49 protein-coding genes and 9 pseudogenes (1 of these 58 only partly in view) are annotated in these 57340 nt (G+C 70.6%); 40 read left to right on the top strand and 18 right to left on the bottom strand.

Features of this window, described 5'->3' with window-relative positions:
* The first annotated feature begins 95 nt into the window (after positions 1-95).
* Genes rpsP through rimM form a run of 3 tightly spaced genes read left to right on the top strand, consistent with a single transcriptional unit; the run spans position 96 to position 1348 of the window.
* Complete coding sequence (rpsP, locus tag Prum_RS12700; RefSeq protein ID WP_173076659.1) at positions 96-557, top strand: 30S ribosomal protein S16; 462 nt, start codon at positions 96-98, stop codon at positions 555-557.
* Positions 532-792: an RNA-binding protein gene (locus tag Prum_RS12695; RefSeq protein ID WP_173076657.1), complete on the top strand. Its 261-nt coding sequence runs from the start codon at positions 532-534 to the stop codon at positions 790-792. Before rpsP ends, Prum_RS12695 begins: the two co-directional genes overlap by 26 nt.
* Before the next feature lie 7 nt (positions 793-799).
* Positions 800-1348 carry a ribosome maturation factor RimM gene (gene rimM / locus Prum_RS12690; protein ID WP_173076655.1) on the top strand — a complete coding sequence of 183 codons (549 nt, stop codon included), beginning with the start codon at positions 800-802 and terminating at the stop codon, positions 1346-1348.
* Here the strand turns inward: rimM and Prum_RS12685 are convergent.
* The 3 genes from Prum_RS12685 to Prum_RS12675 form a co-directional block, all read right to left on the bottom strand.
* The gene (locus Prum_RS12685; protein ID WP_173076653.1) at positions 1345-4140 is read right to left on the bottom strand and encodes an ATP-binding protein; all 2796 of its coding nucleotides are present in this window, start codon (positions 4138-4140) and stop codon (positions 1345-1347) included. The genes rimM and Prum_RS12685 overlap by 4 nt on opposite strands.
* Before the next feature lie 164 nt (positions 4141-4304).
* Positions 4305-4616, bottom strand: coding sequence for a hypothetical protein (locus Prum_RS12680; RefSeq protein ID WP_246277854.1), 312 nt, complete (start codon positions 4614-4616; stop codon positions 4305-4307).
* Between the two features lie 5 nt (positions 4617-4621).
* Positions 4622-4867 (bottom strand): hypothetical protein, encoded by a 246-nt coding sequence (locus Prum_RS12675; RefSeq protein WP_173076651.1) that lies wholly within the window; start codon positions 4865-4867, stop codon positions 4622-4624.
* A gap of 65 nt (positions 4868-4932) precedes the next feature.
* On the opposite strand from Prum_RS12675, the pseudogene trmD reads away from it, so the two are divergent.
* The 8 genes and pseudogenes from trmD to Prum_RS12635 all read left to right on the top strand — a co-directional run bounded on the left by trmD (position 4933) and on the right by Prum_RS12635 (position 10095).
* A pseudogene (trmD, locus tag Prum_RS12670) lies at positions 4933-5699 on the top strand (tRNA (guanosine(37)-N1)-methyltransferase TrmD).
* Positions 5700-5783: 84 nt separating this feature from the next.
* Positions 5784-6139: pseudogene (gene rplS / locus Prum_RS12665) on the top strand (50S ribosomal protein L19).
* Positions 6140-6400: 261 nt separating this feature from the next.
* Complete coding sequence (lepB, locus tag Prum_RS12660) at positions 6401-7201, top strand: signal peptidase I (protein ID WP_173083697.1); 801 nt, start codon at positions 6401-6403, stop codon at positions 7199-7201.
* On the top strand, positions 7198-7836 hold the full coding sequence (gene lepB / locus Prum_RS12655; protein ID WP_173076647.1) for a signal peptidase I: 639 nt from the start codon (positions 7198-7200) through the stop codon (positions 7834-7836). Before lepB (Prum_RS12660) ends, lepB (Prum_RS12655) begins: the two co-directional genes overlap by 4 nt.
* A 23-nt stretch (positions 7837-7859) precedes the next feature.
* On the top strand, positions 7860-8321 hold the full coding sequence (locus tag Prum_RS12650; RefSeq protein WP_173076645.1) for an NUDIX hydrolase: 462 nt from the start codon (positions 7860-7862) through the stop codon (positions 8319-8321).
* Positions 8315-9101: pseudogene (locus tag Prum_RS12645) on the top strand (ribonuclease HII). The gene Prum_RS12650 and the pseudogene Prum_RS12645 overlap by 7 nt, the downstream one beginning before the upstream one ends.
* Positions 9098-9421 (top strand): DUF2469 domain-containing protein, encoded by a 324-nt coding sequence (locus tag Prum_RS12640; RefSeq protein ID WP_173076643.1) that lies wholly within the window; start codon positions 9098-9100, stop codon positions 9419-9421. The pseudogene Prum_RS12645 and the gene Prum_RS12640 overlap by 4 nt, the downstream one beginning before the upstream one ends.
* A 141-nt stretch (positions 9422-9562) precedes the next feature.
* Positions 9563-10095 (top strand): annotated as a pseudogene (locus tag Prum_RS12635) (M23 family metallopeptidase).
* Here Prum_RS12635 and Prum_RS12630 read toward each other — a convergent pair.
* The 6 genes from Prum_RS12630 to Prum_RS12605 all read right to left on the bottom strand — a co-directional run bounded on the left by Prum_RS12630 (position 9987) and on the right by Prum_RS12605 (position 16816).
* Entirely contained in the window at positions 9987-11219 is a 1233-nt protein-coding gene (locus tag Prum_RS12630) for an aminotransferase class V-fold PLP-dependent enzyme (RefSeq protein WP_173076641.1), read from the bottom strand. The pseudogene Prum_RS12635 and the gene Prum_RS12630 overlap by 109 nt on opposite strands.
* An 11-nt stretch (positions 11220-11230) precedes the next feature.
* Complete coding sequence (locus tag Prum_RS12625; protein WP_173083695.1) at positions 11231-12118, bottom strand: tyrosine recombinase XerC; 888 nt, start codon at positions 12116-12118, stop codon at positions 11231-11233.
* Positions 12119-12205: 87 nt separating this feature from the next.
* Entirely contained in the window at positions 12206-13483 is a 1278-nt protein-coding gene (gene dprA, locus Prum_RS12620) for a DNA-processing protein DprA (protein ID WP_371871366.1), read from the bottom strand.
* A 214-nt stretch (positions 13484-13697) separates the two neighbouring features.
* Positions 13698-15218, bottom strand: coding sequence for a YifB family Mg chelatase-like AAA ATPase (locus Prum_RS12615; protein ID WP_173076639.1), 1521 nt, complete (start codon positions 15216-15218; stop codon positions 13698-13700).
* Complete coding sequence (locus Prum_RS12610) at positions 15218-15577, bottom strand: YraN family protein (protein ID WP_246277851.1); 360 nt, start codon at positions 15575-15577, stop codon at positions 15218-15220. Before Prum_RS12610 ends, Prum_RS12615 begins: the two co-directional genes overlap by 1 nt.
* A gap of 105 nt (positions 15578-15682) precedes the next feature.
* Positions 15683-16816, bottom strand: coding sequence for a DUF2332 domain-containing protein (locus Prum_RS12605; RefSeq protein ID WP_173076635.1), 1134 nt, complete (start codon positions 16814-16816; stop codon positions 15683-15685).
* 247 nt (positions 16817-17063) lie between these two features.
* On the opposite strand from Prum_RS12605, the gene Prum_RS12600 reads away from it, so the two are divergent.
* From Prum_RS12600 to Prum_RS12565, 8 genes and pseudogenes are all read left to right on the top strand, one after another.
* On the top strand, positions 17064-17924 hold the full coding sequence (locus Prum_RS12600; RefSeq protein WP_173076633.1) for a hypothetical protein: 861 nt from the start codon (positions 17064-17066) through the stop codon (positions 17922-17924).
* A gap of 450 nt (positions 17925-18374) precedes the next feature.
* Positions 18375-19274: a 30S ribosomal protein S2 gene (rpsB, locus tag Prum_RS12595; RefSeq protein ID WP_173076631.1), complete on the top strand. Its 900-nt coding sequence runs from the start codon at positions 18375-18377 to the stop codon at positions 19272-19274.
* Positions 19275-19316: 42 nt separating this feature from the next.
* Positions 19317-20147 carry a translation elongation factor Ts gene (tsf, locus tag Prum_RS12590; RefSeq protein ID WP_173076629.1) on the top strand — a complete coding sequence of 277 codons (831 nt, stop codon included), beginning with the start codon at positions 19317-19319 and terminating at the stop codon, positions 20145-20147.
* A gap of 303 nt (positions 20148-20450) precedes the next feature.
* On the top strand, positions 20451-21188 hold the full coding sequence (pyrH, locus tag Prum_RS12585) for a UMP kinase (protein ID WP_173076627.1): 738 nt from the start codon (positions 20451-20453) through the stop codon (positions 21186-21188).
* 34 nt (positions 21189-21222) lie between these two features.
* Positions 21223-21779: pseudogene (frr, locus tag Prum_RS12580) on the top strand (ribosome recycling factor).
* Positions 21780-21853: 74 nt separating this feature from the next.
* A pseudogene (locus Prum_RS12575) lies at positions 21854-22984 on the top strand (phosphatidate cytidylyltransferase); the annotation flags it as partial.
* Positions 22985-23031: 47 nt separating this feature from the next.
* Positions 23032-24164, top strand: a pseudogene (gene rlmN / locus Prum_RS12570) (dual-specificity RNA methyltransferase RlmN).
* A 6-nt stretch (positions 24165-24170) separates the two neighbouring features.
* Positions 24171-25309, top strand: a pseudogene (locus tag Prum_RS12565) (DivIVA domain-containing protein).
* A 58-nt stretch (positions 25310-25367) separates the two neighbouring features.
* Here Prum_RS12565 and Prum_RS12560 read toward each other — a convergent pair.
* Positions 25368-25634: a DUF2631 domain-containing protein gene (locus Prum_RS12560; RefSeq protein WP_173076623.1), complete on the bottom strand. Its 267-nt coding sequence runs from the start codon at positions 25632-25634 to the stop codon at positions 25368-25370.
* A 65-nt stretch (positions 25635-25699) separates the two neighbouring features.
* On the opposite strand from Prum_RS12560, the gene Prum_RS12555 reads away from it, so the two are divergent.
* On the top strand, positions 25700-27250 hold the full coding sequence (locus Prum_RS12555) for a Rieske 2Fe-2S domain-containing protein (RefSeq protein WP_173076621.1): 1551 nt from the start codon (positions 25700-25702) through the stop codon (positions 27248-27250).
* A gap of 40 nt (positions 27251-27290) precedes the next feature.
* Positions 27291-28406 carry a S8 family peptidase gene (locus tag Prum_RS12550; RefSeq protein WP_173076619.1) on the top strand — a complete coding sequence of 372 codons (1116 nt, stop codon included), beginning with the start codon at positions 27291-27293 and terminating at the stop codon, positions 28404-28406.
* Between the two features lie 51 nt (positions 28407-28457).
* Here the strand turns inward: Prum_RS12550 and Prum_RS12545 are convergent, their stop codons facing one another.
* Entirely contained in the window at positions 28458-30008 is a 1551-nt protein-coding gene (locus Prum_RS12545) for a phytoene desaturase family protein (protein WP_173076617.1), read from the bottom strand.
* 10 nt (positions 30009-30018) lie between these two features.
* Positions 30019-30720 (bottom strand): TetR/AcrR family transcriptional regulator, encoded by a 702-nt coding sequence (locus Prum_RS12540; RefSeq protein ID WP_173076615.1) that lies wholly within the window; start codon positions 30718-30720, stop codon positions 30019-30021.
* A 94-nt stretch (positions 30721-30814) separates the two neighbouring features.
* On the opposite strand from Prum_RS12540, the gene Prum_RS12535 reads away from it, so the two are divergent.
* Genes Prum_RS12535 through ispG form a run of 4 tightly spaced genes read left to right on the top strand, consistent with a single transcriptional unit; the run spans position 30815 to position 36661 of the window.
* Complete coding sequence (locus Prum_RS12535; RefSeq protein WP_173076613.1) at positions 30815-32977, top strand: MMPL family transporter; 2163 nt, start codon at positions 30815-30817, stop codon at positions 32975-32977.
* Positions 32974-34197 (top strand): 1-deoxy-D-xylulose-5-phosphate reductoisomerase, encoded by a 1224-nt coding sequence (dxr, locus tag Prum_RS12530; RefSeq protein WP_173076611.1) that lies wholly within the window; start codon positions 32974-32976, stop codon positions 34195-34197. The genes Prum_RS12535 and dxr overlap by 4 nt, the downstream gene beginning before the upstream one ends.
* A complete protein-coding gene (locus Prum_RS12525) occupies positions 34194-35471 on the top strand; it encodes a M50 family metallopeptidase (RefSeq protein ID WP_173076609.1) in 1278 nt (425 codons plus the stop codon). Before dxr ends, Prum_RS12525 begins: the two co-directional genes overlap by 4 nt.
* A gap of 14 nt (positions 35472-35485) precedes the next feature.
* A complete protein-coding gene (gene ispG, locus Prum_RS12520) occupies positions 35486-36661 on the top strand; it encodes a flavodoxin-dependent (E)-4-hydroxy-3-methylbut-2-enyl-diphosphate synthase (protein ID WP_173076607.1) in 1176 nt (391 codons plus the stop codon).
* Here the strand turns inward: ispG and Prum_RS12515 are convergent.
* Genes Prum_RS12515 through Prum_RS12505 form a run of 3 tightly spaced genes read right to left on the bottom strand, consistent with a single transcriptional unit; the run spans position 36618 to position 39315 of the window.
* On the bottom strand, positions 36618-38156 hold the full coding sequence (locus Prum_RS12515; RefSeq protein ID WP_173076605.1) for an NACHT domain-containing protein: 1539 nt from the start codon (positions 38154-38156) through the stop codon (positions 36618-36620). The two genes, ispG and Prum_RS12515, sit on opposite strands and share 44 nt — an antisense overlap.
* Positions 38102-38689 carry a hypothetical protein gene (locus tag Prum_RS12510; protein WP_173076603.1) on the bottom strand — a complete coding sequence of 196 codons (588 nt, stop codon included), beginning with the start codon at positions 38687-38689 and terminating at the stop codon, positions 38102-38104. Before Prum_RS12510 ends, Prum_RS12515 begins: the two co-directional genes overlap by 55 nt.
* 59 nt (positions 38690-38748) lie before the next feature.
* Positions 38749-39315: a PadR family transcriptional regulator gene (locus Prum_RS12505; RefSeq protein ID WP_173076601.1), complete on the bottom strand. Its 567-nt coding sequence runs from the start codon at positions 39313-39315 to the stop codon at positions 38749-38751.
* Positions 39316-39391: 76 nt separating this feature from the next.
* Here Prum_RS12505 and Prum_RS12500 point away from each other — a divergent pair, with 76 nt between their 5' ends.
* Complete coding sequence (locus Prum_RS12500) at positions 39392-39922, top strand: P-loop NTPase family protein (RefSeq protein ID WP_173076599.1); 531 nt, start codon at positions 39392-39394, stop codon at positions 39920-39922.
* Here Prum_RS12500 and Prum_RS12495 read toward each other — a convergent pair.
* The 3 genes from Prum_RS12495 to Prum_RS12485 form a co-directional block, all read right to left on the bottom strand.
* Positions 39874-41016, bottom strand: a complete 1143-nt coding sequence (locus tag Prum_RS12495; RefSeq protein WP_246277849.1) for a glycoside hydrolase family 53 protein — start codon at positions 41014-41016, stop codon at positions 39874-39876. The genes Prum_RS12500 and Prum_RS12495 overlap by 49 nt on opposite strands.
* Entirely contained in the window at positions 40952-42859 is a 1908-nt protein-coding gene (locus tag Prum_RS51365) for a glycosyl hydrolase 53 family protein (RefSeq protein WP_246277848.1), read from the bottom strand. Before Prum_RS51365 ends, Prum_RS12495 begins: the two co-directional genes overlap by 65 nt.
* Before the next feature lie 92 nt (positions 42860-42951).
* Positions 42952-44985 carry a beta-galactosidase gene (locus tag Prum_RS12485; protein ID WP_173076595.1) on the bottom strand — a complete coding sequence of 678 codons (2034 nt, stop codon included), beginning with the start codon at positions 44983-44985 and terminating at the stop codon, positions 42952-42954.
* Positions 44986-45150: 165 nt separating this feature from the next.
* Between Prum_RS12485 and Prum_RS12480 the strand changes: the two genes are divergently transcribed.
* From Prum_RS12480 to Prum_RS12415, 14 genes and pseudogenes are all read left to right on the top strand, one after another.
* The gene (locus Prum_RS12480; RefSeq protein WP_173076593.1) at positions 45151-46458 is read left to right on the top strand and encodes an ABC transporter substrate-binding protein; all 1308 of its coding nucleotides are present in this window, start codon (positions 45151-45153) and stop codon (positions 46456-46458) included.
* A 2-nt stretch (positions 46459-46460) separates the two neighbouring features.
* Positions 46461-47378 (top strand): carbohydrate ABC transporter permease, encoded by a 918-nt coding sequence (locus Prum_RS12475; RefSeq protein WP_173076591.1) that lies wholly within the window; start codon positions 46461-46463, stop codon positions 47376-47378.
* Positions 47378-48223, top strand: coding sequence for a carbohydrate ABC transporter permease (locus tag Prum_RS12470; RefSeq protein ID WP_173076589.1), 846 nt, complete (start codon positions 47378-47380; stop codon positions 48221-48223). The genes Prum_RS12475 and Prum_RS12470 overlap by 1 nt, the downstream gene beginning before the upstream one ends.
* 18 nt (positions 48224-48241) lie before the next feature.
* Complete coding sequence (locus tag Prum_RS12465; protein WP_246277847.1) at positions 48242-49270, top strand: LacI family DNA-binding transcriptional regulator; 1029 nt, start codon at positions 48242-48244, stop codon at positions 49268-49270.
* Between the two features lie 17 nt (positions 49271-49287).
* Positions 49288-50126 (top strand): annotated as a pseudogene (locus tag Prum_RS12460) (GNAT family N-acetyltransferase).
* 119 nt (positions 50127-50245) lie between these two features.
* Positions 50246-50785 (top strand): hypothetical protein, encoded by a 540-nt coding sequence (locus Prum_RS12455; RefSeq protein WP_246277846.1) that lies wholly within the window; start codon positions 50246-50248, stop codon positions 50783-50785.
* A 484-nt stretch (positions 50786-51269) separates the two neighbouring features.
* Positions 51270-51686 carry a MarR family winged helix-turn-helix transcriptional regulator gene (locus tag Prum_RS12450; protein WP_173076587.1) on the top strand — a complete coding sequence of 139 codons (417 nt, stop codon included), beginning with the start codon at positions 51270-51272 and terminating at the stop codon, positions 51684-51686.
* Positions 51683-52480, top strand: a complete 798-nt coding sequence (locus Prum_RS12445; protein WP_173076585.1) for an ABC transporter ATP-binding protein — start codon at positions 51683-51685, stop codon at positions 52478-52480. Before Prum_RS12450 ends, Prum_RS12445 begins: the two co-directional genes overlap by 4 nt.
* Positions 52440-53243 carry an ABC transporter permease gene (locus tag Prum_RS12440; RefSeq protein ID WP_173076583.1) on the top strand — a complete coding sequence of 268 codons (804 nt, stop codon included), beginning with the start codon at positions 52440-52442 and terminating at the stop codon, positions 53241-53243. The genes Prum_RS12445 and Prum_RS12440 overlap by 41 nt, the downstream gene beginning before the upstream one ends.
* Positions 53244-53683: 440 nt before the next feature.
* Positions 53684-54274: a hypothetical protein gene (locus tag Prum_RS12435; protein WP_173076581.1), complete on the top strand. Its 591-nt coding sequence runs from the start codon at positions 53684-53686 to the stop codon at positions 54272-54274.
* 23 nt (positions 54275-54297) lie between these two features.
* Entirely contained in the window at positions 54298-56139 is a 1842-nt protein-coding gene (gene glmS, locus Prum_RS12430; RefSeq protein ID WP_246277845.1) for a glutamine--fructose-6-phosphate transaminase (isomerizing), read from the top strand.
* Positions 56140-56177: 38 nt separating this feature from the next.
* The gene (locus Prum_RS53750) at positions 56178-56693 is read left to right on the top strand and encodes a carbohydrate kinase family protein (RefSeq protein ID WP_173076577.1); all 516 of its coding nucleotides are present in this window, start codon (positions 56178-56180) and stop codon (positions 56691-56693) included.
* 59 nt (positions 56694-56752) lie between these two features.
* Positions 56753-57145: a PfkB family carbohydrate kinase gene (locus Prum_RS53745; protein WP_218577218.1), complete on the top strand. Its 393-nt coding sequence runs from the start codon at positions 56753-56755 to the stop codon at positions 57143-57145.
* A gap of 15 nt (positions 57146-57160) precedes the next feature.
* Positions 57161-57340, top strand: partial view of an inositol monophosphatase family protein gene (locus tag Prum_RS12415; RefSeq protein WP_173076573.1) — the 5' end (the start) only. Its footprint extends 657 nt past the window's final position; 180 of the gene's 837 nt are visible here — the first part of the coding sequence; it begins with the start codon at positions 57161-57163; the stop codon falls past the right edge of the window.

Below are 57340 nucleotides of genomic sequence, written 5' to 3'. Positions count from 1 at the left end.
CCGGACGTGCGGCCAGTCCACCCGAGCTCCGACGCCACAGCCCCACGTGGCGACCGGCAGTTCACCCGTTATCGCGCACAGGAGCGAAACTAACCGTGGCCGTAAAGATCCGGCTCCTGCGGATGGGTAAGATCCGCAACCCGCAATACCGCATCGTCGTCGCCGACTCGCGCACCAAGCGCGACGGTCGGGCGATCGAGTACGTCGGCATTTACCAGCCGAAGGAAGACCCCTCGGTCATCGAAGTCAAGTCGGACCGGGTCCAGCACTGGCTCTCCGTCGGCGCCCAGCCCAGCGAGGCTGTCCAGCGCATCCTGGAGAAGACCGGCGACTGGCAGAAGTTCAAGGGCGAGCCGGCCCCGCCGCCGCTGCTCGTCGCGCCGGAGCGTGCCGACCGCAAGGCGGCGTACGAGGCCGAGGCGAAGGCGGCCGCCGGGCTCGCGGAGGCGGCTCCGGCCAGGCCCGCGAAGAAGGCAGCCAAGAAGGCGGCGGCCCCTGCGGACGCTGCCGAGAAGACCGAGGAGCAGGCCGGTGCCACCTCCGGCGAGCAGGTCTGAGGTGGCCCTCCGGCCCGCGCTGGAGCACCTCGTCAAGGGCATAGTCGACCACCCGGACGACGTCCGGGTGCGCATGGTCGACTCCCGCCGCGGCAAGCGGCTCGAGGTGCGGGTACACCCTGAAGATCTCGGTACCGTGATCGGTCGTGGCGGGCGCACCGCGAAGGCGCTGCGTCAGGTGATCGGCTCGATCGGCGGTCGCGGCGTGCGGGTTGACATCGTCGACTCGTACTGAGCCTGCTATGGATCTTCGCTACGTCGGTCGCATAACCCGGCCGCACGGCATCCGCGGTGAAGTCAGCGTGGAGGTGCGGACGGACGAACCGGACGAGCGGTTCGCCCCTGGGAAGGTGTTGATCACCGACCCGGGGGCGCAGCCGTCTTCCGACGACCCTTCCGCCTATCGCGTCCCCGAGCGGCTCACCATCGAAGCCGTCCGCGCCCACCAGGGCCGGCTGATCGTCGTGTTCGAGGGGGTCTACGACCGCAACGTCGCGGAGGCGCTGCGCGACGTCCTGCTCGGGGTCGACATCGCGGAGATCGCCGCCCCCGACGACCCGGACGAGTTCAACGACCACCAGTTGGTCGGCCTGACCGCCGTCACGCCGGCGGGGGAGACCCTGGGCGAGGTGGCCCGCATCGACCACGCGCCGGCGTCCGACCTGCTGGTGCTGCGCCGCCCCGAGGGCAAGATCGCGCTGGTCCCGTTCGTCAAGGCGATCGTGCCGGAGGTCGACCTGGCCGGCGGCCGGGTGGTCGTCGACCCGCCCGAGGGCCTCTTCGACCTCTAAGCCTCGCGGCGGGACATGCTGATCGCCAGTTCCACCCGCGAGCTGAGGCTGAGCTTGGCCAGGATGCTCGACACGTGCGTCTGCACGGTACGGCGGGACAGGAACATCTGAGCGGCGATGTCCGGGTTCGACCGTCCCTCGGCCACCATCAGGGCGACCCTGTTCTCGGTGCCGGTGAGCGCCGCCCAGCCGTGCTTCGGGCGCTTGCGGGGCCCGTGCCGCCCGCGCCGGATCCCGGCCTGCCGCAGTCGCGCCTCCGCACGGTCCGCGTCCCAGCCGGCTTCGAGGCCGGCGTAGCGGTCGAGCGCCTTCCCGAGCGCCTCCCGGGCCTCGGTCTCCCGGCCGGCGCGGGCCAGCACGGTGGCCGCACTCTCGTACCCCTGTCCCTCGTGCAGCGGCCACCCGGCCTGGTGGAACGCGCCGGCGGCGCTCAGCAGCCGGTCGGGGTCGTCGTCGGCCAGCCCGCGGCACAGCAGCGCGGTGGCTTCGAGGCTGCGCGTCGGCTGCCCGGCCGCGAGCGCCTCGGAGGTGTCGGCCAGGTCGGCGGCCCGCTTGTGGTCGCCGACGACGGTGGCGAGCCGGGCCAGGTCGGCGCAGACGCGGTAGATGATCCGCCGCTGGTCCAGCCCCCAGGCCCGCTCCCAGACCGGATAGAGCAGTTCCAGCGCGCGCTCGGGCCGGGATCGGGACTCTTCCAGGAGCGCCTGCGCCCAGCGGGTGAGGTAGCCGTACTTGCGCCCGCCCACGCCCTCGCCCGGCTCGGGAAGCGCGTGCAGGTCCTGGTGGTAGGCGCCGCGCCGGATGGCGATCAGGGCGGCGAGCGCGCGCAGCCCCACCGCCTGGCCGAGCGGGTCGGGGCCGTCCAGCCCGGTCTCGATCTCGGCGAGCGCGTCGTCCCAGCGGCCGTCCAGAAACCGCAGGCGGGCGCGTAGGGCATGGGTCAGCGCCAGGTAGACGCCGCCGGTGGCCTGGTTGTGGCGCACCGCCGTGGCCAGCGCCTCGTCCGCCTCCGCGAACCGGTCCAGCTCCAGCAGGCAGTAGCCGCGCATCGCGTACGGGTCGGCCTGCAGGTCCGGCTGGATCCCGCGGCCGAACGCGGCCAGCGCCCGTTCGTTGTGCGCGTAGGCGCCTGCCATGTCGCCGTCCGCGAACCGCAGCGCGGACAGGCCCAGGTAGCCGAGCCCGATGGCCTGCGTGTTCCGGTCCGCCTCGCCCTCCTCCACGGCCAGCCGGGCGGCCAACTCGCCGGCGTCGAACCGTTCCAGGTAGAACAGGCACGTCGCGGCGAAGCCGTGGAAGCGCCCGGCCTGCCCCGGCGCGAGGTCGGGCAGCCGCAGCGCCTCCTCCGCCACGGTGACCGCCTCGTCCAGCCGCCCCTGCCGGTAGCACGCCTGAAGCAACAGCCAGTGCAGCGCCGGGTCGCCGTTGGTCAGCATCGCGGCGCGCGCCGCCCGTTCCGCCTCGACCGGGTCGCCGTCCCAGAGCAGGGCCCGGACCAGATGCAGTCGCAGCGCGTCCGCCGCCGGCGCGCCGCTGTCCACCGCCGCCAGGGCTCGCCGGAGCAGGGGTACGGCGAGCCGTGGCGCCCGCACGATCAGCGCGTCCGACTGACTGAGCAGCCAGTCAACCGTGCCCGGGTCGACGGCCGTCCCGGCGAGCAGGTGCTCGGCGACGCGTTCCACCGGGGCGCCCGCGGCGGCGAGCACCTCACCGGCCCGCAGCCGGAGCGCAGTGCGTACGGCGGCCGGCAAGTGCTCGGCGAGGGCCTCCCGGATGAGGTCGTGGCGGAAGACGAACTGCCGGCCGTTGTCGATGAGCAGGCCCGCCTCCATGGCCTGGACGAGCGCCTCGGAGACGGCGCCCAGCGGGCTGTCGAGCACCCGGGACAGCTCGGTGACGTCGACCGTCGGGCCCAGCACCGCGGCCATCTCCAGGGTGTCCCGGGCGTTGCGCGGCAGGAAGTCCAGCCGGCGCAGCACGCTCTCGACCAGCGAGGCGGGCAGCGCCTGCGGCTCGCGTCCCGCCACGTCGGCCACCCCGCCGTCGACGGTGATCGCGGCGGCGCGGTTCAGGGCGTCGACCAGTTCGGTGACGTACATCGGGTTGCCGCCCGCGCGGGCCACCAGGCCGGCGAGGGCCTCCCCGGGTGGGGCGGCCAGGATCTCCCGCACCAGGGCCGCGACGGCCGCGTCCGGCAGCGGCTCCAGACGCAGCACCTCCGAGCCCCGCGCCTGCAGCCCGCGGATGAGCCCGGCCACCGGCTCGTCGCGCGGCGCCGACCGCACGGCGATGACCATGAGCAGCGGCTGCTGGCCGATGCCCTGACCGAGGCGGTGCAGCACCAGCACGCTCGACGGGTCGGCCCACTGCGCGTCGTCCACGATCAGCGCGACCGGGCCGGCGGCGCACCACTGGTCCATCAGGTCCAGGATCGCCTCGGTGGCGGCGAACTCGTGGTTGACCGCGGCCACGCTCTGCCCGAGGGCGTCCTCGCCGCGCAACAGCCCGGCGACCCGGGCTGTGGTGGCGTCCTGCTTCGTCCCGCTTCGGAGGCCCAGACAGGTGCCGATCGCGGCGAACGGGAGCCGCTGCTCCAGGTCTTCGGCCGCCCCGCGCACGACCCGCATCCCGAGTCGGGCGCACTCCGCCGCGACCGTGTCCAGCAGTGTCGTCTTGCCGATCCCCGGCTCGCCCTCGACCAGAAGGCTCGCGCCGTTTCCCGCCGCGGCCCGCGCCGCCAGCTCCGCCACCCGCGCGCTTTCAGCTTCCCGCCCCACCGTGTGGGCCGACATGCGCTGAGCCTAACCCTCGCTGAGGCGTTAGGAAGGGCCCCTTGCTATGCACAAAGCGATAACAAGGGGCCCTTCCTTGCAGACAGAGACGCCCCGGATGGTGGGGAGGCGTGGAACGTCCACCATCCGGGGCCGCACCGGTCGGGGGATGACCGGCGGTTCTGTTAGGCCGCTTTTGCCGGAGGCAGGGCGGCGGCGGCCTTGGGGCAGATGGTCGTTCGGGTCGACCATCCTCTAACGCGGTTCGTGTACGCGGCCGCCACCGTTTCCCGGGCCCAGCGCATCCGGGCGACGGCGGTGTCGGGGTGGTCGCCGAACTCCTGCGCGACCTGGGCCACGCAGTTCTGCACGCCGTGCGTGCGGACGGTCCGGACAACCGCGGCGCGTACCTGCTCCGCGTTGGGGCGCTGCGAGTGCTGGAGCTCAGACACGAACAGCGCCTCGCACCGCGTCGCGGTGATGTTCAAGCGGGGCATGTGCATCACCATGGCCCGGCGTTGCGGGGGAAACATCCGCCACGACGCGGAGAATCGGATACTGGCGAAGACGTGTTCACGATCGCGAGCACGTGCTCGATGGTGGTGTGGGCGCGGTTGGCGATCTGCTCGATCGGGACCCGGCTCGCCAGGGCTTGCCTGATCGCCGAGCGCCAGGTGACGTCGGCCCGGGCCCGCACCTCCGCGGCCTGGCCCAGCACGTAGAGTGCCTGCTCGGATGATCCGTACATGCGATAAAGACTCGCCTTCCGGGGCGCCGGATACATCCGCCACCATGCGGAGGTCGAACAAGAAGATGCGGATCGACGTTGTCACGATCTTCCCGGAGTACTTCGCTCCGCTTGACCTGTCGCTGATCGGCAAGGCCCGGTCCAGCGGACTGCTCGACGCCGCGGTGCACGACCTCCGGACCTGGACATACGACGTACACCGGACGGTTGACGACACCCCGTACGGCGGCGGGCCGGGCATGGTCATGCGCCCCGAGCCGTGGGGGAGGCCCTGGACGCGCTCGCCCCGGACGGCGCCGCCCGGCTGGTCGTGCCCACCCCGGCGGGCACCCCGTTCACCCAGGCGCTCGCGCACGAGCTGGCCGCCGAGCCGCACCTGATCTTCGCCTGCGGCCGGTACGAGGGCATCGACCAGCGCGTCCTCGACCACGCGGCGACCCGGATGCCGGTCACCGAGGTGTCGCTGGGGGACTACGTCCTGTTCGGCGGGGAGGTCGCCGTCCTGGCCATGTGCGAGGCGATCGTCCGGCTGCTGCCCGGCGTGCTGGGCAACGCCGACTCGCTGGCGGACGAGTCGCACGCGCACGGGCTGCTGGAGACCCCGGTCTACACCAAGCCGCCGGAGTGGCGCGGACACCCCGTACCCGAGATATTGCGGTCTGGAGATCATGGCCGGATCGCGCGGTGGCGCCGCGACCAGGCCCTGTTGCGCACGGCACAGCGGCGGCCGGATCTGCTGGCGGCGCTGGACCCAGGTACCCTCGACAAGCGCGACGTCACGGTCTTGACCGGGGCCGGATTTCCGGTCCGGGGTGCCGATATGGCAAAGTAGTGAGGTTGCCATCTCCCGGCCGTCGCGAGGCGACGATCGCGCCGACTAGTCTTACCGCCCCAACGAGTCTTGAGGAAGCCAGCGATGAACACGCTCGATGCACTGGACGCCCAGTCGAAGCGGACCGACCTCCCCGACTTCCGCGCCGGTGACACCGTGAAGGTGCACGCGCGGGTGGTCGAGGGCAACCGTTCCCGGGTCCAGGTCTTCCAGGGCGTCGTCATCCGGCGCCACGGTGCCGGCCTGCGCGAGACCTTCACCGTGCGGAAGGTGAGCTTCGGCGTCGGCGTCGAGCGCACCTACCCGATCAACAGCCCGGCCCTCGACCGTATCGAGATCGTCACGCGTGGTGCCGTCCGCCGGGCGAAGCTGTACTACCTCCGCGAGCTTCGGGCAAGGCCGCGAAGATCAAGGAGAAGCGCGAGGCGAAGGCTTCGTAAGTCTCTGCCTGAGCGTTGGTCGGTAAGGGCGCCGGCCGGATACGCTATGGGGCAGTGACGTACGACGAACGCTTCGTCCGCGGTCCACGCCAGGGCGCAGCGACACCCCAGAACTACCGCTCGCAAAGCTTTCGGGGAGGAAGCACAGCGGGCGGTAGTGCTGTATCCCGGGCCCGGGGGACGCGCGACGTGCAGCCGGAGGACGACCTCGACCCTTTTCGGTCGCCGCGGCGGGCCAGGCCCAGTGGCATCCGCAAGCAGATGCCACTGTGGCAGGAGCTCCCGCTGCTGCTCATCGTCGCGTTCTGCCTGGCGGTGCTGATCCGCACGTTCCTGCTCCAGGCGTTCTTCATCCCGTCAGGGTCCATGGAGGACACGCTGCTCATCGGCGACCGGGTCCTCGTCAACAAGATCGTTTATGACGTCCGGGATCCGCAGCGGGGCGAGGTCGTGGTGTTCCGCGGCCCGCCGAACTGGACGCCCGAGTTTCAGGAGCCCGAGCTGGGCTTCATGGCCAAGCTCGGCCGCACGGTCGGCGACCTGGTCGGGGTGAGCCGGCCCGGGGAGAAAGACTTCATCAAGCGGGTCATCGGCGTCCCCGGCGACAAGGTGAAGTGCTGCGACGAGCAGGGCCGGGTGCAGGTCAACGGCAAGTCGCTCGACGAGCCGTACGTGCTGGAGAACTCCGATCCCGACCTGCCGGCCAACCCGCGCGAGTGCCGGTCGCGGCAGTTCGCCGAGATCACCGTGGCCCCGGGCAACCTCTGGGTGATGGGCGACCATCGGCTCGTGTCGCAGGACTCGCGGTGCCAGGGTCAGGTGCCGATCGACAACGTGATCGGCCGGGCGTTCGTCATTGTCTGGCCCTACGACCGGTGGAATGGGCTCGGCACACCGTCGACATTCGACGGCGTGCCGCAGGCGGTGGCGATGCCGGCCACGCCGGTGCGCCCGCCCGTGCAGGGCGACATCGTGGTGATCCTGCCGATCGTGGGGTCTTTGGCGTTCTCCGCGCGTTCCCGACGCCCATTCTCAGGTCTGCGTCGTAGGCTCCGTCCGTGATTGACGAGCAGACCGACAAGCGCCGCAGTTCGTTCTGGCGCGAGCTGCCCATCCTGCTGGGCGTGGCCATCCTGGTGGCCGTGCTGGTGCGCGCCTTCGTCCTGCAGACGTTCTACATCCCGTCGCCGTCGATGGAGCACACCCTCGACATCTACGACCGGGTGCTCGTCAACAAGCTGGTCTACGACTTCCGGTCGCCGAAGCGCGGCGAGATCGTGGTGTTCGAGGCGCCGAAGGACTGGCGCAGCAACCCCGACGGCGAAGACTTCATCAAGCGGGTCATCGGCGTCGGCGGCGACCGCATCGTCTGCTGCGACGCCGAGCAGCGCCTGATGATCAACGGGCAGTCGCTCGACGAGCCGTACATCTTCTCCGAGGGCGGCACCACCGACCTGGCGGCCGACGAGTCGTTCGACATCACGGTGCCCGAGGGTCGGCTGTGGATGATGGGCGACCACCGGTCCGCGTCCGGCGACTCGCTGGAGCACTACGAGCGCACCCGCGACCTCAACATCGCCACGATCCCCGAAGACGCCGTGATCGGCCGGGCGTTCGTGGTGTTCTGGCCGGTTGGCCGGGCCAAGTGGCTGTCGGTGCCGGATCCGTTCGACTCGATCCCGTCCGCCGGCGGCTGACCGCGACGCCTTAGGCTGGGGCCGTGGACGCTATCCCCCGCCGGGCGGCCCGGGTGCTGCTCGTCGACGGTGACGATCGCGTGTTGATGTTTCGGGGATTCGACCCGGCCCGGCCCGACCACCGCTACTGGTTCACCCCCGGCGGAGGGCTGGACGGCGACGAGGCGTACGCGGTGGGAGCGGCCCGCGAGCTGGCGGAGGAGACCGGCCTGCGGCTGACCCCGGACGAGCTCGGCGCGCCGGTCTGGGACGAGGTCACCGTGTACCCGTTCGACGGCCAGCTGTACCGGCAACATCAGGAGTTCTTCCTCGTGCGGGTGCCGGCGTGGGAGGTCGACACCGGCGGGTTCGACGAGATGGAGCGCGACTCGATCGACGGCCACCGGTGGTGGGAGGTGGCCGACCTGGAGTCGACCACGGAGAAGATCTATCCGGACGACCTGGCCGGCCTGCTGCGCCGGGTGCTGGAGGTGGAGACGTGCTGACCCCGCCGCGTACCGTCGTACGCCGGGAGGGTGGCATCTACGCCCTCGAACGGGCGCTGCAGCGGCGCGGGTTCCGGATCGTGGCCGGTGCCGACGAGGCCGGCCGGGGCGCCTGCGCCGGCCCGCTGGTGGCCGCCGCCGCCGTGCTGCCCGAGGGCCGGCGCGGCGAGGTCGACGAGCTGACCGACTCCAAGCTGCTCACCCCGGCCGCCCGCGAGCGGGTGTACGCCGAGGTCGTCGCGCGCGCCCTGGCGTACGCCGTGGTGGTGATCCCGGCGGCCGAGGTCGACGCGCGCGGCCTGCACGTGTGCAACCTCGCGGCGATGCGCCGCGCCCTGGCGGCGCTGACCACCCGGCCGGACTACATCCTGACCGACGGGTTCGGCGTCGACGGGCTGGGCGTGCCCGGCCTCGCCGTCTGGAAGGGCGACCAGGTGGCCGCCTGCGTTGCCGCGGCGAGCGTGCTCGCCAAGGTGACCCGAGACCGGATCATGGTGGAGCTGCACGAGCGCTACCCGGAGTACGGCTTCGACGAACACAAGGGTTACGTCACGCCCGAGCACAGCGCGGCGCTCCGTAGCCACGGTCCGTGTCTGGAGCATCGCTTTTCGTACGTCAACGTGGCCTCCGCGTCGGGTCGCGACTCCCGGCCGCCGCGCGCTCGCCGTCCGGTGGCGCAGCTCATCCCGCAGGGGGTACCGTCGGCGTGGCGTTGGCTGAGGGGGCGCGGCTGCCGCTGCCAGTGGGGAAGATGTGGCCATGGAAGGCGGAGTGCGATGAGCGCAGAAGATCTCGAGAAGTACGAGACCGAGATGGAGCTGCAGCTCTACCGGGAGTACCGCGACATCGTCCGCCAATTTTCCTACGTGGTCGAGACCGAGCGCCGCTTCTACCTCGCCAATCAGGTCGACCTCCACGTGCGCAACTCCGATGGAGAGGTCTACTTCGAGGTCGAGATGCACGACGCCTGGGTGTGGGATATGTACCGCCCCGCCCGATTCGTCAAAAACGTTCGAGTGATGACCTTCAAGGACGTCAACGTCGAAGAGTTAGAAAAGCCCGATATCTCCCTTCCGGCGGAGAGTGGTTTCGGCGGCTGACGCCGCCCGCACATAGCAGATCGACAAGCATTCCGGGCGTTATCCACAGCGGGGTCCGCTGTCCACAGGCCGGCTGGTCGATGGTTGCGCTCTTTCCCGGGTACGCGGAGGCTACCGGCCATGCATGCGGTGGTGCTCCTGATGTCGCTGTTGCTGGTGGGTGCTCCCGCCGCGCCCCCAGTCCTTTCTGCGCGGTCTCTCCCCACCGCGCCGGCGGCTTCCTTCCGGTGGCCGCTGGACGGGGTGCCGCGGGTGGTGCGGCGCTTCGACCCGCCCCGGCGCCGTGGCTGCCGGGGCATCGCGGCGTCGACCTGGCGGCCCCGGCGGGAGCCCCGGTCCGGGCCGCCGGCACGGGCGTCGTGCACTTCGCCGGCACGGTGGCCGGCCGGGGCGTCGTCAGCGTGGCGCACCCGAACGGTCTCCGCACCACGTACGAGCCGGTCGAGCCCACCGTGCGGACCGGTGACCGGGTAGCCGTGGGCGACCAGATCGGCCTGCTCACGGCCGGCCACCCGGGCTGTCCCGAGGCGGCGTGCCTGCACTGGGGCCTGCGCCGCGGCGACGCCTACCTGGATCCGCTGGCGCTGCTGGGATTGGGCCGGGTGCGACTGTTGCCGCTCAGCAGCGCGGGCAGGCGCTCGGCCAGGCGGTCGTACTCCTCCCGGCGGTTGTAGACCTGCCCGCACAGGCGCAGCCAACCCCGGCCGTCCCAGGCCATGACGGCGACCATCGCGCCCACCTCGTCGGCGATGCGCACCTCCAGCGCCTCCGCATCCGGGACGGTGGCGGCCACGCCGGCCGGCAGCGGCACGATCCGCATGGCGACGCCAGCCGGCAGGGCCCCGCCCGGGCCGGGCAGGTCGCCGGGCGCCACGCCGAGCGCGGCCCCGACCACCCGCTGCCCGTACGCGGCCAGCCCCGCGTTGTGCTCACGCACCCGGTCCACGCCGAGCGTCCGCAGCGCGAAGAGCCCGGTCGGCGCGGCCAGCCACGGCGTGTAGTCCAGCGTGCCCTGCCACTCCACCCGGGCCGGGAACCCGGCATCCTGCTCCCACGAGACGGCCAGCGGGTCGATCCGGTCCCGCCACCGCGGCGCGACACTGAGCAGGGCGGTGCCGCGCGGCGCGTACGCCCACTTGTGCAGGTTGCCCACCCAGAAGTCGGCGCCGATCGCGTCGACGCGTACCGGCAGCATCCCCGGCACGTGGGCACCGTCGACCAGCACGGGCACCCCGGCCGCCCGGGCCACCGCGGCGACCTGCTCCACCGGAAACAGCCGGGCCGTCGCCGACGCGATGTGGTCCACGACCAGCAGCCTCGTACGCCCCGGGCGCAGCGCGTCCGCCACCCGCGCGGTGACCTCGTCGTCGGTGGCGTCGAGCGGCACGTCAACCGTGCGCGTGGACGCCCCGGTGCGCCGGCCCTCCCGCTCGGCGGTGAACGCGACCGCGCCGTACCGGTGGTCGGTCAGCAGGACCTCGTCGCCGGGGCGCAGGCCCAGCGACTGCAACACGATGGCCGCGCCCGCGGTGGTGTTGCCGACCAGCGCGGCGCCGTCCGGATCGGCACCCAGGAAGGCGGCGAGGTGCCGGCGGGTGTGGGCGATCCGCTCGGGCAGGTCGCGAAAGAACCGGATCGGGTTGGCCTCGGCCTCGTCGCGCAGCCGCTGCAGGGCCCGCTGCGCGGCGACGGGCACGGCGCCGCGCGCACCGTGGTTGAGGTAGCTCACGGCCGGGTCGAGGGAAAAGCACTCGTGCCGCCGGTCCCAGGAGACCTCGACGCCTTCGATGAGTGCCATGTGGTGGGAGGCTACGCGCGGGGGTGTGCCTGGCGGTACGCGGCCCGGAGACGCTCCACGGAGACGTGCGTGTAGATCTGCGTGGAGGACAGGCTCGCGTGGCCCAGCAACTCCTGCACCGCGCGCAGGTCGGCACCGCCTTCGAGCAGGTGGGTGGCGGCGGAGTGGCGCAGCCCGTGCGGGCTGACGTGGGGCAGGCCGGCCGCGCGGGCGTACCCGCTCACCACCCGGCGCGCGATCGTCGCCTGGAGCCGGCCGCCGCGCGCGCCCAGCAGCAGCGCGTCGCCGCTGTCCGGGCCCGTGAGCGCGCCCCGGCCCAGCCGCAGCCAGCCGTCGAGCGCCTCCTCCGCCGGAAGTCCATAAGGGACGGATCGCTCCTTGCCGCCCTTGCCGAACACCCGGACCACCCGCCGCCCGCGGTCGACGTCGGCCACGTCCAGGCCGCACAGCTCGCTGACCCGGATGCCGGTGGCGTAGAGCAACTCCAGCACGACCCGGTCGCGCAGCAGCACCGGGGAAGCCTCGTCGCCGGGTGCCTGCACCAGCGCCTCGGCCTGCTCGGCGCGCAACACGGTGGGCAGGTCCCGGTGCGCCTTAGGGCTGGCGAGCTGAGCACCCACGTCGACCGCGAGCAACTCGCCCCGATGCGCCCACGCGCTGAACGTGCGTGCCGAGGCCGCCCGGCGCGCCAACGACGTACGGGCCGCGCCGAGCGTGCGCAGCTTCGCCAGCCAGCTCCGCAACACGGCGATGTCGAGGTCACCGGGCGCTCCGCAGCCCATGAGAGCCGCGTGGTCGAGCAGCGACACCACATCCCCGACGTATGCCCGGACGGTGTGGACCGAGCGGTTTTCCACGCTGGCGAGGTGGCGCGCGAAGTCGTCGACCGCGTCGCGCATCGGCTCCGGCAGCCCTTCGTGGATCGCCCGGATGCTGACGCTCTTGCGCTTCACATCCCCGACCGTCCGGGCCGGGGCGGCCGGATGTCAAGGCGCCGCGCCGCTCGACCTCGCCGCCTTGGCTCCCTTGGCCGTCTTGGTGGCTGTCTTGCTGGTCGCGCGCGCCTTTGTCGCCAGCGCGTACCCGCCCTCCCGGCGGGTGAGGAAGCCGAGGCTCTCCAGCAGGGTCAGCTTGCGCATCGTCGTACGCACGTCGATGCCGGCGCGCGCGGCCAACTCGTCGAGGCCGGCGGCTCCACGCCGGGGCACCGACTCCAGCACCAGGGCGGACTCGGCGTCCAGGACGTCATGCGGGCGCTCCACCCCGCGCGGCCGCGGCGCCAGCTCGCCGATGGGGCCGATCTCCTCCAGCACGTGGTCGATGCCGGTCACCAGGCGCACCTCCGGGTGGTCGCGCAGCATCTCGTGGCACCCGACCGACATCGCCGAGGTCACCGGGCCGGGCACCACCATCGGCCGGCGGCCCAGCGCCCGCGCCCGCCGCAGCGTCTGGCTTGCGCCGCTGCGCGCCGACGCCTCGACGACCACCGTCCCGCGGGTCGCCGCGGCGATCACCCGGTTGCGGATCAGGAAGCGGTGGCGCAAAGGATCGGAGCCCGGCGGCCACTCGCTGATGAGCAGCCCCGACTCGGCGATCCGGTCGAAGAGCGCGGTGTTGCCCGCCGGATACGGACGATCGACGCCACAGGCGAGCACCGCCACTGTCAGCCCGCCGGCCGACAGCGCGCCGCGGTGGGCGGCCGCGTCGATGCCGTACGCCCCGCCGGACACGATGGTCCACTCCCGCTCGGCGAGCTGGTACGCCAACGTCGTCGCCACATGCTCGCCATAGCTCGTGGCCGCCCGCGCGCCGACCACCGCGACCGAGCGGTCGAGCGCCTCGTCCAGGGGCGGGGCGCCGCGCACCCAGAGGCACAGCGGCGGCGCGAGGTCGCGGTCGACCCGGCTGTCCGCGGTGCGCCCCAGCAGCCGCGTCAGGTCCCGTACGGGCTGCGGCCACTCCCCGTCCTCGGGCACCACGATGCGGGCACCCAGCCGCTCGGCGCGGGCGATCGCCGCCTCGGCGATCTCGTGCGGGTTGCCGGTCTGCATGCGGGCGGCGACCGCGCCGCGCAACTCGCCGTCGAGGGCGTCTCCCTCGACCAGGCGCTCCAAGGCGCGGATCGGACCGTTGGCGTTGACCATCCGGTGCACCGTCTCGTTGCCGGGCTCCACCAGCCAGTGCAGCGCGATGCGGGCCAACCGGACGTGGTCGTGGCGCGTGCTCACGGCGCCTCCTGGTTCGCGCGCGCAGCGCCGCCCCAAGGCGACGCCTTCGCGACGGCGGCGATGTTCGGTGTTGGTCGAGGTTCGTGGCGCCGCCGCGAAGGCGTCGCGGCGCCGCTGCGTGCGCACGCTGCCTCCTGGTTCGCGCGCGCAGCGGCGCCCCAAAGCGACGCCTTCGCGACGGCGGCAATGTCCGGTGTTGGTCGAGGTTGGTGGCGCCGCCGCGAAGGCGTCGCGGCGCCGCTGCGCGCGCTCACGGGCTCACTCCCGTCCGGAGTTGGGTCGCCTCGGCGATGTCTTCCTTGTCGGGGCGGTGGCGGCCGTCGAGGTCGGCGATGGTCCACGCCATGCGGACGATCCGGTCGAACCCGCGGGCCGACAGCGACCCGTGGTCGAGGCGCTGGCGCAGGGCGAGGGTGTCGGACGCCGGCAACCGCCACGGCTGCTCGCGCAGCGCCGGGCCGGGGGCCTCGGCGTTCGCCCGCCAGCCGCGGGCGGACCAGCGCGCCACGGCGGCCGCTCTGGCCTTGGCCACCCGGTCGGCCACCACGGCGGACGGCTCGCCGGGCGTACCGACCGCCATCAGCTCCGCCGCGCCGAGCGGGGTAAGCGTGACCTGCACGTCGATCCGGTCCAGCAGCGGGCCGGACAACCGGCCGAGGTAGCGCCGGCGCACCTGCGGGCTGCACTCGCAGAAGGCATCGCCGGCCGGCTTCGCGCACGGGCAAGGATTGGCCGCCAGGACCAGTTGGACGCGGGCCGGGTATTCGGTGCCACCATTCGCCCGGCGCAGGAGCACCCGGCCCATTTCCAGCGGCTGGCGCAGCGCGTCGAGCGAGCGGCCGGTGAACTCGGCGGCCTCGTCCAGGAAGAGCACGCCCCGATGAGCCAGCGAAAGGGCGCCCGGCCGGGCCAACCCCGACCCGCCGCCGACCAGCGACTGGACCGTGGCGGTGTGGTGCGGCGCCTGGAAGGGCGGTCGGCGCAGCAACCGCCCGCCCGGCGGCAGCACGCCGGCGATCGAGTGCAGCGCGGTCACCTCCAGCGCGGCCTCGTCGTCGAGCTCGGGCAGGATCGACGGCAGCCGCTCGGCCAGCATCGTTTTGCCGGCGCCCGGTGGGCCCAGCAGCGCGATGTGGTGCCCGCCCGCCGCGGCCACCTCGATCGCCCGCCGCCCCAACGCCTGCCCCGCCACGTCGGCGAGATCGGGCCCGTCCGGCGGGGCTTCCGCCCGGGGTGCCGGCGGGTCGAGCAGCTCCTCGCCGTCCCGCACGTACGCCACTAGCCGGTGCAGCGTGTCGACGGCCTTGACCTCGATGCCGGGCACCACGGCCGCCTCCTCCGCGTTGCCGAACGGCACCACGACGCGGGTGATCCCGGCACGGGCGGCCGCGGCGACCATCGGCAGCGCCCCGCGCACCGGACGCACGGTGCCGTCGAGCCCCAACTCACCGAGGAGGGCCACGCCGTCGAACGCGGCCAGCGCCAGCTCACCCGCCCCGCCCAGCAACACGGTGGCGATGGCGAGGTCGAAGGCCGACCCGGTCTTGCGCAGCGTGGCGGGCAGCAGGTTGACCGTGATGCGCTGGCCGGGCCACCGCTGCCCGGAGTTGGTGATCGCGGCCCGCACGCGGTCGCGCGCCTCGTGGAGAGCGGTGTCGGGCAGCCCGGACAGCACGAGCGCCGGCAGGCCCGGCGAGAGGTCGGCCTCGACCTCGACGAGGTGGCCGGTCACCCCGACGAGCCCGACGGACAGCACCTTCGCGTACGACATCAGAAGGCTCCGCGCAGGTGCTCGACGCGCGCCGCGCCCCGCCGTTGCGGCAGCACCGACACGACGTCGAAACGGAGCTCACGCGGGTGCACGTCGTGCCGCGTCAGCCACAGCAGGGCCAGCCGGCGCAACCGCCTGGCCTTCGCCACGCTCACCGCCTCGGCGGGTGGCCCGAACGTCAGCCTGCGTCTGGTCTTCACCTCGCAGAAGACGAGGTCGTCGCCGTCCCAGGCGATGATGTCGATCTCGCCGTCGGAGCACCGCCAGTTGCGCGCGACGATCCGCATCCCCGCGTCGATCAGGTGCGCCACGGCCAGCCGCTCACCGTACGCGCCGACCGCCAATGTCGCCGTCGTCATGGGGTCGAGGGTGGGCACACGCCGTTCGCGAGGGAAGCCCTTCATGATCGACATGTGGATAACCGGGTGCCCTGTGGACAGCCGGACAATCATGCTGTCGCTGTGCTATAAGCGCGGCGCGTAGACGTACTCCTGAGGGGTCCACTCCAGCCACTGGCCGTGCGGGCCGGTCCGGGCCAGGACCTCGACGGACGCCCGGCCGCCGCGCCACATGACCAGCGTGAGCAGCCCGACGGCCAGCACCCCGCGCGGCCCCGCCTGCACCGGTCGCTGGCCGGTGAAGAGCTCCGCGCCGCACTGTGACGCCTCGTTGAGGACCATGGCGAGGTCCCGCCGGGCGCCGGCCTCGGCCAGCGTCGCGACGAGGCGGCGTTGGTCCTGACTGGACAGATACGTCACGGCGTTGGAGGAGAAGACGCACGGCACCACATCATCGTCCAGAGTGGACAGTACGATGGGGAGCGTGTCCACCATGTCGCCGGTCAGCAGCCGCGGCCGGACGCTCGCCACCTCGGCGAGCGCCGCGTCGAGCCGGGCCAGCCGGTCGGTCTGCTCCGGCCAGACGCAGGCGCGCAGCCAGTCCGTGGCGCGCGGATCGGTGGGGTCGATCGGTGCCAGGTCGATGCCGACCCGGTCCGCGATCGTCAGGGCGGTCGCGGCGGGCTCCGGCCACCGCTCGCCGCGCACCTCACACGTGACGGTCAGCGCGCCCGCCGGCCCGTAGGTCTCCACCCGGGCGCCGCGGCGATACTCGCAGGCGTACCGGTCGCTCAGCAGCAGGAGCCCGGCGCTGGTGCCCAACTCGACCAGGCCGAGAGGCCGGCCGAGCAGCTCGGTGGCCCGGCCGAAGCCGGGCCGCAGCAGCGCGGCCCGCCGCGCCTCGTTCGTCTGGGTCGTCCTGGTCGCGCACAGCGCGGTCAGCGCGTCGCCGTGCGCGGCCACGAGGTCCGCCAGCGCCGCCGGCAGCTCGCCGTCCACGCCACGCGAGCCGCCGAGCGTCGGGAGGTACGCGGTGAGCGGGTGCTCGGGAGCCGCGGTGCGCAGGAGGTACTGGACGGCGGCGAAGTAGAGGATCGCGAGGCGCTGGCCGGGCGGGGCGGCCAGCAGCGGCGCGGCGAGCTCCGGCCGGTCGGCGATCACGCCGGACAGGTACTCGTAGCGCTCGGAGTGTCCGCGAAACTCCTTGCTACCGAAGTGCCGGAACATCCGCGCCAGCGCCAGCGCCTCCGCGGCCGTCAAGCGGGGTCCCCGCGGAAGCGTGACGCGCCGGCGGCGCGCTTTCGTGGGGTGCTCATGTCGCGATCGTGCCGCTTCGCCGGCCAGCGCCGCAGCGATCACGATCACAATGGCACCCGCACTCATCGGTGATCATGAAGTTAGCGTCGGGGCAAACGCTCTCTCCGACGCTAACCTCATGATCACTGCGGGTTGCCGTCCCTGCTGGCGGGAGGTGGCGGGAAATCCGCTGGTCGCATACGGTGCGGCCGTGGACCCACAACGGAACTACCCGGACGACGGCCAGCGCGGCTGGTACGGCGGTGACCGCGGTTACGCCGAGCCGGAGTGGGAGGGCTACCGGCTCCCAGGGCCGCGCGGAAGCGGCGACGAGTTGGAGCCCGACCCCCTCGCCGGGCAGGCGTACGGGGCACCGGCGTACGGCGCTCCGGCGTACGGCGCTCCGGCGTACGGCGCTCCGGCCTCCGGCGGTGCACCGGCTTTCGGGGGGTCGCCCGCCTTCGGCGGATCACCCGCGTTCGCGGGGTCGCCCACCTTCGCGGGAGCGCCCGGGGAGCCGGTCGTCGGCGCGCAGCCGGCAGAGGCGGCCTTTGGTGGACCGGCTGCGGCCTTTGGTCCGCCGCCGGTGTCCGCCCCCGACCACACCCGCCCGATCGAAGAGCCGACCGGCCAGGTCGCGTCCGTGTCCCCGCGCCCGGCCGACCCGCCGCCCGGCCCGGAGCCGCAGCGGTTCCACGCCGAACCCCTCGACCGGTCAGCGCTGCGCCGCCCGCCGGCCCCGGTCGCGCCGGTGGGTGACGGCGTCTACCGGACGCGCAGGCCGGCGACGGCCATCCTCTTCGGGGTGCTCGCGCTGCTCTTCGAGATCCCCGCGATCCGGGTCCTCGCCGACGCTGCCGTCGGCGGGCCGGTGGTGCCGTCCGGGGTGGTGGCAGGGACGTTCCTGGTGGTCGGCCTGCCGATGCTGGCGGTGGGGCTGTACGCGCTGGTCACCGGCGCGAACCGGTTGCCGAGCGAGGCGGGCGGGGGCGTACAGGCGTGGCTCCGGCCACCCACGGCGTACCTCACGGTGTCCCTGGTACTCCTCGTCGCCGCCGCCCTAGCGGCCTAGCCTCCGCCGCGCGCCCGCCCCCGCCCTAGCGCGTCCGCTCACCGCCCCGAGGCCCCACGGCCCTGAGCCGCCCCGTCGATCAAGGACTTTCGCGTCGATCAAGGGCAAACGGTCGTGGATCGGAGATCAAAGCACGACCGTTTGCCCTTGATCGACGAGGAGAGGCGCGGGGAGCGCGGGCGGCGCGGGCGGGGGAGCGCGGGCGGCGCGGGTGAGGGGGAGGCGGAGGGCGGGGGAGGCGGAGGGCGGGGGAGGAGGGGCGTACACTGGGCAACTGGCGACCGCCTTTCGGTGGTCGACCTCGCGCGCCCTCCCCACGGCTCTGCCAATGGGGCGACGGTCCCCTGGTCCCGATCTTGATCGGGTCCACTCTGGCCGGCGATCAGGCGCCAGGACGCCTGACCGACCGGTCGGGCGTGACAACCAGGGACAAACGAGGAGCACCCCACCATGGCCGTAGTGACCATGCGCCAGCTGCTGGAGAGCGGTGTCCACTTCGGGCACCAGACGCGCCGCTGGAACCCGAAGATGAAGCGCTTCATCTTCACCGAGCGCAACGGTATCTACATCATCGACCTGCGCCAGACGCTCGACTACATCGAGAAGGCGTACGACTTCATCCGCAACACTGTCGCCGAGGGCGGCAGCATCCTGTTCGTCGGCACGAAGAAGCAGGCCCAGGAGGCGATCGCCGAGCAGGCGACCCGGGTGGGCCAGCCGTACGTCAACCACCGCTGGCTGGGCGGCATGCTCACCAACTTCCAGACGGTCTACAAGCGGCTGCAGCGGATGAAGGAGCTGGAGTCGCTCGACCTCACCGGCACCGCGCAGGGGTACACCAAGAAGGAGACCCTGCAGCTGTCCCGGGAGAAGGACAAGCTGAGCCGTACGCTGGGCGGCCTGCGTGACATGCAGAAGGTGCCCGCGGCGATCTGGGTGGTCGACACCAAGAAGGAGCACATCGCCGTCGACGAGGCCCGCAAGCTGGGCATTCCGGTCATCGCGGTGCTCGACACCAACTGCGACCCGGACGAGGTCGACTTCCCGATCCCGGGCAACGACGACGCGATCCGCTCGGCCGAGCTGCTGACCAAGGTGGTCGCGACCGCCGTCGCCGACGGCCTGATCGCCCGCTCCGGCCGCGCCACCCGCAGCGGCGCCGAGGAGAAGCCCGAGCCCGGCGTGGTCGGCGCCGACGAGCCGCTGCCCGAGTGGGAGCGCGAGCTGCTCGAGGACACGGAGAAGAAGGCGGACGAGCCCGCTGCGGCTGCGCCCGCGCCCGCTGCGCCTGCGCCTGCGCCCGTGGCAGATGCGCCCGCGCCCGCGCCCGAGCCGGCCGCCGCCGAGTAATCGCCCACCCCAGCAGACCCAAACCGACACAAAGAGAGAGTCATGGCCAACTTCACCGCCGCGGACGTCAAGAAGCTCCGCGACCTCACCGGCGCCGGCATGATGGACGCCAAGAAGGCGCTCGACGAGGCCGAGGGCGACTTCGACAAGGCTGTCGAGGTCCTGCGCGTCAAGGGTGCCAAGGACGTCGGCAAGCGGGCCGGGCGCACCGCCGCCAACGGCCTGGTCGCGCACTCCGGCAAGGCGCTGCTCGAGCTGAACTGCGAGACCGACTTCGTCGCGAAGAACGAGGACTTCGTCGCGCTGGCCCAGCGGCTCGTCGAGCACGGCGAGCAGGCGAAGGTCGCGAACGCCGAAGGGCTGCTCGGCTCCACGCTGGCCGACGGTCGTACGGTCGCCGACGCGGTCCAGGAGCTGTCTGCCAAGATCGGCGAAAAGCTCGTGGTCAACCGCTTCGGCACGCTCGACGGCACGGTCGCCGTCTACCTGCACCGCAAGAGCCAGGACCTGCCGCCGGCCGTGGGCGTGCTGGTGGAGTACGCCGGCAAGTCCGACGAGGCGGGCGACGCGGACGCGCGCGGCGTGGCGATGCAGATCGCCGCGATGCGCCCGAAGTACCTGGTCCGCGATGAGGTGCCGGCCGACGTTGTGGAGTCCGAGCGCCGCATCGCCGAGCAGACCGCCCGCGAGGAGGGCAAGCCCGAGGCCGCCCTGTCCAAGATCGTCGATGGTCGGGTCAACGCCTTCTTCAAGGACTACGTCCTGCTGGAGCAGGCGTCGGTCGCCGACAACAAGAAGTCGGTCAAGCAGGTGCTCGCCGAGGCGGGCATCGAGGTGACCCGCTTCCTGCGCTACGAGGTCGGCCAGGTCTAAGGGGGTGTCTGGCGGATCTTTGTGGGGCTGCGGCGGGCCCAGACGACGACCGGCGGCACCGATCGAAAGGCCGCATACAACACCGGTATGCGACCTTCCGCCCGGCACCACCGGACGCCGCCTGGACCTCGCCTCGCACCCACAAGATCCACCAGACACCCCCTAGCCAGGACGACAGCCGAGGAGGCCGCCGGTGTACGTGACAGACACCGCGGCCTCCTCGTCACATATTGTGAACGGCAAGCAGGCACCGTACGAAGGGCGGACGGGATGACGCGGGCGGTTGCGGAAGAGGATGCGACGATGGACGATCCGACCGCGCCGCCACCCGGCCGCGCGCGCAGGGTGGTGCTGAAGCTCTCCGGCGAGGTGTTCGGCGGCGGGGAGGTCGGGGTCGACCCCGACGTGGTCCAGGCCGTGGCCCGGCAGATCGCGACCGTGGTACGCCGCGACATCCAGGTCTCCGTGGTGGTCGGCGGGGGCAACTTCTTCCGCGGCGCCGAGCTGCAGAAGCGCGGCATGGACCGGGCCCGCGCGGACTACATGGGCATGCTGGGCACCGTGATGAACTGCCTCGCGCTGCAGGACTTCCTAGAGAAGGAGGGCATCCCGACGCGCGTGCAGACCGCGATCCACATGGCTCAGGTCGCCGAGCCGTACATCCCGCTGCGCGCGATCCGGCACCTGGAAAAGGGCCGGGTAGTGATCTTCGGGGCCGGCGCCGGCATGCCGTACTTCTCGACCGACACCGTCGCCGCTCAGCGGGCCCTGGAGATCCGCGCCGACGTGGTGCTGATGAGCAAGAACGGCGTGGACGGCGTCTACACGGCCGACCCCCGTACCGACCCGACCGCGGTCAAGCTCGACACCATCACGTTCGACGAGACGCTGCGCCGGGGTCTGCGGGTGGCCGACGCCGCCGCGTTCAGCCTGTGCCGGGACAACGGGCTTCCGATGCTGGTCTTCGGCGCCGAGGGCGAGGACACGATCGTCAAGGCCGTGGGCGGCGAGCGCATCGGCACCTTGATCACTGCCAACTAGAGCAGAGTGAGCTAGAAGGGAGGCGACGGGGCAGGTGATCGACGACACCCTCCTCGATGCCGAGGAACGAATGGATCGGGCGATCGAGCACGCCAAGGAGGAGTTCGCCGCGATCCGCACCGGGCGAGCCAACGCGGCGATGTTCTCCAAGATCATCATTGACTACTACGGCAGCCCCACCCCCTGACCCAGATGGCCTCCGTGGGCACCCCCGAGCCACGGATGGCGATCATCAAGCCGTACGACGCTTCGCAGCTCAAGGCGATGGAAAAGGCGATCCGCGACTCCGACCTCGGTGTCAACCCCAACAACGAGGGCAACCAGCTCCGGATCCTGCTGCCGCAGATGACCGAAGAGCGTCGCCGCGACATGATCAAGGTGGCCCGCCACAAGGGCGAGGAATCCAAGGTCGCGATCCGCAACGTGCGGCGCAAGGCCAAGGAGGAGCTGGACCGGATCGTCAAGGACGGCGAGGCCGGCGAGGACGAGGTGCGCCGCGCCGAGAAGGACCTGGACGACCTCACGCACAAGTACGTGGCCCACGTCGACGAGCTCGTCAAGCACAAGGAAACCGAGCTGCTCGAGTTCTGAGCACCCACCCACGTTCCCGTGATCAGGGCGTCCCTGAAGTCGCTACGACGACTTGAGGGACGCCCTGATCACGAAGGGGGCGTGCAGTACGCTCGGCTGAACCCGTCCGGGCCGGCCAACGAGGCGCGGCAGCACAAAGACGGGCAACACGATCACGCCGAGGGGGTTCGTCAGGTCTGATGTCGTACATCGACCCCTACGGCAACCGGACGCCCCACCGCGAGCTGGACGAAGGGCACAACGGGCACGCGGACGAGCCGTACACGGGGTCGGGCGACCTGACGTACCAGGCTGCCGAGGCCGACACCGCGGCGTGGCCGCAGGTGCGCCGCGAGCCCGACCCGCCGGTGGAGTCCGAGCCCGAGCGGCCGAAGCGCCCCGGCCCCGGGCGGCGCCGCGCCACCGGCCGCGCCGGCCGCAACCTGCCGGCGGCCATCGGCGTCGGCGTGACGCTGGGCGCGGTGGTCATCGCGTCGCTGTTCGTGTGGCTCCCGGCGTTCCTCGGCGTGATCGCGGTGGCGCTCGGCGTCGCGATCTGGGAGATGACGCGCGCGGTCCGCACGACCGGCGCGCGGCCGCCGGTCACGCCGCTCACCGCCGGCGGCCTGCTGATGGTGGGCCTTGCCTGGTACGCGGGCCCGGACGCGCTCTGCCTCGGCCTGCTCGTGACCGTGCTGGCCACCATGGTGTGGCGGCTCGCCGACGGGCCGGCGGGCTACCAGCGGGACATGACGGCGGCCACCCTCATCGCGGTGTACGTGCCGTTCCTGGGCGGGTTCGCCGCGCTGCTCGCGTCGGAGGACGACGGCGCCGTCCGCGTGATCGTCACGCTCGCCGCCGTGGTGCTGTCCGACACCGGCGGGTACGCGGCCGGCGTGTTCTTCGGCAAGCACCCGATGGCGCCCACGATCAGCCCCAAGAAGTCCTGGGAAGGGCTGGCCGGCTCGCTCGTGGCCACCGCCGTGGGGAGCGCGCTGCTGCTCTATCTCCTGCTCGACGTCGAGCCGTGGTGGGGCGCGGTCTTCGGGCTCGCGCTGTCGGTCGTCTCGGTGCTCGGCGACCTGGCCGAGTCGATGCTCAAGCGCGATCTGGGGATCAAGGACATGAGCAACCTGCTCCCCGGGCACGGCGGCCTGATGGATCGGCTGGATTCGATCCTTTTCGCCCTGCCGACCGCATACCTCCTCCTGGCGCTCTTCACGTGACCGGGGCACCCGCGCCGGATGCGGGCGCATGGGAGACTGGACGGGCTATGACGAGCCTGCCCGTACTGCCGCTCGGTCCCGGTGCCGCCCGGGGCCGTCCCGCTATGCCCCGCGCCACCTCGCCGACCTCGATCTGGCCGGCCGGCAGGCGCTGGTGGCCGAGCTGGGCGAGCCGGCGTTCCGGGCCCGGCAGCTCTCCACGCACTATTTCGGCCGGTTGGTGCGCGACCCGGCGCAGATGACCGACCTGCCCGCCGCCACCCGCGCCCGGCTGGCCGAGTCGCTGATGCCGGACCTGCTCACCGCGGTGCGGGAGCTGGCCTGCGACGATGGCGCCACCCGCAAGGCACTGTGGCGGCTGCACGACGGCGCGCTCGTGGAGAGCGTGCTGATGGGCTATCCCGACCGGGTCACCGTCTGCATCTCCAGCCAGGCCGGGTGCGGCATGGCCTGCCCGTTCTGCGCCACCGGCCAGGCCGGGCTCACCCGCAACCTGTCCACCGCCGAGATCGTCGACCAGGCCGTCTATCTCGCCGGTGTGGCCGCCTCGGGCGTGGTGGCCGGCTCTCCGCCGCGGCTGTCCCACGTCGTGTTCATGGGCATGGGCGAGCCGCTGGCCAACTACACCCGGGTGATCGACGCGGTACGGCGACTGTGCGCGCCGGCACCGGAAGGACTGGGGCTCTCCCAGCGGCACATAACCATCTCCACCGTCGGCTTGGTGCCGGCAATGCGGCGCTTGGCTGCAGAGGAACTCTCTGTAACCCTTGCGCTGTCGTTGCACGCGCCCGATGATGAGCTGCGCGACGAACTCGTGCCCGTCAACCAACGCTGGAAGGTCGCTGAGGTGCTGGACGCCGCGTGGGACTACGCCTCCCGCACGGGACGCCGCGTGTCCATCGAATACGCAATGATCAGGGACGTGAACGACCAGCCGTGGCGAGCCGACCTGCTGGGTCGGCTGCTGGCCGGGCGGCTGGCCCACGTGAATCTCATCCCGCTCAACCCGACCCCGGGCAGCCGCTGGGACGCCAGCCCGAAGCCGGTCGAGCGGGAGTTCGTCCGGCGGTTGCGCGAGGCCGGCGTTTCGACCACAGTGCGTGACACTCGTGGTCGGGAGATCGACGGCGCATGCGGGCAGTTGGCCGCCAGCGAGACCGGCAGCGCGGACGGAAGGTGACATTAGGTGGCTAGTCAGGGTCAGCGATTCCGACGTCGGGCTCTCCGTCGGGGTTACAAGGTCGACGAGGTGGACACCTTCCTCGACCGGGTCGAGGCCACCCTGGCCGGGGATCCCGTCGGTTCGCCGGTGGCCTCACAGGAGGTCCACGACGTCGTCTTCCGGGTCCGCTTCGGCGGTTACGACGAGTGGCAGGTCGACCTGCACCTCGACCGGGTCGAGCGGCAGCTCGCCGAGCTGGAGGAGCGCGGCGGGTACGGCGGCCGCGGCGATCGCGGCGACCGCATGGGCCCGCCCGACCGCCTCGGTCCCCGGACCGGATGGGGCCGCCCGACCGGATGGGCCCACCGGATCGCATGGGGCCGCCCGACCGGATGGGCAATGGCCCGATGACGGAGCGCATCGGCCCGCCGCTGCGCGACGACCGGTCCATGCCGCCGGCCGGACCGCCGATGCCGCAGCGCCCGATGCCCGCGCAGGCCGGGCCGCCGCGTGACCCGTACGGGCGGTACGACGACCAGGGCGGCTACGGCAACGGGTACGACAGCCCGCCCACGCGGGGTGGCTACGACGCGCAGAGCACGGGCAGCTTCGGCGCGCCGGCGGGTGGCTACGGCGCTCCGCCGGACCGGTTCGGCGGCCAGCAGGACGACCGCTTCGGCGGCCCACCGCGTGACGACCGCGACCGCTTCGGTGGCCCGCCGCGTGACGACCGGGATCGCTTCGGCGGGCCGCCGGACGATCGCTACGGTGGCGCGGAGGAGCGCTTCGACGGGTTCGCCGAGCCGGGGCGGCACGGCAAGGCCGACATGACCGCCGAGATCCGGATGGGTGGGGGTGGCCCGATGGGCGGCCCGCCGATGGGTGGCCCGCCGCCGGGCATGAGCGGGCTGCCGCCGGAGCTGCAGCGCATCGACCAGATGCGCCGCACGTTCCAGGTGCGCCGGTTCGGCAGCGGCTACGACCCGGTCCAGGTCGACCGCCTCTTCGAGGGCATCCTGGCGGGCATGACGGGCCGCGGGCCGATGCCGATGAACCCCAACGAGCTGGAGGGCGCCCAGTTTGGGCTGGTGCCCGGCGGTTACTTCGAGGCCGAGGTCGACGCGGCTCTGAAAGAGGTCACGGATCTTCTGCGCCGCCAGTGACGGCGCGTTCGTCGCCGGCCATCCCTCGCGGGTGGCCGGCGACGTGCTGTCTTAGGGCCTAGGAGCGCAGGCCGTTGCGGCGCAGCACGACGTCGCCCACGAGGATCAGGGCCAGGCCGCCCGCGACGACCAGGAGGAAGATGTCCTCGATCCGGCCGGTGTGGTTACCGATCAGCATGGACAGCAGCGCCAGGATGGTGACGACCGCGCCGATCCGCGCCGCCTTGCGGCTGCCCGGCTTGCGCTGGTCAGGTGAGGTCACCGGCTCGCTTCCCGCCACTTTTGGTCCTTCCCTCGATGTGTCTGCCAGTCTGTCACGCCCCATTGCGGTGACTGTTGGGTGGTCCCGGTAGCGTCTACTGGGAAGTCGGACCTTGAGGGAGAAGCGCCGTGCGAGTAACCGGTACGGGTCACGCGAGCATGCGGATCGACACCCCGGCGGGCAGCATCCTCTGTGACCCCTGGGTCAACCCGGCGTACTTCGCCTCGTGGTTTCCCTTCCCGGACAACTCGCAGCTCGACTGGGATCACCTGGGCCAGGTCGACTACCTGTACGTCTCCCATCTGCACCGGGACCACTTCGACGCCGAGCAGCTCAAGCGCTTCGTGTCCAAGAAGGCGACCGTGCTGCTGCCGGAGTATCCGACCAGCGAGTTGGAGGACCAGCTTCGCGACCTGGGCTTCACCAGCTTCATCGCGACGAAGACCAACGAGGTGGTCGAGCTCGACGGCGGGCTCAACATCATGATCCAGGCGCTGACCAGCCCCACGGACGGGCCGATCGGCGACTCCTCGCTGTGGGTGGAGTACGACGGCGTACGGCTGCTCAACCAGAACGACGCCCGCCCCACCGACCTGGAGATCTTCACCAAGCTGGGCCACGTGCACGCGCACATGCTGCAGTTCTCCGGTGCGATCTGGTACCCGATGGTCTACGAGCTCCCGCAGGCCGCGAAGACCGCGTTCGGCAAGCAGAAGCGCGACCGCCAGTTCGACCGGACGTTCCGCTACATCGACGACCTGAAGGCGTCGTACGTCTTCCCGATCGCCGGGCCGCCCTGCTTCCTCGACGACGAGCTGTGGCAGTTCAACGACATCTTCGGCGATGAGGGCAACATCTTCCCCGACCAGCAGGTCTTCATGGAGGAGTACGGCAAGGTCGGCGGCAGCAACGCCGTGGTACTGCTCCCGGGCAGCGTGTCCGAGCTCACCGCTGGCGGCTGCGAGACCACTCACCCGGTGCCCGACGTGGCGGAGTTCTTCGCCAACAAGGAGCAGCACCTGCGGGAGTACCAGGAGCGCAAGCGGCCGGTGATCGAGGCGGCCAAGCTGACCTGGCGGCACCCGGAGATCGACGTGCTCAAGGAGATGAAGGCGCGCATCGAGCCGCTCCTCGAGGAGTCGATCTACATGGCGACGGGCGTGGGCGGCCCGGTCCGGATCGACCTGGTCGGCTACGACGGCGAGTCGGTCGAGTCGATCGTGGTGGACTTCCCCGGCAAGCAGGTCCGGCCGTACGGCGACGAGAAGGTCCGCTACCGCTTCCGCACCGAGCGGGCGCTCGTGGAGCACCTGCTGCACATCGGCGAGGTCGACTGGGTCAACTCGCTCTTCCTGTCCTGCCGGTTCTCCGCGGCCCGCATCGGCCAGTACAACGAGTTCGTGTACTCGTTCTTCAAGTGCCTGTCCGAGGAGCGCCTCCAGTACACCGAGGGCTGGTACGACGAGCACCAGAAGAACGCCGACAAGGAAGACGTCAAGCTGGGCGACTGGGTGGTGCAGCGGCGCTGCCCGCACCTGAAGGCCGACCTGACCCGCTTCGGCATCGTCGAGGGCAACCAGCTCACGTGCCAGCTGCACGGCTGGAAGTTCGACCTGGCCAGCGGCCGGTGCCTGACGAGCGTCGGGCACCAGATCCGCGCGCACCGGTCAGCCACCTGATGTCCGCGTCGCCTGGACAAATAGGACATATAGTTCGGGTGTGCTCGGTATCGTCGTGCTCCTGGCCGGACTGGTGGTCGCACTGCCCCCGGCCCGGGACGTCTACATCGTCGTCACCACCGACGCGGAACAGGCGTCCGCGGTCGCGGATCGCCATGGAGTCGCCGTCCGGCAGACGTACCGCCACGCGCTGCACGGCTTCTCGGCGAGCCTGACCGAGGCCCAGGCCGGCGCGATCCTGCACGACCCGCGGGTGGCGTACGTCCAGCGCAGCGTCGTGCACCGGACCACCGACACGCAGACCGACCCGCCGTCCTGGGGACTGGACCGGGTGGACCAGCGCGCGCTCCCGCTCGACGCGTCGTACACGTACCCGAACGGGGCGGCCAGCGTGCACGCGTACGTGATCGACACCGGCGTGCGCACGACCCACGCCGACTTCGGCGGCCGGGCGACCAGCGGGTACGACGCGATCGACGGCGGCGCGGCCGACGACTGCCACGGGCACGGCACCCACGTGGCCGGCACGATCGCCGGCACCGCGCACGGCGTGGCCAAGCAGGCCCAGGTGGTCGCCGTACGGGTGCTGGACTGCGCCGGCAGCGGCACCACCGAGACCGTGCTCGCCGGCGTCGACTGGGTGACCGCCAACGCGGTGTATCCCGCCGTCGCCAACATGAGCCTCGGCGGCGGCCCCGACCCGGCGCTGGAGGACGGCCTGCGGCGCTCCATCGCGGGCGGGATCACCTACGCGGTCTCGGCCGGCAACGGCTCCGGCGGCCAGCCGCTCGACGCGTGCGACCAGTCACCGGCCCGGCTCGCCGAGGCGCTCACCGTGTCGGCGACCGACCGCACCGACAACCGACCACAGTGGGCGAACGTCGGCACGTGCGTCGACGTCTTCGCGCCCGGCGTCGCCATCACGTCGGCCTGGGGCGCGGCCGACGACGCGGTCCAGACGCTCACCGGTACGTCGATGGCGGCTCCGCACGTGGCCGGCGCGGCGGCCCTCTACCTGGAAGCCAACCCCGCGGCCCTGCCGGCCGCCGTCGCGACAGCGCTGCTGAACGCGGCCACCCCCGACCTGGTCCCCAACCCGTTGGAAGGCACCCCGAACCGCCTCCTCTACGTCGGCGAAGCCCTCCCACCCTGTTGATCAGGGATCTGCTCACTCGGCACGCCGCAAAACGCCCGAGTTACTCCCTGATCAACGGGGAGAGCGGGAGAGGTCGCGGAGGATGCGTTGGGCGGCGTTGTGGCCTGCGGCGCCGATGACGCTGCCGGCCGGGAAGCAGCCGGCGCTGCCGGCGTAGACGCCGTCTACGCCCACCGCGTATGGCATGCGATCGGTGAAGCTGACCGTGTTGTCGACGTGGTGGATGTGGCCGCCGGTGATGCCGAAGTGCGACTCGATGCCGGCCGGGGTCAGCGCAAATACGTCCGCGACCAGCGCCGACGTGCCGGGGGCGTACGAGTCGCAGATCGCGAGCAGGCGCTCCACGTAGGACGGCACGGCGGCCTCGTCCATTGTGGCCGGTACCGACTGCACGAACAGCGCCGACGAGTGGTGCCCCGCGGCGTCCTGCAGCGACGGGTCGACCGTGGTGTGCAGGTACCACTCGATGGTCGGCTCGTCCGGCAGCCGCCCCTCGACGACGTCCGTCCACATCGCACGGAGGGCGGCCATCGGCGACCCGGAGTCGGGGAGCAGGTGGATCGTCGCCCCGAACGGGCTCGGCGCGTCCGGCGGCAGGCACGAGAAGCGGGGCAGGCCGGAGAGCGCCAGGTTGACCTTGAGGGTGGTGCCGGGGCGGCGGACCGCCGCGAGGCGCGCGGTCAGTTCCGCCGGCAGCGCGCCGTCGGGCATCAGCTCCATCAGCCGGTACGGGTCACACGCGGCCAGGACGACGTTGGCGCGCACCTCACGACCGTCGGCGAGCACCACGCCGGCCGCCGCACCGCCCTGGAGGGTGACCGCGCTGACCGCCGTACCCGTGAAGAGTTGAGCCCCGGCGGCGCGGGCGGCGTCGGCGAAGGTCCGGGAGACGGTGCCCATGCCGCCCTTGGCGATCATCCAGGTGCCGTCCGCGCCGGGCAGCCGGCACATGTTGTGCACCAGGAAGTTGTGGCCGGTGCCCGGGTCGTCGGGGCCGGCGTTGAGCCCGGAGAGGCCGTCGGTGACCGCGTACATCGAGACGAGCAGGTCGGACCGGAAGTCGAAGCGGGCCAGGTAGTCGGCCACCGACCCGCGGACCAGGTCGACGAACGTCTGCTGGAGCGCCGGCCGGATGTAGCGGGCGGCGGTCTCCTCGACCGGCAGCGGTTCGGCCAGCCACGCGGGCCCGAGGTCGTCGCGCAGCGCGCCCAGTTCGGCCTGCATGGCGTCGTCGGCGGCCACGTCGGCGGGGGAGAAGAAGCGCGTCATCTGCGCCCGGGTGGCCTCGCGGTCGGTGCCGAACAGGAGGTACGCGTCGCCGCGCGTCGGCAAGAAGTAGTGCGGGTCCCGGCGCAGCACCGGGATGTCCACGTCGAGGGTCTTGAGCAACTCCGGGGGCATCAGCCCGAGCAGGTACGACCCGGTCGAGTGGCCGAGCCCCGGCACGCGCGGGAACGGCCGTTCGGTGCGGGCGGCCCCGCCGAGGACGTCCGCCGCCTCCAGGACGACGACGTCGAGGCCGGCGCGGGCGAGCAGCACCGCCGAGACGAGGCCGTTGTGGCCGGCTCCAATGATCACGACATCCGCGCGTTCAGGCACCATAGGCCCGAGGCTAGTCGGCGGTGACGCCAAGCTGGATGAGGAACATCTGGATCTCGGTCTCGAAGAGCGCCTCCGGGCTGGTGATCGCCCACCGGAGCTGGTTGAAGATCTCCATCGCGACCAGCCCGTACAGCCGCGTCCAGCCGGACAGGAACGTGTACGCGACCTCGATCGGCGGGTCGCCGTGGCTCTCCCGGAGCGGGCCCAGGTGCGGGCCGAGCCGGACCAGCATGTCCTCGCGCGGCGGCGTCGGCCACGGCGCCTGCTGCCAGAGCCCGAGCAGGGCGTCCAGGTACGGCCGGCCGAGGCAGGCGCCGGGATGGTCCGGCCCGTAGTCCGGGGCGAGGTCCGCCACGCCCGGGTTTCCGAAGATCAGGGCGAACTCCACGGGATGGGCGACCGACCACCGCCGGAACGCCCGGGCCATCGCGGCCAGTTGGTCGCCGGGGGAGTCGCCGGCCGCCGCGGTCGCCGCCGCGACCGTGTCCGCCACCTCGTGCAGCAGGTCCTCGGCCAGCGCCAGGATCAGCGCGTCCAGGCTGGGGAAGTACCGGTAGATGGCCGGCGCCGTCATGCCCATGTCGCGGGCGATGGCGCGCAGTGAGATCGCCTGTGGGCCGCCGGCCGCGAGCATGCGGCGGGCACCGTCCTTGATCTCGGCGACGGTCGCCGAGCGCAACCGCTCCCGGCGGGTGGGTGATGTGGTGGTCATCGCCGCGAACTCCCTTGACGCGCGAGAACGCCGATTGCATAGTAAACGGTGTTCACTCGCCTAACCGACTGTAAGACAGGTTACCGGGGGCCTCATGTTCGCGTGGTGGGGAAAGACGGTCGTGCGCCTGCGGTGGGTCGTGCTCGCGGCCGCCGCCGCGCTGGTGGTCGTGGGGGCCACCTGGGGCGCGGGCGTGTTCGGCACGCTCAGCGGCGGCGGCTTCGACGACCCGGCGAGCGAGTCCAGCCGGGCCCGGGAGCGGATCACCGCCGAGCTGGGCAGCCAGGACACCGACGTCCTCGTCCTGTACTCCAGCCCTGCGGCGACCGTGGACCAGCCGGCGTTCCGCGACCCGGTCACGACAACCCTGGCCGCCCTGCGCCAGCGTCCCGAGGTGGCCAGCGTGACGAGCTGGTACGACACCCAATCGCCCGCCCTGGTGTCCGGGGACCGGCACTCGACGTACGCCGTCGTGCAGTTGCGGGGCACCGAGCCGGACGAGAAGACCGAGGCGTACGAGGAGCTGCGGCCGGCGCTCGACGCCCCCGGCGTGACCACTGAGGCCGGCGGTTACGTCCCGTTCGCGTACGAGGCCAACCACCAGACCGAGCAGGACCTGGTACGCGCCGAGACACTCTCCATGCCGGTGCTCCTCGTGCTGCTGATCGTCATCTTCGGCGGCCTGGTCGCGGCCGGCATGCCGCTGCTCGTCGGCGGGCTGGCGATCCTCGGCGCGTTCATCGCCGTCCGCCTGATCAGCGCGGTCACCGACGTCTCGGTCTTCGCGATCAACGTGATCACACTGATCGGGCTGGGCATGGCGATCGACTACGCGCTCTTCGTGGTGAGCCGCTTCCGCGAGGAGTTGGCCGCCGGGCACGACACCCCGGCCGCGATCCAGCGCACGATGATGACGGCGGGCCGTACCGTCATGGTCTCCGGGTTCACCATCGCGCTGGCGCTCGCGAGCCTGCTGATCTTCCCGCCGGTGTTCCTGTCGTCGCTGGGCATCGGCGGGGTGGCCGCGGTGCTGATCGCGATGCTCGGCGCGCTGACCGTGCTGCCGGCGATCCTGGCCGTGCTCGGCCCCCGGATCAACGCGCTGCGTATCCCGGTGCCGTGGCGCCGCCGGTCCGGGCGGTCCGGGTCGGCTTGGGCGCGCCTGGCGCACAGCGTGATGCGCCGCCCCTGGCTGTACGTCGTCGGCGTCGTCGCGATCCTCGCCCTCTTCGCGGCTCCGGCGCTGCGGATGAGCTTCGGCGGCTTCGACGAGCGGGTGCTGCCCGCGGGCGCCGAGCCGCGGGTGGTCGCCGACAAGCTCGCGGCGGACTTCCCGGGCAGCCCGGTGGGGCCGATCGAGGTGCTGGTGTCGGGGGCGCCCACCGCCGAGACGCAAGGCTTCGCCGCCGCGGTCGGGCGGGTGCCCGGCGTGACCGGCGTCCAGGCCACCGCCAACCGGGGCGAGTCCACGCTGCTGTCCGTGACGTACGCCGGGGAGCCGACCGGCGAGGTGGCCCAGGACGCGGTGCGGGCGATCCGCGACCTGCCCGAACCGGCCGGGGCACAGGTGCTCGTCGGTGGGCGTACGGCCGCCGACCTGGACCTGTTGCACAGCCTCGGCTCGCGGCTGCCCTGGATGGCACTGATCATGGCGTCGGCCACGCTGGTGCTGCTCTTCTTGGCGTTCGGCTCGGTGCTGCTGCCGATCAAGGCGGTGCTGATGAACCTGGTCTCCATCGGCGCGTCGTTCGGCGTGGTCGTGTGGGTCTTCCAGGACGGCCACCTGAGCGGCCCGCTCGGCTTCACGTCGACCGGCTTCATCGAGCCGAGCAACCCGATCCTCATGCTGGCCGTCCTCTTCGGACTCGCCACCGACTACGAGGTCTTCCTGCTGTCCCGGGTACGCGAGGAGTGGGACCGCACCGGCGACAACACCGCCTCGGTGGCGCACGGGTTGCAGCACACCGGGCGGATCATCACGGCGGCGGCGCTGCTGCTGATCATCGTGGTGGCCGGGTTCGCGACCGGCGGCATCGTGTTCATCAAGCTGATCGGCATCGGCATGATCGTCGCCATCGTGGTCGACGCCACCCTGGTCCGCGCCCTGCTGGTCCCCGCCACGATGCGCCTCCTGGGCCGCTGGAACTGGTGGTCCCCCGCCCCCCTAGCGCGGCTGTACCGCCGCTACGGCATCAACGAGCCGGCGATCATGGGCTCTGCGGCAGAAAAGGAGCCCTCCCTGCTGCGCAACCCATGATCTCCCGCACGGGGGAGAATGACCCCGTGCGGGAGATTGTGTTGCTGGGGTCTACCGGGTCCATCGGGACGCAGGCCATCGATATCGTGCGGCGTAACCCCGAAGGGTTTCGGGTGGTCGCCGTGGGGGCGGGCGGGGGCAACGTCGAGGTGCTCGCGGCGCAGGCGCTCGAATTGGGCGTCGAGGCGGTCGGCGTCGCCAAGGCGTCCGTGGCGCAGGATCTCCAGCTCGCGTTCTACGCCGAGGCGTCCCGGCGGGGGTACGCGACCGGCGACTTCCGCATCCCCAAGATCCTGGCCGGGCCGCACGCCATGACCGAGTTGGCGCAGTGGCCCGGTGACGTCGTGCTCAACGGGGTCGTCGGCTCGCTCGGGCTCGCGCCAACGCTCGCCGCTCTACGCGCTGGGCGTACCCTCGCGTTGGCCAACAAGGAGTCGCTCGTGGCCGGCGGCCCGCTGGTCAAGGCCGCGGTGACGCGGCCGGGGCAGATCGTGCCGGTCGATTCGGAGCATTCGGCGCTGGCGCAGTGCCTGCGCGGCGGCGCGGCGGCCGAGGTGCGGCGGTTGGTGCTGACGGCGAGCGGGGGAGCGTTCCGCGGCCGGCGCCGCGCGGAGCTCACCGATGTGACGCCGGCGGACGCGCTGGCCCATCCGACGTGGAACATGGGGCCGGTCGTCACCATCAACACCGCCACCATGGTCAACAAGGCGCTCGAAGTGATCGAGGCGCACGAGCTCTTCGACATCGGGTACGACGCGATCGAGGTCATGGTCCACCCGCAGTCGGTGATCCACTCGATGGTGGAGTTCGTGGACGGGTCGACGCTCGCCCAGGCCAGCCCGCCCGACATGCGACTGCCGATCGCGCTGGCGCTGGGCTGGCCCGACCGGGTGGCGGACGCGGCGCCGGCCCTGGACTGGACGCGCGCGCACACGTGGGAGTTCGCCCCGCTGGACGTCGAGGCGTTCCCCGCGGTGCGGCTGGCCAAGGAGGCCGGTGCGGCGGGGTGCTCCCGGCCGGCGATCTTCAACGCGGCGAACGAGGAGTGCGTGGCGGCGTTCGTGGCCGGGCGGCTGCCGTTCCTGGGCATCGTGGACACCCTCGAACGGGTGCTGGAGGACGCTCCCGACTTCCCGCCACCGGGTACCGTCGAGGACGTGCTTTCCGCGGAGACCTGGGCGCGGGCACACGCTCAGGAGATCATTGGCAAAGGAGCTTGATGGAGATCTTCGGTATCCTCCTGTTCGCGCTGGGGATATTCATCTCCGTCGCCTTACACGAGGCCGGACATATGGGTACGGCCCGGATGTTCGGGATGAAGGTCACCCGCTTCTTCGTGGGCTTCGGGCCGACGATCTTTTCGTTCAAGCGCAAAGAGACCGAGTACGGCCTGAAGGCGGTGCCGGCCGGCGCGTTCGTGAAGATCGTCGGGATGACGCCGCAGGACGACGACGTCGCGCCCGAGGACGAGCCGCGCGCGATGTGGCGTTTCCCGGTGTGGAAGCGCACGGTCGTGATGAGCGCCGGCTCGATCACCCACTTCGCGCTGGGCATCCTGATCCTGTGGGGGCTGTTCTCCTTCGTCCCGCTCAACGACGAGTCCAAGCTGCAGAGCCAGCCGGTCACGATCGCGGCCGTGTCGCCGTGCGTCGAGCTCCAGTGGGGCGTCGACCCGGCCACCCAGCGGGAGCGGACCTGCGAGAAGGGCGTCGACCCGGACAGCGCCGCCGTCAAGCTCGGCCTGCAGCCCGGCGACACCATCACCGCGCTGAACGGCCAGGCCGTCGTGGGCTGGGACGCGATGACCGCGGTGGTACGGGCGTCCGGCGGCAAAGAGATCTCCGTCACATATGACCGGAACGGCGCCAGCGAGACCAAGTCGGTGACGCTGCCCGTCGCGGAGCGGGTAAAGCAGGAGGTGGCCCGCGACCCCGACAAGACGGTCGAGGACGTCACGCCGGCCGACCTGGAAAAGGTTGGCATGCTCGGCATCACGCCGGTGATCCCGAAGTCCGCGGCCGGCCCGATCGACGGCATCGGCGAGGCGGCCGACCAGACGGTCTTCATGTTCGAGGGCACGTTCGAGGCGCTGAAGCGCTTCCCGGAGAAGATTCCCGCGCTCTGGGCGGCCCTGACCGGCGACGAGCGCGACCCGGAGACGCCGATCAGCGTGGTGGGCGCCAGCCGGATCGGCGGGGAGCTCTTCGACCGCGGCGAGTGGCCGTCGTTCATCCTGCTGCTGGCCGCGCTGAACTTCTTCATCGGCATCTTCAACCTGCTGCCGCTGCTGCCGCTGGACGGCGGGCACATCGCGATCGCCTGGTTCGAGCGGGCCCGATCCTGGGTGTACGCCCGGCTGGGCAAGCCCGACCCGGGCCGGGTGGACTACTTCAAGCTCATGCCGGTCACCTATGTGGTGATCCTCATCTTCGGCGGGTTCACGTTGTTGACCGTCGCCGCGGATATCGTTAACCCGATCCAGCTGCCGTTCTAGAGGTGATCTGACCCGTGACCGCCGTTTCGTTGGGCATGCCCGCGGTGCCCCCGCCACCCCTGGCGGCGCGCCGTAAGTCTCGGCAGATCATGGTCGGTTCGGTGCCGGTGGGCGGTGGCGCGCCGGTGTCGGTGCAGTCGATGACCACCACGCTGACCGCCGACGTCAACGCGACGCTCCAGCAGATCGCCGAGCTGACCGCGTCCGGCTGCCAGATCGTGCGGGTGGCGGTGCCGTCGCAGGACGACGTACTCGCCTTGCCGGCCATCGCCAAGAAGTCGCAGATTCCCGTCATCGCCGACATCCACTTCCAGCCGAAGTACGTCTTCGCCGCCATCGACGCGGGCTGCGCGGCGGTACGCGTCAACCCCGGCAACATCAAGGCGTTCGACGACAAGGTGGCGGAGATCGCCCGCGCGGCCGCGGACGCCAATGTGCCGATCCGGATCGGCGTCAACGCCGGCTCGCTCGACAAGCGGCTGCTCGCCAAGTACGGCAAGGCCACCGCGGAGGCGCTGGTCGAGTCGGCCCTGTGGGAGTGCTCGCTCTTCGAGGAGCACGGCTTCCGCGACATCAAGATCTCGGTGAAGCACAACGACCCGGTCGTCATGATCCGGGCGTACCGCCAGCTCGCCGAGCAGTGCGACTATCCGCTGCACCTCGGCGTGACCGAGGCGGGTCCGGCGTTCCAGGGCACGGTGAAGTCGGCGGTGGCGTTCGGTGCGCTGCTCGCCGAGGGCATCGGCGACACCATCCGGGTCTCCCTGTCGGCGCCGCCGGTCGAGGAGATCAAGGTCGGCAACGCGATCCTGGAGTCGCTCGGGCTGCGCGAGCGCGGCCTGGAGATCGTCTCGTGCCCCTCGTGCGGGCGCGCGCAGGTCGACGTCTACACGCTGGCCGAGCAGGTGACCGCGGGCCTGGAGGGCCTGCCGGTGCCGCTGCGGGTCGCGGTGATGGGCTGCGTCGTCAACGGGCCCGGCGAGGCCCGCGAGGCCGACCTGGGCGTGGCGTCCGGCAACGGCAAGGGCCAGATCTTCGTCAAGGGCCAGGTCGTCAAGACCGTCCCCGAGTCGCAGATCGTGGAGACCCTGATCGAAGAGGCCCTCCGCCTGGCCGACGAGATGGGCGCCGAGCTGCCCGAGGAGCTCAGGGACCTGGTCGGCGGCGGCCCGCAGGTGACGGTGCACTGAGTTCCGCGAAGTACTCCAGCAGCTCGCGGTGCACGAAGATGTAGCCGCCGCCGACGGGCCGGAGGAAGAGACACTGCACGGCGTGGTCCAAGAACGGCCGGCCGGGCTTGGGAAACCGGCCGGCCTTGTGCAGCCACGTCCGCAGTAGGGCCTGCTCGAGCGCGCCGTATACGCCGACGGTGGATAAAGCGTAGAGCGCGGCTCCCGCCCCGGCGACCAGGCCGAATCGCCGTCCCTCCACGAGGGTCAGCGGTCCAGCCACGATCAGGGCCGTCCCAACGCCCACCAGCACGCCGGCTGCTCCGGCCGCGATGATTCCCGGGCGGAGCGCCGCGCGCACCCGAGGGCTGGGCACCTCGCCACGCGATTCACGCTGCGTGGCTTTTTCGGACACAAAGGCGTACGTGTAGGCGAGCGCCGCCCCGAGGTAGAGCGCCACGAGGGTGGCCAGGCCGTAGGCGAGCACCGTCGAGACGCCGGCGGACCAGCCGAGGACGAGTCCGGACGCGACTCCGCCGGCGAGGGCCATCCCCAGCGGACGCCAAAACTCGGGGATGACTATGGGAAGCAGCGTGGCGAAGAGCCAGTCCCCGGCGGTGTGCGTTCTGTCGTTGCCTTGGTTGGCCCACTCCTGCTGCTTCGTCGACCGCCAGGAGTCGATCCGGCGGGTGGCCGGCAAGCCGAAGCCAGCGCCGGCCACCGCACCCAGGAACGCCCCGCGCCAGCCGTACGCGAGGGCGGCGATGGCGGCCAGCGCGGCAGCCCCGAACGCTCCCCACAGAACCCCGTTGATCGACGCCAGCCATCTGTGCCCTCGCCACCCGCGCATGGGCAGCCAGCGCGGGTTGATGAGGTCGAGGGTGAAGACGGTCTGCGACTGATCCTGGAGATGCTCGGCCAGCGTCGTGAGGTACCGCGTGGTCTCCTCGGGGGAGTACCGGGCGCTGCGGCGGTGCCGGAGCATGGTCCGCACATACGCCCGGAAGATCTGCTGGCGCCGCTCGTCCGCCAGCTCGCCGGGGTCGGACGGCTCCGGCGGGCTGTCCCGGAAGGCGAGCGCCATGATGCTGAGCATCAGCGGGGACTCGACCATCTCCCACAGCGTGGGGTCGGCGGTGAGTGCCGCGCGGACCCCGGCGACGCCGGCTCCGGCGCGGTCAAGGAACCTGTCCACCTGCGCCCGGGACAGCGGCAGGATCGTCACCGTGCCGTAGACGCGCAGGTGCTGGCTCAGCTCGGCGTACTCCTCGGACCGGCAGCAGATCGCGATGGGCACCGAGCCGTGCTGGGCGCGAAAGTCGTTGATCGCCTTGACGCAGGCCGCGCGGTGCTCGGCGGTGACCTCGTCGAGGCCGTCGAGCAGGGGGATCAGCTGGTCGCTGGCGATCCAGTCGCGCACGTGGCGGATGGGGATCTCGTACCGGGTGGCGACCTCGCGGGTCAGCCAGTCACCCAATGACTCCCGCTGGATCGCCCAGGACGAGAGGTTGAGCACGACCGGGATCGGCTCGTCGCCGTCCGCCCGCGCCGACGCGATGAGCGTCCGGAGCAGCTCCAGCAGCGTCGTGGTCTTGCCCGCCCCGGGTGGCCGAGCACGAGCAGGCTCTGGTTGAGGTCACCGAACACGGATCCGATCGGCGTGCCGGCGGGGACCGGGCGGGCCGCGCCGTCCGCGCCGCGTACGACGATGTCCCACGGGTGATCGCCGGTGACCTGAGCGGTCAGGCCCAGCTCGATGCGGGCCTCGTGGTAGACGGAGCGGTCCAGGACGTTACGCACCCAGTACAGCTCGACCCGCTGCAGCAGCGTGCGCCGGTAGAACGCGGCGGGCCCGCCAGCCGCGGCCTCCGGGTGTTCGCGGCGCAGCTCCGCGATGATGAGCACGGCGGCGAGGACCGCCGCCGTCGGCCAGGCGAGCCAGAGGTACGGCGCCCAATCCGTCGGCAGCTGTGCCGATCCGACGTTTGTCGCCACACCGAGAAGCGCCGCACAGAGCACTGTGCTGGAAATGACGGCGGTGCGGCGCACCAGGTGTGTCTACCCTGGACGGCTGCCCCGGGGCAACCGGGACAGCCGTCCGCTCGGAGTCACTCCGACTCGGCGAGGATGGCGTACAGCTTGCGCTTGGTTTCGGTCAGGACCTCCAGCGCGCGGGTCCGCTGCTCGTCGGTGCCGTTGAAGCCCACCTGGCGCAGCGCGTTCATGATGCCGAACGCGGCGTCCCGGAAGTCCTGCGCCTGCGACACGGTGTCGTCGGCGAACTCGTTCCACGGCGGGGCCTCGGCGGCCCGGGTGGCCTCCTCGCGGCCGGCCTCGGTGAGCGCGAACCGCTTGCGGCCCTCGCCGGTCTCCGCGACGATCAGGCCCTCGTCCTCGAGCAGCTGCAGCGTCGGGTAGATGGAGCCGGGGCTCGGGCGCCAGATGCCGCCGGTGCGGCTCTCCAGCTCACGGATCATCTCGTAGCCGTGCATGGGGCGCTCGGCCAGCAGGGCGAGCACCGCGGCCCGCACGTTTTGCCGGCGACCGCCCGGACCGCGGCCACGACGGCCGTGTCCGTGTCCGTGACCACCCCAGGGGCCCCCGAACGGGGGACCGAAGCCGAAGCCACGCTGGCGGGCCTCATGGAGGTGGTCGAACTGTCTGCGGAATCCCATTTTCTAACTCCTGTCGTTCTGTCGTTGATGTGTCGACGATATATCGGTAACCTATCGCCGACAAGGGGAGTGTGACATGGGTGACGGATTCGACGTTCAACTGACCGGTCTGGAGCACCTGCTGCTCGCGGGGCGCCGCCTGCGCCTGCCCGCCCTGGAGGCGCGGATGCGCGCGGCGTGCCTGCTCATCGCCCTCGGCCTCGGGGAGATCGCCGACCGGCCAGTACGGACTTACTCGGCTGGCATGCGGGATCGCCTCGACCTGGCGCTCAGTCTTATCGGCGGCGGGTCACGGCTGTCCCTGCACCCGGCCGACGATGAGGACTATGCCGTCGTTGCGATGATCCTCGCCGACGTGACGGGTGCCGAGCCGGCCCGCGCGGACGGTCGATTCTCGGTCGTCCTGAACGATCCGGCCGTGCTGTGGACAGTGATCGCTACGTTGATCGACTGGGACGTGCCGATCAAGGACCTTCGCGTGGATCAAGGGCATACGGTCGCGGATCAGAGATCGAACCACGACCGTATGCCCTTGATCGGTGAGGAGAGGGGCCGCCGTTACGCGGTGCCGAGCACCGCCAGTCCGGGCAGGGCCCTGTCGGCGTAGTCGAAGAGGGCCTGGTTCTCCCAGCCGTTGCCGGAGCTTGGGTTGGTGGGGTCCCAGCCGTTGCCGGTTACCGCGGTCCAGGTGGGTTCCCAGTAGAAGACGCCCAGGCCGCGGCCGTTCGGGACCGCCTTGACCACGTTGAAGATGGCGCGCAGCGCGTCGGCCTGGCCCTGCGCGGTGGCCGGGTAGCCGCCGGCCGATTGCAGCGACGAGTTGAAGATGTTCGGCTCGCCGTCCTCCTGGGCCAGGGTGAAGCCGTACGCCGTCTCGGCGACCACGATCGGCTTGCCGTACCGGGAGGCCAGGTCGTTGATGTTGGCCTGCAGGCTCGCCGCCGACCCGTGCCAGTAGAGGTAGTGCGACACCCCGATCACGTCGAACGGCACGCCCCGGCTCGTGGCCTGGTCGAACCACCACCGGTGCTGGCTGTTGTTGCCGCCCTCGGCCAGGTGCAGCATCACCTGGGTCGACGACGAGACCGCCTTGACCGCGTTGCTGCCGGCGGTCAGCAGCGAAGCCAGGTTGGCCCAGTTGGACGAGCGCCCGTCCGGCCACAGCATGCCGTCGTTGATCTCGTTGCCCACCTGGACCATGTCGGCCGTGGTGCCCTGTGCCTTCAGCGCGTTCAGTACGTCGTACGTGTGGTCGTAGACGGCCTGGCGCAGCGCGGTGAACGACAGGGACGCCCAGGCAGCCGGCTTGTTCTGCTTGCCGGGGTCGGCCCACGAGTCGGAGTAGTGGAAGTCGACGAGCAGCTTCATGCCCTGACCCTTGATGCGGCTGGCCATGGTGAGCACCCGGGCCTTGTTGTTGTAGCCGTCGGCGGGGTTGACCCACACCTTGAGCCGGCCGTAGTTGGCGCCGCTCGACCGGACGATCGCCAGGGCGTCGCGCTGGGTGCCGGCGCTGTCCCGGTAGACGCCGCCCCGGTCCTCGCTCTTCTTCAGCGTGGAGATGTCGACGCCGCGGATCTGGATGGTGCTGCCACTCCCACTGGTAGAGAAACTCACATCGTCAAAGCTCGCCCAGTTACCCGCATTGGCGTCGGAGAAGAGGCTCACCGTGCACTGTCCATTGGAGACGGTGGTGGTCACCGAGATCTGCGTCCAGGCGTCGCTGGCCGGCACGTTCGCCCGCTGCTCGGCGCCGCCGCAGTTCTTCAGCGCCAGGTACGCCGCCTTCTGGCCACCGCCCGACCGGACCCAGACCCGGGCCGTGTACGACCCGTTGGCGAGCCCGGTCAGCGTCTGGTACGTCTCCCACAGGTAGGCGCCGGACGCCCAGTGGGTGAGGCGGTTGCCGGAGCGCCCACCGGACTCGGTGTAGCCGTTTCCGGTCCACCCGGCCAGGCCCGACTCGAACCCGGTGTTGGTCAATGTGGACGCCGCGCCGGCCGGCACCGCCTGAATCAGCAGCAGCGCCGCGACGAGGGGCACGAGGAAACGTCGCATCAGAACCTCCCGAACACCTTGAGCGCGGGCAGCGCCCGGCCGGAGTAGTCGAACAGGGCCTGGTTTTCCCAACCGTCCCCGAGGAGGGATCGGCCGGGTCCCAGCCGGCGCCGGTCACCGCGGTCCAGGTGGGCTCCCAGTAGAAGACGCCGAGCGTGTTCGGCACGGCGGCGACGACGTTGAACATGTCCCGCAGCGCCTCGGTCTGCCCCTGCGGGGTGGCCGGGTAGCCGGCGGCCGCCTCCAGCGAGGCGTTGAAGATGTTGGTCTCGTGGTCGTCCTGCTCCAGGGTGAAGCCGTACGCGGTCTCCACGAGGGCGATCGGCTTGCCGTACCGGGCGGACAGGTCGAAGAGGTTGTACTGCAACGCGCCGAGTGGGCCGTGCCAGTAGACGTAGTGCGACACCCCGATGACGTCGAACGGCACGCCCCGGGAGACGGCGTTGTCGAACCACCAGCGGTGCCCGCCGTTGTTGGCGCCCTCGGCCAGGTGCAGCACGACCTTTGTGGACGGTGACGCGGCCTTGACGGCCGTGCTGCCCGCGGTCAGGAGCGCCGCCATGCCGTCCCAGTTGTCCCAGCGCCCGTCCGGCCACAGGAGACCACCGTTGATCTCGTTGCCGACCTGGGCCATATCGGCCGGCGTGCCCTGCGCGCGCAGCCCGGCGAGTACGTCGTACGTGTGGTCGTAGAGCGCCTGCTTGAGGTCCTCGAACCCCAAGGAAGCCCACGCCGCCGGCTTGATCTGCTTGCCCGGGTCGGCCCAGGCGTCCGAGTAGTGGAAGTCGATCAGCAGCCGCATGCGCTGCGCCTTGACCCGCTTGGCCATGGCGAGCACCGTCGCCTTGCTGTTGAAGCCGTCGGCGGGGTTGACCCACACCTTGAGGCGCGCGTAGTTGACGCCGTTCGACCGCAGGATCCGCACCGCGTCGCCGGGCCGGCCGGAGCGGTCCCGGTAGACCGCGCCGTACGCCTCGTTCTTCGTCAGGTGCGAGATGTCCGCGCCCTTGATCTGGACCGGGGCGGTCCCGCCCGCCGCCAGCGTGACGTCGTCGAAGTGGGCCCAGGCGCCCGCAGCCGACCCCAGCCGGATCGTGCAGCGGCCGGATCCGGACCACGCGCTCACCGCGACCTGCACCCACCAGTCCGGGCCGGTGCGCGGCACGTCCACGCGCTCGGTGGACCGCCCGCAGTCGAGCTCGACGGTGGCCGGCCCGGCGCCACGCACCCAGGTCCGCAGCGTGTACGGCCCCTTGGCGAGGGCGGAGATCCGCTGGCTAGCGCCGGCCGCGCCGGACGTGGTGAGCCGGGACGCACCCGCGTGCCCGCCGGCCTCGATGCTGGCCGTGCCGCGCGCGGTCCAGCCGGTCAGGCCGTCTTCGAAGCCGGGGTTGCCTACCGTGGCACCGGCGTGCGCGGCGCCGGGTGGGACAGTGGATATCAGGGCCGCGGCCACCCCGACCGCGACCAGCCGGAACGTCCTCATTTGCCAGCCTCCTGTGAGCGCTCACAGTGCATTGACGTGGTGTTATCTGCGTAACACTGACGACATACTGTGAGCGCTTACAGAGATGACTGTCAAGGGGTGTGGCGCACCACCCGGACCGTGCCGGCGGGTACCACGAGGGTGCCGGTGCAGGGCTCGCCGGTGAGCAGTTCCACCCCGGACGCCGGCACCGCGCCGTCGTGGTCGGTGTGGTTGATCGCGATCAGGTACGACGCCGACCCGCCCTCCCGGCGTACCAGCTCCACCCCGTCGGGTACGCCGTCCGGCGGGGTCACGCCCGCGTCGGCGTACGCGCGGCGCAGCACGCCCGCCAGGCCGGCCGCGTCGGGGCGGGTGGACACGTACCAGGCGGAGCCGGCGCCGACCGCGTGCCGGGTCACCGCCGGCCGCCCCGCCGCCGGCCCGTCCACGTAGGACAGCTCGGCGGTGGCGCCCTGCAACACCACGTCTTCGGTCCACACGTCGGCCGTTGACCCGTCACTCAGCCGTACGGACGACCCGGCCGGCAGCGGCAGGAACTCCTCCACCGCCACGCCGAGCAGGTCGCGCAGCGCACCCGGGAACGCGCCCGGATGCAGCGTGTCGGTGGCGTCCACGATCCCGGAGAAGTACGAGATGACGACGGTCCCGCCGCCCTCGACGTACCGGGTGAGGTTGGCGGCGGCCGCCGGGCTGGTGAGGTAGAGGCTCGGCACCACCACGAGCGGGTAGCCCTCCAGGGCCCCCGTGGGATGCACGAAGTCGACGGTCAGGTGGTCGCGCCACAGCGCCTCGTAGTACGCCGACATGCGGTCCAGGTAGGACAGGTCCGCCGATGGCCGCCAGTCCAGCTCCAGCGCCCACCAGGACTCCCAGTCCCAGAGCACCGCCACCTCGGCGGCGACCCGCGTCCCGCGTACCTCGTCCAACCTGGACAGATCCGCGCCCAGCTCGACCACCTCGCGCCAGATCCGGGTGCCCGTGCCGCCCTGCGGCACCATCGCGGAGTGAAACTTCTCCGCGCCGAAGCGGGAGGCCCGCCACTGGAAGAAGAGCGTCGCCTCGCTGCCCCGGGCCACGTGGGCGAGGCTGTTGCGGCGCATCTCGCCGGGGCGCTTGGCGATGTTGCGCGGCTTCCAGTTGACCGCGCTGGTTGAGTGCTCCATCAGCAGCCAGGGCCGGCCGCCGGCCACGCCCCGGGTCAGGTCGGCGCACATGGCCAGCTCGATGTGGTTGTTCGGGTTCTCCGGTTGCAGGTAGTGGTCGTTGGAGACGACGTCCACTTCGGACGCCCAGCGCCAGTAGTCGATGGTCTTGCAGTTGGCGATCTGGAAGTTCGTGGTCACCGGGATGCCGGGGGACCAGCGGTGCAGGATGTCCCGCTCGCGCCGGTAGTTGGCCAGGTGCGCGTCGGAGGAGAAGCGCAGGAAGTCCAACTGCTGCGCCGGGTTGACCGCGGTGGGCGCGGCGATGGGCGGCTCGATCTCGCCCCAGTCGCCGTACCGCTGGCCCCAGAACGTGGTGCCCCACGCCTCGTTCAGCGCCGCGACCGAGCCGTACCGGCCGCGCAGCCACTCCCGGAACGCCTCCGCCGAGGCGGGGCAGTAGCACAGGGCGTTCGCGCCGCCGTACTCGTTGTGTGAGTGCCAGAGCACGAGCGCCGGGTGGCCGGCGTAGCGGCGGGCGAGCTGCTCGGTGATCCGGGCCGCGGCGTCCGCGTACGCCGGCGAGCTGGGGCAGAACGACTGCCGCGCGCCACCGCCGAGGATCGCGCCGTCCCGGTTGACCAGCCGCGACTCCGCATGGCGGCGGGAAAACCACGCCGGTGGCGCGGCGGTCGGCGTCGCGAGGTCGACCGCGATGCCGCCCTCGTGCAGCAGCTCGAGTACGCGGTCCAGCCACCCGAAGTCGTAGCGGCCCTCGGCCGGCTCCAGCAGTGCCCAGGTGAAGATGCCGACGCTGACCAGGTTGACCCCGGCCTCGCGCATCAGCGCCACGTCCTCGTGCCAGACCTCCTCCGGCCACTGCTCGGGGTTGTAGTCGCCGCCGTACGCCATCCGGGTGAGCCGGGGCAGCGGGCCGGCCGGCGCGGTGGTGGCTGCCGGAACGTGGGACGTCAGGGACATGCGGGCTCCAAAACTGTACGCGCTCCCAGTGACCTTCCCGCATGATTGCACACGTTCTAGCTGCAATGTCAGACCCAGTTGTGGCTATTGACACAGGCCCCGAGGGAGCCAAGACTGTGAGCGCTCACAGTTGTTTCTGGCTGATTACCCCCATGAGAGGCTGAGATGACACGTTCGCTGGCTGCGAAGGTCGTGGCGATAGCCCTCGGCGTCAGCCTCGTCGCCGCATGCGGTTCCGACTCCGACTCCGGATCGGACCAGGGCACTTCCGGCGGCAAGGTCGAGCTGAGCTTCTGGGCCTGGGCGCCCAACATCGAGAAGGTCATCGACAAGTGGAACGCGGATAACCCGGACATCCACGTCACGCTGAGCCGGCAGGCCGGCGGCGGCGACATCGTCACCAAGCTGCTCACCGCGAACAAGGCCGGCAACCCGCCGGACCTGGCGCAGGTCGAGTACCAGTCGCTGCCGACCCTGGTCAGCAACGACGTGCTCGCCGACCTGGCCAAGGAGGCCGGCGACGCGAAAAGCAAGTTCGCCGAGGGCGTCTGGCAGCAGGTCACCCTCGGCACCGACGCGGTGTACGGCATCCCGCAGGACGCCGGCCCGATGATGCTCTACTACCGCACCGACCTCTTCCAGCAGTTCGGCCTGACCGTCCCGAAGACCTGGGACGAGTTCGCGCAGGCGGCCCGCACGCTGCGTACCAAGACCAAGAAGCAGTACCTGACGACGTTCTCGGCCAAGGACCCGGGCTGGTTCGCCGGGCTCGCCCAGCAGGCCGGCGCGGCCTGGTGGGGCGTCGACGGCGAAGCCTGGAAGGTGACGGTCAACGACGCGGCCACCAAGAAGGTCGCCGACTACTGGGGCGGCCTCGTCCAGGAGGGCGCGATCGACGACCAGCCGATGTACACGCCCGAGTGGAACAAGGCGCTCAACGACGGCACGCTGCTGGCCTGGCCGAGCGCCATCTGGGGCCCGGGCGTGCTGGAGGGCAACGCGCCCAAGACCAAGGGCAAGTGGGCGATGGCGCCGCTGCCACAGTGGACCGCCGGGGAGAGCAAGACCGGCAACTGGGGCGGCTCGTCCACCGGCGTGGCCGCCAAGTCGAAGAACGTGGCAGCGGCCGCCAAGTTCGCCACCTGGATGAACACCGACCCGACCGCGACCGCGCTGCTGGTCAAGGAGAGCGCCATCTACCCGGCCGCGAGTGACGCCCAGTCCGGGCCCGCGCTGACCCAGCCGCCGGCGTTCTTCCCCAACCAGCCGAACTTCTACACCGAAGCCGCAGCGATCGCGAAGGGCGCCGCCGGGGTCACCTGGGGACCGAACGTCAACGTGACGTACCAGGTCTACCAAGACGCGTTCGGCAAGGCGATCACACAGAAGTCGTCGTTCGGCGCGGCCGTCGACGAGATGCAGTCGGCGACCGTGGCCGACATGCAGAAGAACGGCTTCAAGGTCTCGGGCTAATGATGGTCAGAACGGTTCGTCGGGGGAGGCGTACGGCGGCGCCGTACGCCTTCCTCGCCCCGGCGGTGCTCCTGTTCACCCTGTTCATCCTGCTGCCGGTCGGGTACACGGCCTGGCTGAGCCTGCGGAAGGTGCAGGTCAAGGGCCTCGGGCTGGGCAAGGGCGCGCGCACCGAGGTCTTCGCCGGGCTGGACAACTACCGGCGCGCGATCACCGACTCGGAGCTGTGGTCGGGCGGGCTGCGGGTGCTGGCGTACGGGGCGCTGCTCCTGCCCATCATGCTGGGGCTGGCGCTGCTCTTCGCGCTGCTCCTGGACCGACCGCGGGTCGCGCTGCGCCGCTTCTCCCGGATCTCGATCTTCCTGCCGTACGCGGTGCCGGCGGTGATCGCGAGCATGTTGTGGGGCTTCCTCTACCTGCCCGCGATGAGCCCGCTCAACTACGTCCTGGCCAAGCTGGGGCTGCCCGAGCCCAACCTGCTGAGCACCGGCTCGGTGTTCTTCTCGATCGTCAACATCGCGATCTGGGGCGGCGTCGGCTTCAACATGATCATCCTGTACACCTCGCTGCGCGCGATCTCGCCGGAGATCTACGAGTCGGCGCGGATCGACGGCTGCTCCGAGCTGCAGATCGCGCTCCGCATCAAGATCCCGCTACTCATCCCGGCGATCGTGATGACCACGGTCTTCTCGATGATCGTGACGGTGCAGGTCTTCAGCGAGCCGATGACGATCAGGTCGCTGACCACGAACATCACGTCCACCTGGACGCCGCTGATGAAGGTCTACCGGGACGCGTTCGCCGCCGACGACCTGTACGCCGCCGCGGCCACCTCCATCCTGCTGGCCCTCTTCACGCTGGTGCTGTCGTTCGGGTTCCTGCGCTTCGTGCAGCGCCGGGCCTTCGGGGAGGAGCGCTGATGGCGGAAGCACGCAGGCCGCGGCTGGCCATCCTGCCCACGGCCGTGCTGCTGATCGGCGCGGTCTACTGCCTGCTGCCGGTGGCGTGGGTGGTCGCCGCCTCGACGAAGGCCGGCTCGACGCTGTTCACCTCGTTCACGTTCGCGCCGAGCGGGTCGTTCTTCGACAACGTCTCCGAGCTGTCCAGCTACAGCGACGGGATCTACTGGCGCTGGATGCTCAACACCGCCCTGTACGCCGGTGTCGGCGCGGCGCTGTCGGCCGGGCTGTCCGGGCTGAGCGGGTACACGCTGGCCAAGTACCGGTTCGCCGGGCGCTCGGTCATCTTCAACGTGCTGCTGGCCGGCGTGCTGGTGCCCGGCATCGTGCTCGCCATCCCGCAGTATCTGCTGCTGGCCAAGGTCGGGCTCACCGATACGTACTGGTCGGTGCTGCTGCCGAGCATCGTCAGCCCGTACGGCATCTACCTGGCGCGCATCTACGCCGCCGCGGCCGTGCCGGACAGCGTGATCGAGGCGGCGCGGGTCGACGGGGCGGGCGAGTTCCGGACCTTCCGCACCGTGGCGCTGCCCATGATGGTGCCCGGCATCATCACGGTGTTTCTCGTCCAGTTCGTGGCGATCTGGAACAATTTTCTGTTGCCGTTCATCATGCTGGCGGACGACAACAAGTTCCCGGTCACGCTGGGCCTCTACACGCTGCTCAACCGGGGAAACACCACCCCCGCGCTCTACAGCCTGGTGATCACCGGCGCGCTGCTGTCGATGATCCCGCTCGTGGCGGTCTTCCTCGCGTTGCAACGGTATTGGCGGGTTGACCTGCTCTCCGGCTCGGTGAAGACCTGACGGAGAATAGGTCTCGTGGTGACCCAGCCCCGGCCGCAACGGCCGCGACCCCAGGCCGGCCGGCCGACGATGGATGACGTCGCGGCCGTCGCCGGAGTGTCGCGCGGCACGGTGTCGCGCGCGCTCAACGGCGGCCACAACGTCAGCGGCCCCGCCTTCGAGGCCGTCCAGCGGGCCATCCGCAAGACCGGGTACGTCGTCAACCAGCACGCCCGCAGCCTGGTCACCCAGCGGTCCGACTCGGTGGCCTTCATCCTCTCCGAGCCGCAGGACCGCCTCTTCGAGGACCCCAACTTCAACGTGCTGCTGCGCGGCTGCACCCGGGCGCTCGGCGAGCACGACATCACGCTCCTGCTCACCGTCGCCGGCACCCAGGAGGACCGGGAGCGGATCGGCCGGTACGTCACCGCCGGTCACGTCGACGGCGCCCTGCTCGTCTCCGACCACGCCGGCAGCTCACTGCTGCAGGAGCTCAAGGACCGCGGCCTGCCGGTGGTGACCTGCGGGCGGCCGCTCGGGCACGAGCGCGAGATCTCGTACGTGGCGGCCGACGACCGGGACGGCGCCCGGCAGATGGTGAGCTACCTGCGCTCGCGCGGGCACCGGACGATCGCCACGATCACCGGGCCGCTGGACACCTCGGGCGGCGTCGACCGGCTCGCCGGCTACTACGACGTACTCGGGGACGCGGACCCGCGCCTGGTGGTCAGCGGCGACTACACCCAGGCGTCCGGCGAGGTCGCGATGGAAAAGCTGCTGCGCCAGGTGCCGGACCTGGACGCGGTGTTCGTCTGCTCCGACCTGATGGCGGTGGGCGCGATCGCCGCCCTGGCCCGGGCCGGCAAGCGGGTGCCCGACGACGTCGCGATCGGCGGCTTCGACGACTCCAAGGTCGCGGCCGCCTCGACGCCTCCGCTGACGACCATCCGGCAGCCGTTCGGCCGGATCAGCGGCGAGATGGTCCGGCTCCTGCTCGGCCACCTGTCCGGCGAGCCACCGGCGGCGGTCATCCTCCCCACCGAGCTTGTGGTGAGGGCCACTGCGTAACTATTAGGCTGGTACACGTGCTGACGGTGCCCGTGCGGCAGCTCGGTGAGGCCGAGCGCGGTGCGGTCGAGAGACTCCTCGACCTCGATCCGTTCGGCGGTGCCCAAGTGGCGGAGCGCGTGACCGCGCACGGCCTGTCCTGGTGGCGATCCGACGGGCGGATCTACGGGTATGGGTCGCGCCGGCACCTGGAGGCGCTCTGCTGGTTCGGTGGCCACCTCACGCCGGTGCTCGCCTCGCCGGCCGCCGTCTCCGCGTTCGCCGAGCTGATCCTGTCCGAAGACCGCGGGTGCTCGTCGATCGTGGGCCGGGCGGACGCCGTACTCGGATTGTGGGAGCACCTCGGGCGGTATTGGGGGCCGGCGCGGGACGTACGGCCGCACCAGCCATTGCTGGTCGCGAGCGCGCCGCCGGCCGTGGCGGCCGACCCCGGCGTGCGCCTGGTCCGGCCCGACGAGATCGACCTGCTCTACCCGGCGGCGGTGGCGATGTACACCGAGGAGGTCGGAGTGTCGCCGCTGACCGACGACGGTGGCCGCGGCTACCGGCGGCGGGTGATGGAGCTGGTGCGCGGGCGGCGGGCGTACGCGCGGGTCGCCGGCGGCGAAGTGGTCTTCAAGGCCGAGTTGGCGGTCGTCACCCGGCACACCGCGCAGGTCCAAGGGGTATGGGTGGCGCCGCACTGGCGCGGCCGGGGATGGCGGCCTCGGCGATGGCGGCCGTGGTGCGCGACGCGCTGCGCCGGGTCGCACCGACCGTCAGCCTGTACGTCAACGGCCACAACGAGCGGGCCCGCCACGTGTACGCCCGCTGCGGCTTCCGCCCGGCCGGCGAGTTCGCGACCGTCCTGTTCTGAGTGGGCTGATTACCGCCCAGTATTCGGGAGAATGACAGGCATTTTCAGCAAGCGGTCGTCACTCTTTGGTTACGCCTGCCTACGCTCTGTAACGGCTGATCGCGATGCAGGTTACGGGGGTGAGCACCGCGATGGGGCGGATCGTCAAGCAGGTGTCCGAGGGAACCACGAAGTACTACTGGTATCCAGGTGACAAGAAGGAGTGGATCCGCGCCGGCGTGGCGCTCGGCATCGGCCTCGCCGTGTTCGGGTTGCTGATGCTCTTCACGCGGAACGTCCTGGTGGCCACCGTGGTGGGCGCGTCCGCCACGGCCGTGGCCGCCGGACTCAACTTCGGCCGCCGCGACGCGCGGGCCCTGGCCGGCTTTCCCGACCTGGGCGACAAGGCCGCGCGGCGGGCCGCGGTGGGACACACCGGCAAGGCGGTATGGCGTGCCCTCGCCCACGGGTTCGGCGGGGCGGCAGCGGCCGTACTCATCCTGAATCTGCCCCACCGCGGCGTGGTGGCCGACTGGATCCTGCCGGTGGTGCCGGCGGTGGTGGGCGCGCTCGCGCACCAGGCGGGCATGCTCTACGAACGCCTGAGCGCGTCCACCTCCACCCCCGGCCCCGCGTCAACCCCAGCCCCAACCCCAGACCCCGAACCCGCCCTCCCCTAGCCCACCCGCGGCTCGGCTCGGCGCCGCTCGGGCGCGGCTTTCCTCGTCGATCAAGGGCATATGGTCGTGCTTTGATCTCCAAACCACGACCGTTTGCCCTTGATCGACGTCGAAGTCCTTGATCGGCGGGAGCGGGGTAGGGCGTGGGGCGCGTGGGCGGGGTTGAGTCCTAAAAGGAGCCCCCTACTCGCGGGTCACCCACGGCGTGTGCGGGCGCTACGCGCGGGCGCCGCATGCCGGCGCCCACCCCGACGTAGCCCGCCGAGGAGCACCGCGCATGTCCGCCGAGCCCTCCGTCGATCAAGGATTTCCGCGTCGATCAAGGGCAAAAGGTCGTGGATCGGAGATCAAAGCACGGCCATATGCCCTTGATCGACGGGCGAGGGATGGGCTTGATCGACGGGGAAGGGGCGCAGGGGAGGGGGAAATACCTCGGGGTGCGAGGTATTTTGGAGGAGTGGATAGGGAACTCGCTGGTGAGTTGATGCGAGTCACGGCCGGGTTGCGGCGGGTGGTACGGCGTCGGCTGAGCCGGTCGGCGTCGCCTCGGCTCGGTACGGCGCAGGTGGAGTTGCTGCTCGTGGTCGAGGAGGAGCCGGGTATCGGGATCGCGGCCGCGGCGCGCGTACTGCATCTCGCCGACAACTCGGTGAGCGGGCTGGTCAACGTACTCGTGGATGCTGGCCTGCTGGCCCGGGAGACCGACCGGGCGGACCGGCGGGCGGCGCGGCTGTTCCTGACCCCGGCCGGGCAGGCCAAGCTCGCCGGCTGGCGCACCGCGCGGGCCGAGTTGGTGGGGCGGGCGCTGGAGCGGCTGGCTGCCGCGGATCAAGAGGCGGTCGCGGGCGCGCTTCCGGCGTTGCGGCGGCTGCTTGAGGAGTTGCGAGAGGAGCGGACATGACGGCTGCGGTGAGCGTGCGCGGGCTGCGGTACGTGTTCGGGGAGACGGTGGCGGTGGACGGCATCGACCTCGACGTGGCGCCGGGGGAGATCTTCGGCCTGCTCGGCCCGAACGGCGCGGGAAAGACGACCACGATCCGGGCGGTCACCACGCTGCTCCCGGTGCCGCGGGACACCGTGTCGGTCTTCGGGCTCGACGTGGGGCGGCGGAAGATGGCGGTGCGCCGGCTGATCGGGTACGTCCCGCAGTTGCTGTCCGCCGACGGTGCGCTGACTGGGCGGGAAAACGTGAGCCTGTTCGCCCGGCTGTACGACGTGCCGCGCCGGGAGCGGGTCGCCCGGGTGGACGAGGCGATCGCGGCGATGGGGCTCACCGAGGCGGCGCAGCGCCAGGCCAGCACGTACTCCGGTGGCATGATCCGCCGGTTGGAGCTGGCGCAGGCCCTGGTCAGCTCGCCGCAGCTGTTGATTTTGGACGAGCCGACGATCGGGCTGGATCCGGTGGCGCGGGCCGGGGTGTGGGAGCGGATCACCCAGGTGCGCCGGGAGACGGGCATGACGGTGCTGGTCACGACCCACTACATGGACGAGGCCGAGCACTCGTGCGATCGGGTCGCGCTCATGCATCGGGGCCGGATCGGCGTCGTGGGCACCCCGGCGGACCTGATCGAAAGCATCGGGGGAGGAAGCCTCGACGACGTCTTCCGGGCGTACGCCGAGGGCGACTGGGACGACGAGACGAAGGGATTCCGCAATGTCCGCCAGACTCGACGCACTGCCTCGCGCCTCGGTTGACCTGGGATTGGTGGCCCGGCGGGTCGCCGCCATGTGCCTGGTCGAGCTGCAGAAGATGCGGCGTGACCGGACCGAACTGCTCTTCCGGGCGGTGCAGCCGGCACTGTGGCTGCTGGTGTTCGGCGTGACGTTCACCAAGATCCGGGCGATCCCGACCGGGGACGTGCCGTACCTGGACTATCTGACCCCGGGCGTCATCGCCCAGTCGGCGCTTTTCATCTCGATCTTCTACGGCATCCAGATCATCTGGGATCGGGACGCGGGGGTCCTGGCCAAGCTGATGGTGACGCCGACGCCGCGGGCCGCGCTGGTCACGGGTAAGGCGTTCGCGGCGGGCATGCGGGCGCTGAGCCAGGTGGTGGTCGTGCTCGTGCTGTCCACGCTCCTCGGCGTGGGGCTGACCTGGAATCCGCTGAAGCTCGCCGGCGTGGTCGTGATCGTGCTGCTCGGCTCGGCGTTCTTCTGCTGCCTGTCGATCATCATCGCCGGCCTGGTGCTGTCGCGGGACCGGATGATGGGCATCGGCCAGGCGATCATGATGCCGCTCTTCTTCGCGTCCAACGCGCTCTACCCGGTGTCGCTGATGCCGGGCTGGCTCCAGGTGATCAACCACGTCAACCCGCTCAGCTACCAGGTGGAGGCGCTGCGCGGCCTGCTGATCGGCGCGCCGGCCCGGCTGTGGCTGGACTACGGGGTGCTGGTCGGGTCCGCCGCGCTCGCGATCGCCGTCGCGAGCGCTCTGCTGAGCCGCCTAGCCAAGTAGAAGCTAAGGTCAGGGAGTAACTACGCGACCGGAGTTACTCCCTGATCAGCGCGGAGTCCTGTCGCCTGCCGCCGCAGCCCTTTGGCAGTACAGCGGCCGGGAATCTTCGGGCTCTGCATGACTCCTATCCTGCGGGCGCGGGCTCGTACGTACTTCCGCCAGGTGGCGTATTCATGTAGCGGGTACGGCTGAGCGCTTACTTAGGTTCACGCTCGGCGGGCGGGCGCGACCTCCTGCCGGGGGCGGTACGCGATCTTGAAGGCGACGCAGGCCCGTGCGCACGGCACAAGGGCACAGTCGGATCCACGACATGTCTACTCCTCCCATTAACTTCGTCGATTGAAACAGCGATACTTGTGCCGCTCCAGCTGGGCTGGGGGCGATGCGCCAAGACCGAGCCGTACACGGGACCGCATCGATTTCAACGGATAGAGGCCGGTGTGTCAGCCAACGACTTCGCGACGGTCGCTGTTGCCGTCGCGGCGGCTTTAGCGGGTTTCAGCTCGGCCATAGCGGCAGCTCTCGCCGTTCGTTTACAGCGGCGGTGGGGGTCAACGGACGCATTCCTCCGGATTGCGCAGCAGTTCGAGACGCCAGAGTTTCGGAAACACAGAACAGTTATTTACAACCTGGAGCGAGACAGCTTCCAGTCCTGGTCCGAGGAGGAGACCGCAGCGGTCAACGCTTGGTGTGCACATCTCGACCTCGTGGCCGTACTGATTCAATCTCGCCAGGTCGGAAAAGTGGCCTTCCTTAATCTGTATGGCGATGTTGTGCTGCGCACGATCTACCAGATAGCGCCTTACTGCAACCACCAGATCACAATTCGTGGCAAACAGTTCCTCCTGCCGGTGCGGCTCCTGTCGGGGACTCTCGTGCGGACCTGGCGGAAGCGGGCGGGCGGGCGACGATACCCAATTACGATTGGCTTTCCAGCGAAGCCCCAAGTGCGTGTGAACCCCGACCTGTTTGATAGCGACGACGCAGTCCTCGCCTTCCGGGTCGATGGCAAGTTCTCGAAAAGAAGCTAGGCTTCTGGACGCTGGGGAGCGACATGTGTGGGATTGTAGGGGTCGCCTCCCGGCGAGACATTGTGCAGTCCATCGTTCATCGGCTTACGATGATCGAGTACCGCGGCTACGACTCATTCGGTATTGCGGGACTGGTTGCCGGCTCCATTGTTGTCGAGAAGGACGTCGGATCGGTCACCGAAGCCGTGCAGCGAGGCCAATTTAGTTCGCTGTCCGCGATGCAGGTAGCGATCGGGCATACGCGGTGGGCGACGCACGGCGTGCCCTCCCGAGTCAACGCCCATCCGCATCTCTCGTATGACGGCACGATTGCTACCGTCCACAACGGCGTGATCCACAATCACTTGGAGATCAGACGGGAACTGGAAGCCGGCGGAGTTTGCCTCCGATCAGAAACGGATAGCGAGGTCGCTGCGCATCTTATCGCCAATTACATGCAGAAAGGTGCTACGCTGCTCCAGGCCATATGCTGGACCTGCGCCCGGATTACCGGAGAGTATGCGCTCGGCATTCTCTGTTCGGCCGATCCCGGAGCGATCTATGCGGCAAAGCACAAGAGTCCACTAGTCCTCTGCAAGCATGATGGGCAGACCCTTCTCGCCTCAGACCCGGTCGCAGTGGTGGACCCTGAGACTGACGGTATGACCTTCTTAGAGGACGGAGACGTAGCTCGACTGCAGGCTGACCGAGCGGACGTCTTTCGAGTGGGCGCCGACGGCTCGCCTGTGCCGACAAGGCGCGCGAAGACAACGGTGATCGACTCGGTGAGAGGATCCGGCCGAGGTAGTTTTGAGCACTTCATGATCAAAGAGATCCATGAGACGCCGACGGCCGCGAAGGCGGCACTTCAAATCTCCGATGAGAGCCTGCGCAACGCCTTGCCGCGGGCGCCGGCCAGACCGTTGCTCCTCATCGGCGCCGGCAGCGGTTTCTACCTGGCTCAGATCGGGCAATTTTTAATCACCCGACTGTCCGGGCTCCCGGCGATGGCGTTGGTCTCGGACGAGATGGAGAACTTCTGCAAGGTGGATCCGACCGACACGGTTGTCGCGATATCTCAATCGGGTGAGACCTTCGATACGCTTGAGGCGTGTCGTTGGGTCATTGGATCTGGCGGAACTGTGATATCGGTCAGCAACGTGCCCAACTCAACGCTTGAGCGCCTCGCTGCATATCGCCTTCAACAACGCTCTGGTCCGGAAATCAGCGTGCTCTCCACCAAGTCGATAGTCAGCCAGGCGGTTATTCTGGCCAGACTCGCCATGGAAGCTGGACTACGGGACGGAACGCTCTCCTCCGGTCGATATTCGGCGCTCTTGGAGTCACTGGCTCACTTGCCCGACGTGCTGCGGACTGTTGTTGGCAATACAAGCGCCGCGATCCGAGAGGTCGCTCAACGCCGCAGCCAGGTGAGGAACTGGTTCTTCATCGGCCGTGGTCTTCTGTACCCTGCTGCGATGGAGTCAGCCCTCAAGTTCAAGGAAGCCACCTATCGGCACGCGGAGGGGATGGCGGCCGGCTTCTTCAAGCATGGGACAATTTCGCTCATTGACCCTGAGTTCCATACCATTGCCTTGGTTCCTTCTCGGCTGGCCAGCCCGGGTATGCATATGGCGACATTGGCCAGCGTTAGCGAAATCGCTGCGCGAGGCGGGCCCGTGATTGGGTTTGGGCCAGGCGAGATTGATTCGGAGGATCGGAAGAACTTCGCTGAGTACGTTTCGCTGCCATACGTTGACGAGGAGGTCACTGACCTCGTCGTCCAACTCGTTGTTGGTCAACTGTTCGCGTACTACTGTGCGCTTGATCTTGGTCGCGAGATAGATCGCCCGCGGCACCTCGCGAAATCCGTCACGGTGCGTTGAGGGCGTTCGGTTCGGTGGTACGCTGCCGGCATGCCTTCGTGCGGGAGCAGGTCCTGGCCGTGAGTGGTGTGCTGTGTATCGGGCCCATCTATGTGGATGTGAATTGCCTTGCGTTCCCGTGCGAGGACGGGCTCCCGATTGAGGTTGAAACGATTGGTCGGGATTACGAGGTCGTCCCGGGAGGCTCGGCGGTCAACTTCGCCCGTTTCGGTCGACGGCTGGGATTATCCACCATCCTTGCCGGAAAGATCGGCACCGACGCCTTTGGTGATTTACTTTCTGGCATGCTGCGAGACGCCGATGTCGGACTTGCTCTAAAAGTTGATACGTCGGCGGTAACTGACGTCGGTATTAATTTCGTGGCACCCAGTGGTGCCTCTGTCATGGCCGTGGCCGGCACGGCAAGCGATGCCTTAACCGGCGCGGAGTTGGCAGGCATTGTCGAAGAGCACGAGAGCAAGATTTCCTACGTCTACCTTGGTGGCGGCTTTAAGCTCCCGGGCCTTCTCGAGGATCTACTTTCGGTGGTGAAGCCGCTGCAGGCGCGGGGGTAAAGGTTATCCTGGACCATGGGCGGGTCCCTGGAGATGTATCAAGCGGCAGCCTGGCCAGTATGAGGTCCTTGGCTAGGTTCTCAGACATCTATCTGCCAAGTCGCGGCGAGTTCTTGGCATTGTGGGGCGCGGATGATGTCGAAGCAGCGGTAAGGGCATTCCAGCCGGGGCTGATGGTCGAAGAACAGGTTGTCGTCGTCAAGGACGGGTCCGCAGGAGCATTCGCTTTTACACCTGATCGCCAGGTAACCATGAATGCCTACGACGTCCGGGTCCGGAATACAGTCGGCGCTGGCGACAGCTTCAACGCGGGATTTGTGACTGCGAACACTCTTGAGCTGGATCTGTACGACAGCGTCGAGTTCGCGTGTGCCGTCGCGGCGTTGACCATATCGACGGACCAACTCCCGGACGTCAACGATGTGAATCGTCTGCGTAGTGAGAAGCCTTAACGGGAGGATCATGGCATGGCGTTGACCAGCCTCGTGTTCGATATCGCAGAAAAGATAGCCGAATCGGTGCGCCCATTGCTGGTGGACGTGCGCAGCCTGCCTTCTCTTGGCGCGGTTGTCCTGGACAAGGGCGGCGGGCACCTGGCACATGAGATCGACAGGGTGGCGGAGGACGTGCTCTTTGGCACTCTGAAG

The sequence above is a fragment of the Phytohabitans rumicis genome (assembly GCF_011764445.1).
GTDB classification, from domain to species: Bacteria; Actinomycetota; Actinomycetes; order Mycobacteriales; family Micromonosporaceae; genus Phytohabitans; species Phytohabitans rumicis.
The sequence above is the reverse complement of the archived record's forward strand: the minus strand, read 5'-3'. Positions and strand labels throughout refer to the sequence as shown.

Bases quoted from the DNA above. Each gene is read 5' to 3' on its own strand.
- rimM (WP_173076655.1), top strand. From the start codon at position 800: ATGGATCTTCGCTACGTCGGTCGCATAACCCGGCCGCACGGCATCCGC.
- Prum_RS12685 (WP_173076653.1), bottom strand. From the start codon at position 4,140: ATGTCGGCCCACACGGTGGGGCGGGAAGCTGAAAGCGCGCGGGTGGCG.
- Prum_RS12680 (WP_246277854.1), bottom strand. From the start codon at position 4,616: ATGCCCCGCTTGAACATCACCGCGACGCGGTGCGAGGCGCTGTTCGTG.
- Prum_RS12675 (WP_173076651.1), bottom strand. From the start codon at position 4,867: ATGTACGGATCATCCGAGCAGGCACTCTACGTGCTGGGCCAGGCCGCG.
- lepB (WP_173083697.1), top strand. From the start codon at position 6,401: ATGCCACTGTGGCAGGAGCTCCCGCTGCTGCTCATCGTCGCGTTCTGC.
- Prum_RS12640 (WP_173076643.1), top strand. From the start codon at position 9,098: ATGAGCGCAGAAGATCTCGAGAAGTACGAGACCGAGATGGAGCTGCAG.
- Prum_RS12630 (WP_173076641.1), bottom strand. From the start codon at position 11,219: ATGGCACTCATCGAAGGCGTCGAGGTCTCCTGGGACCGGCGGCACGAG.
- Prum_RS12625 (WP_173083695.1), bottom strand. From the start codon at position 12,118: ATGCGCGACGCGGTCGACGACTTCGCGCGCCACCTCGCCAGCGTGGAA.
- Prum_RS12615 (WP_173076639.1), bottom strand. From the start codon at position 15,218: ATGTCGTACGCGAAGGTGCTGTCCGTCGGGCTCGTCGGGGTGACCGGC.
- Prum_RS12610 (WP_246277851.1), bottom strand. From the start codon at position 15,577: ATGACGACGGCGACATTGGCGGTCGGCGCGTACGGTGAGCGGCTGGCC.
- rpsB (WP_173076631.1), top strand. From the start codon at position 18,375: ATGGCCGTAGTGACCATGCGCCAGCTGCTGGAGAGCGGTGTCCACTTC.
- tsf (WP_173076629.1), top strand. From the start codon at position 19,317: ATGGCCAACTTCACCGCCGCGGACGTCAAGAAGCTCCGCGACCTCACC.
- pyrH (WP_173076627.1), top strand. From the start codon at position 20,451: ATGGACGATCCGACCGCGCCGCCACCCGGCCGCGCGCGCAGGGTGGTG.
- Prum_RS12560 (WP_173076623.1), bottom strand. From the start codon at position 25,634: ATGGGGCGTGACAGACTGGCAGACACATCGAGGGAAGGACCAAAAGTG.
- Prum_RS12545 (WP_173076617.1), bottom strand. From the start codon at position 30,008: ATGGTGCCTGAACGCGCGGATGTCGTGATCATTGGAGCCGGCCACAAC.
- Prum_RS12540 (WP_173076615.1), bottom strand. From the start codon at position 30,720: ATGACCACCACATCACCCACCCGCCGGGAGCGGTTGCGCTCGGCGACC.
- Prum_RS12535 (WP_173076613.1), top strand. From the start codon at position 30,815: ATGTTCGCGTGGTGGGGAAAGACGGTCGTGCGCCTGCGGTGGGTCGTG.
- dxr (WP_173076611.1), top strand. From the start codon at position 32,974: ATGATCTCCCGCACGGGGGAGAATGACCCCGTGCGGGAGATTGTGTTG.
- Prum_RS12505 (WP_173076601.1), bottom strand. From the start codon at position 39,315: ATGGGATTCCGCAGACAGTTCGACCACCTCCATGAGGCCCGCCAGCGT.
- Prum_RS12500 (WP_173076599.1), top strand. From the start codon at position 39,392: ATGGGTGACGGATTCGACGTTCAACTGACCGGTCTGGAGCACCTGCTG.
- Prum_RS51365 (WP_246277848.1), bottom strand. From the start codon at position 42,859: ATGAGGACGTTCCGGCTGGTCGCGGTCGGGGTGGCCGCGGCCCTGATA.
- Prum_RS12485 (WP_173076595.1), bottom strand. From the start codon at position 44,985: ATGTCCCTGACGTCCCACGTTCCGGCAGCCACCACCGCGCCGGCCGGC.
- Prum_RS12480 (WP_173076593.1), top strand. From the start codon at position 45,151: ATGACACGTTCGCTGGCTGCGAAGGTCGTGGCGATAGCCCTCGGCGTC.
- Prum_RS12475 (WP_173076591.1), top strand. From the start codon at position 46,461: ATGGTCAGAACGGTTCGTCGGGGGAGGCGTACGGCGGCGCCGTACGCC.
- Prum_RS12470 (WP_173076589.1), top strand. From the start codon at position 47,378: ATGGCGGAAGCACGCAGGCCGCGGCTGGCCATCCTGCCCACGGCCGTG.
- Prum_RS12450 (WP_173076587.1), top strand. From the start codon at position 51,270: ATGCGAGTCACGGCCGGGTTGCGGCGGGTGGTACGGCGTCGGCTGAGC.
- Prum_RS12445 (WP_173076585.1), top strand. From the start codon at position 51,683: ATGACGGCTGCGGTGAGCGTGCGCGGGCTGCGGTACGTGTTCGGGGAG.
- Prum_RS12440 (WP_173076583.1), top strand. From the start codon at position 52,440: ATGTCCGCCAGACTCGACGCACTGCCTCGCGCCTCGGTTGACCTGGGA.
- glmS (WP_246277845.1), top strand. From the start codon at position 54,298: ATGTGTGGGATTGTAGGGGTCGCCTCCCGGCGAGACATTGTGCAGTCC.
- Prum_RS53745 (WP_218577218.1), top strand. From the start codon at position 56,753: ATGAGGTCCTTGGCTAGGTTCTCAGACATCTATCTGCCAAGTCGCGGC.